This is a genomic window from Cryobacterium sp. TMT1-62, assembly GCF_004403145.1.
GTDB lineage: Bacteria > Actinomycetota > Actinomycetes > Actinomycetales > Microbacteriaceae > Cryobacterium > Cryobacterium sandaracinum.
On the sequence record NZ_SOGZ01000034.1, the window covers coordinates 55314 to 112587 of the forward strand.

The window sequence follows — 57274 nt, forward strand, 5'->3', positions numbered from 1 at the left end:
AGCTGCAGATCGGCGTCCTCAAGAAGGGCGATGGCGAGCAGGTCGCGGAAGGCGACACTGCGACCCTGCACTACACGGGCGTGCTCTGGAACGAGAACACGGTCTTCGATTCCAGCTGGCAGACCGGGAAACCGGCCGAGTTCCTGATCGTGGACGGTTCGAAGACCGAGGGCGGGCTGATCCCCGGGTTCGCCCAGGCCATCATCGGGCAGACTGTCGGTTCGCAGGTCATCGCCGTCATCCCGGCCGATCAGGCTTATGGTGATGAGGCCTCGCAGAAGATCCCCGCAGGCTCAACGCTCGTGTTCGTCGTCGATATCCTCGGCGTGAACTAAGTCTCGGCCTGCAAGCGGCGGATAGACTCGCAGCGTGCCGTCCACCATTGAAAAGAACAGCCGTGTTTCGGTAGAAGAACGCCTGTTCAGCCTGGTACTTGCGCTTATCGCAACGGAAGTCGGGTTGACCAAGGCCGATATTCTGTCCACCGTGCAGGGGTACCGCCAGCGCTATCTCCCCGGCGGAGACAACGCGAGCCTGGAGCGGCAGTTCGAACGAGACAAAGACGACATCCGCGAACTGGGCATTCCGCTCGAGGTGGTTGAGCCGCCGGACGATCCCGGGAGCAACCACCATTTGCGCTACCGCATCCCCAAGGGACTCTACGAGCTTCCGGCGGACGTGACTTTCAGTCCGGACGAGCTCATGCTGCTGAAGCTTGCCGCGACGGTCTGGCGGGAGGGCTCCCTGTCTGCGGAGTCCAGGCGTGCGATGACTAAACTGCATGCGCTGGGCATCGACTCGAGCGATCCCGTGCTCGGTTACTCGCCGTCCCTGCGCGTGCGGGAGGCGTCCTTCGAACCGCTCAGCAAGGCAATGGATCGCGGTCAGGTTGTGGCATTCCTCTATCTGAAGCCCGGCGAGGCGGCGGCGCGCCGCCGTCAGGTCGAGCCCCGCGCCATGGTGTTGCACGACGGACGATGGCACCTGTTCGGCACCGACCAGGATGCTGCGGCAACCCGCACGTACCTGCTCTCCCGGATCGTGGGCCCGGTGGTGACGGTCCCCGGAGCCTCGTTCGTGGCGCACGGTGACGGTCAGGGGCAGGAAGCGCTCAGCGAGCTCGAGGCGCTGTGGACCGCCAACATCGCCGTGATCGCCGCCCGGCCGGGCAGCGATGCCGCGGTGAGACTGTCGAAACGAGTCGCCCCGGGAGAGATTCGAACGAACGCGGACGCATCCGCTCTCCACCTGAACTTCACCGATCTCAACGTGTTCGCCGACGAGCTCGCCGGCTACGGCCCGGAGGTTCTGGTGCACTCGCCCGCGGCCCTGCGCACGGCGGTCCGGTCCCGCCTGATCACCGTGCGGGATGCCCACACCGATTTCGATCTGAATGTGCACCCGGATACCACGACGGCGGCCGACGAATGAACGGCGGTCCGGCACTCGGAGCATCCGACAAGCTGACCTTCCTCCTGGCGCTGGTTCCCTTCCTGATGGACCATGACCGCATCAGCGTGACCGACGTCGCCGCGCACTTCGGGGTGTCGCCTGACCGGGTGCGGGACGCGGTCAATCTCATCGCGGTTTCCGGCATCCCCGGGGAAACCCGCCAGTACCTGCACGGCGACCTGTTCGATATCCATTGGGACGAGTTCGAAACGAACGACCTCATCGTGCTCACCCACCTCGTGGCCATCGACGACTCGCCGCGCTTCTCCGCCCGAGAAGCCGCCGCGCTGATCGCCGGCCTTCAATACCTGTCGTCGCTACCGGAGAATGCCGACGTCGACGCGATCGCGTCGCTGATGGCGAAACTCACCCGCAGCGCCTCAGCGGCTCCCAGCCAAGTTGCCGTCTCCGGCACGGATGCCCGCAGCAGTATTTCGGTCGTGCAAGCCGCGGTCCGCGGCGGAGTACAGATCGAGTTCGACTACCTGAATGCCCGCGGCGAGAATGAACTGCGCCGGGTCGACCCGTGGCGCATCCAGTCTGTGGACCGGGACTGGTACCTGCGCGGCTGGTGCCACCTCCGCGAAGCGGCCCGCACCTTTCGCCTCGACCGAATGAGCGATCTGCACGTGACCGACGTGCCGACCAACCCCCGGTCCGCCGATGCTGTGCCGACCGAGACCCTCTTCGAGGGCTCCGCGTCCGACCAGGATGTGACGGTTGAACTCCCGACGTCTGCCGTTCCGCTGCTCGCAGACTACGCACCATACGGCGCCCCCGGCGCACACGGGGACCGCGTGCGGAGGACACTCAAAGTGGCTCACTATCACGGCCTCAAACGCCTCGTCACCGGCCTCGCCGGAGTCGTGGAAGTGGTTGACCCGGCCGAGGCGCGCGCGGTCGTGCGCGAGTGGGCGGCCGCCGGCGTGGCCCGCTACGACGAGTCCGAACCGACAGACGCGGGGGAGTAGATGATGCCGTGGTGGTCGTGGGCACTGATCTGGATCGGCCTGGTGCTCGGCCTGCTCGCGATGCTGGCCTGGTTCGGATTCGCCCTGTTCAAGAAGGTCATGGCCACACTGGAGGCCCTTCAAGAACTCGGCGATCTTGTCGCTGACGTCACCCGGGGGCAGGAGATGCCGCCGTCGGACCGGTTCCAACCGGCCGTCTTCACAAAGCCCGCCGACCTCTACCGCGCTCTCGAACTGTTTCAGCGTGACCGGGCGCAACGTCGACAGCGGCGGCGGGATTCCTCGATCGCCAGAGGTAAACTGTTTATAACTCAACCATTGACCCAGAGGACAGATACTGATGCTTAACAACCTGACCGGATGGCACTTCCTGATCATCCTCGTCATCGTTCTGCTTCTGTTCGGTGCGCCCAAGCTTCCCGGCCTCGCCCGCAGCCTCGGGCAGTCCATGAAGATTTTCAAGAACGAGATCAAGAGCGATAAAGAAGACGCCGAAACCACCGGCAGCGCTGAGGACTCTTCGAAGGCCGCCGGCACAGCCGACCCGACGACGAAATCGTAAGTCCCGTGGCGGGGCGAATCCCTCGGCGCACGGCCACTGATGGAAAAATGTCGCTGGGCCAACATCTGCTAGAGCTGCGCAAGCGTCTCTTCCTCGCTGCGGCAGGAATACTGGTTGGTGCGATCGTCGGCTGGTTCCTGTCCGATTTCGTGTGGGACGCCCTGCGCGAGCCGATCTACGCCATCATCGAGGCGCAGGACCGCACGGCTCAGCTGAACTACCCAGACATCACTAGTGCCTTTGACCTGAAGTTGAAGATCGCCTTCTACGTGGGGCTCGTCGTGTCCAGCCCGGTCTGGCTCTTCCAGATCTTCGCGTTCCTGGTTCCCGGCCTCACCCGCATCGAAAAGCAGTACACCTTCGGCTTCCTCTTCACCGCCATTCCGCTGTTCCTGGCGGGCTGCGCTGCGGGATGGTTCGTTCTGCCGAACATCGTCGGACTGATGACGAGTTTCGCACCCAAGGAAGACGCCGCTCTCATCGTCGCGCAAAGTTACCTCGATTTCGTGTTGAAGCTCATGATCGCGATCGGTGTGGCATTCGTGCTCCCCGTCTTCATCGTTCTGCTCAACCTGGCCGGAGTGATCAGTGCTCAGTCGATCATCAAATCCTGGCGGATCGCAGTGCTGTTGATCACGCTGTTTACCGCGATCGCCACCCCCGCTGCCGACGTGATCTCGATGTTCCTTCTTGCCATCCCTATGGTCCTGCTTTACTTCGCCGCCTATGGAATCGCGTTCCTCCACGATCGACGTGCCGCCCGCCGCGCCCGTTCCCTCGAACAGGAATTGGCGCTCTGAGCGCATCCGATGACCAACCTTGAATCGCCCGCGGAACGCTATGCCGCCTCCCGAGCCCGCGCCGGCCGGCCCCGCCTGGAGTCATTCCGCACCGGGCTCCGCTTCGGACTGGATCCCTTCCAGCTGGCCGCTTGCGCGTCTCTCGAGGACGGTAACAGCGTGCTTGTGGCCGCGCCCACGGGTGCCGGCAAAACCCTGATCGCCGAGTTCGCGATCTATCTGGCAATGCAGAGCTCACGGAAGAAGGTCTTCTACACCGCCCCGATGAAGGCGCTGAGCAATCAAAAGTTTCAGGAACTCGTCGCAGAATACGGGGCGGATGCCGTGGGCCTGCTCACCGGCGACACGAACGTGAACCCGCAGGCCCGCATCGTGGTCATGACGACCGAAGTGCTGCGCAACATGCTCTACGCCGATTCGGACCTCCTCACAAACCTTGCCTTCGTCGTGTTGGACGAGGTCCACTTCCTGGCCGACCGGTTCCGCGGTGCCGTCTGGGAAGAGGTCATCATCCATCTGCCCCAGGACGTACGTCTGGTCTCGCTCAGCGCCACGGTCTCAAACGCCGAAGAATTCGGCGACTGGCTGCAGGCCGTCCGCGGCGAAACGGATGTCATCGTCTCCGAAGAGCGGCCGGTTCCGCTCGAACAACATGTGCTGGTCAAGAGCAAAATGATCGACCTCTTTGACGCAGCCGGCCTGGCCGGGACCCACCGGGTGAACCCGGAGCTGGTGCGGCTGGCCCAGTCGGGCGGGCGCGCACCCGGCGTCCGCTCGGCGAACGGACGCCGGGGCGGCGACCGCGACCGCGGCCGGGGGACCCAGCCGCGTGGCGGTTTCGAACCGGGGCGGATGGACCGCTCCGACATCGTGCGGCTGCTCGAGGGCAAACACCTGCTCCCGGCGATCTTCTTCATCTTCAGCCGAGTCGGCTGCGACCAGGCGGTCCGCCAGGTACTGCGGGCCGGCGTGCGCTTGACCGACGCTCAGGAGCGCGAGGAGATCCGGCAGATCGTCGACGAGCGCTGCCGTACGCTGCTCGACGAAGACCTCGGCGTGCTCGGCTACTTCGAGTGGCTCGACGGCCTCGAGCGGGGTGTCGCCGCCCACCACGCCGGGCTGCTTCCGGCGTTCAAGGAGGTCGTCGAGGAGCTGTTTCAGAAGAAGCTCCTAAAGGCCGTCTTCGCCACGGAAACCCTGGCGCTCGGCATCAACATGCCGGCCCGTACGGTGGTGCTCGACAAGCTCGAGAAGTTCAACGGCGAGGCGAGAGTGCCGGTCACCCCGGGGGAGTACACCCAGCTGACCGGTCGGGCCGGGCGGCGCGGCATTGACATCGAGGGCCACTCGGTGATCCAGTGGGCTTCCGGACTCGACCCTCAGACGGTGGCGTCACTCGCGTCTCGACGCACCTACCCGCTCAATTCCAGCTTTAAGCCGACCTACAACATGGCCGTCAACCTGATCGACCAGTTCGGTCGGGAACGCACGCGTGAGGTCCTCGAGTCCTCGTTTGCCCAGTTCCAGGCCGATCGGGCGGTCGTCGACCTGGCACGCAGAGTGCGCCAACAGGAAGAGTCACTGACCGGGTTCGCACAATCCATGGTCTGCCACCTGGGCGACTTCACCGAATACTCCGCCATCCGTCGCAATCTCACCGACGTCGAGCGCCAAAATGCGGCGGGGGAGACCGGCGCCCGTGCGGCGCGCGAGCGCCGCCAGCGCGAACTCGGCAGCCTGCGTAAGCGCATGCGCGAGCATCCGTGCCATAGCTGCCCTGAGCGCGAGCAGCACGCACGGTGGGCACAGCGCTGGTGGACGCTGAGGCGAGACACGGATACCCTCACCCAGCAGATTACGACACGCACCGGCGCCGTCGCACGCGTCTTCGACCGGGTGACCGAAGTTCTCATGGGCTACGGCTATCTCCTCGAGAACCCCGACGGCACGGCCACGCTCAGCCCGAGCGGCCTGATCCTGCGGCGCATCTACGCGGACCGTGACCTCCTGGTAGCGGAATCGCTGCGCCGGGGCCTGTGGAACGACCTCGACCCAGCGGGTCTCGCCGCCATGGCCTGCGCTCTCGTTTTCGAACCCCGCCGCGAAGAGGGTTTGATCGACGAACGCTACCTGCCCAAGGGCGCCTTCCGCGAGGCCCTGCACGAGACCCAGGAGTTGTGGAGCCGCCTCGATGATCTCGAACGCGATCACAAGCTTCCCGGCAGCAACCCCCTCGCGGTGGGACTCAGCCTGGCGATATGGAAGTGGGCGCGAGCCGGTTCGCTCATCGACGTCCTGGATGAGGCCGAGATGGCGGCGGGCGACTTCGTGCGCTGGACGAAGCAGACCATCGACCTTCTGGATCAGCTCTCGGTCGTGGCCGACGACCCCGTCGGCCGCACCGCTCGCAAGGCCATGGATGCGATCCGCCGTGGGATCGTGGCCTACTCGTCAGTCGCCTAGGCTGATGACGTGATCTCGGGGACCCTTCGGCCATTGGCCCTCCCGTTGCCGGCCGCTATGCTGCTCGCCGCGGCGGCCGGCGCGATCTTGGACGCCGGGTTTCCCGATCGGTCGTGGTGGATTCTGGCCCTGGTCGGAGTCTTCCTGATGCTCTTCGCCTTACTGGGGCGTGGTTTCTGGTCCGGCCTGCTCATCGGGTTGGTGGCCGGATCAGCGTTCTGGTTGATCCACATCAGCTGGCTGACGCTCTATCTCGGACCTGTGCCCTGGCTGGCACTGGCCGGCTTGCAAACCATATTCTTCTGTATCAGCCTGGCGCTGATCGGTGTCGTGCTCGAAACGGGGCCGCGGGTGTGGCCGACCAGCCTGGGCCGCCTCGGCGTAGTGCCGGTGGTCGTGGCTGGGCTGTGGACGGCGCGGGAAGCACTCGCCTCGGTATGGCCGTATGGCGGATTCGCTTGGGGCAGGGTGGCCATCTCCCAGTCCGAGAGCCCGTTCAATTCACTGGTGGCCTGGGTCGGCATGTCGGGGCTCAGCTTCGTCCTGGTCTGGCTTTGCGCCCTGGCTCTGCAGTTGCTCCGCGAAACCCCGGTGCGACTCACCGTGCGCTCAGGCATCGCCGCAGGGACGATCGCGGTCGTATTGGTCGTACCGGCCTGGCCGACGGTACAGACGGGGGAGGTGCGTCTGGCTGCCATCCAGGGTGCATCGGATGCCGGTCTGTTCGCGCGCTACTCACCGGGGCAGATCCTGGCGGATCACACTTCGGCGACCTTGGCCGTCATCGACGAGGAGGTCGACTTCGTCGTGTGGCCGGAGAACGCCAGCGACATCGACCCCCTTCGTTCAACGGATGCCGCCAAGAACCTGGACTTCCTCAGCCGCCGGATGGGCGTCCCGATCATCGCGGGAGCGATAACGCAGCGGAACAACAAGATCTACAACAGCTCTCTGCTGTGGCAGGAGGGGGAGGGCGCCGTCGATATCTACGACAAGGTGCATCCGGTGCCCTTCGCGGAGTACATGCCGGACCGTGCGTTCTGGCGGCCATTTGCTCCCGAGCTGATCGACCTGGTCGCGCGCGACTACGCCATCGGCACCCGGGACAACGTTTTCGACATCAACGGGATCGTGGCGGGACTCGCCATCTGCTTCGATATCGCCGACGACCAGCTCGTTCAGGAAATGGTCGACGACAAAGCCGAGATCATCCTTGCCCAGACGAACAACGCCGACTTCGGCCGCACCGACGAGAGCGTGCAGCAGTTGGCCATCGCGCGACTCCGAGCCATCGAAGCCGGGCGCACGGTCGTGAATATCTCCACCGTGGGCACCAGCGCCATCATCACGCCGGATGGTGCCACGCTCGACAGTCTGCCGACCTGGCTGCCCGGAGCGATGGTGCAGTCAGTTCCCCTGAGCGACACGGTCACCCCCGCGATGGCTGCGGGACGGGTAATCGAGTGGCTGGTGTGCGGCCTCGGCCTTGCCGGGTTTGTACTGTGCTCTCGTAACGCGCTACGCGCCCGACGGAATCGGGCGCGTAGCATGTGATCCTGATCAGTTCAGGCGGCGCGAGACAGGGCCTATCAGGCGCCGATCTTCTGCTGTCCGCGACGCTCCCGCAGGAACGTCAGCCGTTCCTCAAGGAGTTCCTCGAGCTCGGCCCGGGTGCGTCGCTCCAGGAGCATGTCCCAATGCGTACGCGGTACTTTCTCGTCGGAATGGTCAACTATCACCGGTTTGGAGTCAACCAACCGGGTTGCTGTCTGTGAACAGAAGCGACATTCCCATTCGTCAGGAGCTTCCGCCTCTGCCGAGAAGATCATGACCGTCTCCCGTGCGCACGTCGCACACAGATACGTGTGACTAACTCGTGGTGAAAAGGTTACGCCCTCTTCGCTCTGAAGGCTTTGTGCGCCTAACCTCATGCCACGCAAACTGCGATCCGCCATCGTATGGTCTCCTCTCGCGATACAGCTTCTAGGTATAAACCATCAAGCTGGACGTTATCTTTCCGTTATGTGACTTCTCGGAGCGAACTCTCAGGCTCGCGCCGCGATGATCGCCACGGCCAGGTCGCACCGGTCGGTGACGATCCCGTCGACACCGAGGTCCAGGAGCCGGATCATGGACTCCGCATCGTTGATGGTCCAGACATGCACCTCCACCTCGGCCGCGTGCATGCCGCGAATGAAGCGGGGAGTGAGGATGCGAAGGAAACGAACCGACTCCGGCACCTGCACGGCGGCAAAGCTCCTCAGGGAGTGCCGAACCGGAGCGGCAAGGCCCAGTTCGGCGGCCAAAACGGCGCGCATCAAGACCGACGCGGATGCCGATGTGGCCACCCCGGGGAGCAGCGCAGCCGTGCGGCGACGGCGGTTCTCGGAGAAAGAGGTGATCAGCACCCGGTCGATGGCGCCGGCGTCCCGGACCGCCGCGGCCGTGGCCTCGACGGCGGCCAATGATTTGACGTCGATGTTGAACCGGGCCTCCGGGAAGACGTCAAGTCCCTCGCGAAGGGACGCGAAGGATTGCCCCTGACCGAGTCCGACCCGGCGCAGCTCGCCCATGGTGAGCTGATCGAGGCGAATGCGGGTTCCGGCCACGTCGTGTTCAGCGTCGTGGCTGAGCACGGCGATTCCGTCGTCCGTGGCGTGGACATCCGTCTCGATGTGGGTCGCGCCGACCGCGAGCGCGTGCCGGAACGCCAGCAGGGTGTTCTCCGGTGCATCAAGGGAGAGGCCGCGATGGGCGAAAACGCGCGGCCCGACCCCCTCGAGGTACATCGCCGCCTACGCCTCCGGGACGGCGGGGGGCCGGCCGGCCGGCCCGGCCGGCCCGGCCTGCCCGGTCTGCGCGGTCTGCGCGGTCTGCGCGGGGGCGGCCGAGCCGCCGACGGCATGGCCGAACGCCGCCCCGATGCCGTTCATCGCGGCGGTGAGTTCGCTGGGCACGATCCACAACTTGTTCGCACTGCCCTCCGCGAGCTTGGGGAGGGTCAGAAGGTACTGATAGGCCAGGAGCTTCGGATCCGGGTCACCGTCGTGGATCGCCCTGAATACCGTGGTGATGGCCTCCGCCTCACCCTGGGCGCGCAGAACGGCTGCCTTCGCGTCACCCTCCGCCGACAGGATGGCGGCCTGCCGAGCTCCCTCGGCCGTCAGAATCGCCGACTGCTTCGTGCCCTCGGCGGTCAGGATGACCGCGCGGCGGTCACGCTCGGCGCGCATCTGCTTCTCCATCGAATCCTGGATGGACAGGGGCGGGTCGATCGCCTTCAGCTCCACCCGTCCGACTCGGATACCCCACTTGCCGGTCGCCTCGTCCAGCACGATCCGTAGTTGCCCGTTGATATTGTCGCGGCTGGTCAGCGCCTCTTCAAGGTTGAGGCCACCGACCACATTGCGCAGGGTCGTCGTCGTGAGCTGCTCGACCGCGCCCAGGTAATTCGCGATTTCGTAGGTGGCGGCACGTGCATCCGTGACCTGAAAATAGACCACGGTGTCAATGGACACCACGAGATTGTCCTCCGTGATCACCGGCTGCGGGGGGAAGGAAACGACCTGTTCGCGCATGTCCAGCAAGGGTCGCACCCGGTCGATGAAGGGAACCAGGATGTTCAGGCCCGGCTCGAGCGTCTTGTGATACTTGCCCAGACGCTCGACGACGCCGGCGTTGGCCTGCGGGATGATCTTGATGGCCCGGACTAGAACGACGACGACGAACACCCCGAGTACCAAGAGGAGGGCGGCAATGAAGATTTGCCCAATGAATTCACCGGTGGAGAGCACTATGTGATGTTCCTTTCCGAGGGATGAACGACGGCGGTGGAGCCTTCGATCGCGGTCACGCGAACAATCTCACCGGGTTCGGCGGATTGCGTGTCGGTGTCGGGGGAGAGGCGGGCTGTCCAGGTTTCGCCGTTGGCCAGTTTGACCATTCCACCCGAGGGGCGAACGGTGGACAGTACTTGTGCGGTCATGCCGAGCAGTGCGGCGACATTGCTCGGTGTGTGATCGGCACCCTTCCTCATCAGCCGCAGGAGAACCGGGCGTATGAGCAGGATGAGGAGCACGGATACCACGGCGGCCGTGACGATCTGGAGCCACCACACGGCTCCCAGCAGGTTCGCCCCCAGGCCGGCCAGGCTTCCGACAGCAATCATCAGAAAGGTGAACTCGAGCGACAGCAGCTCGATGATCACGCAGACGAGGATGAAGACGAGCCACACGATCCACAAGTAGTCGGTCAGATCAGCCATCAATTTTGGAGCCTCTCACGTGACGTTTCCCTATCGAAGCTATCACCTGCTCGTTGGCCGGAGTCGAGACTGGCCGAGGCTGAGTCCCGCCGCTCATGTTGGTAGGGTTGGGCGTTGTGACTACTGCACCCAAAAATCCCCTCGACGCCGGCTCTCTCATCGGCAAACGCGCCCTGGTCACGGGGTCGTCCCGTGGTGTCGGAGCGGCCACCGTCGGCCTCCTCGCCGAGGCGGGCGCCAGCGTCGCGATCAACTTCCGTAACAAGGAGGCACGGGCGATCAAGGTCGCCGATGCGATCCGCGCCGCAGGTGGCACGGCAATCACGGTCGGTGCAGATCTGACGGATGCTGCATCCGTCGAGTCCATGTTCGAAACCATCCGTGCGGAGTTCGGCGGCCTCGACATCCTCGTCATGAACGCCTCCGGTGGCATGGAAAGCGGCATGGCCGAGGATTACGCCATGCAGCTGAACCGGGACGCCCAGGTCAACCTGCTGCACGCGGCACGGCCCTTGCTCGCTCCGGGTGCCCGCGTGGTGTTCGTCACCAGCCACCAGGCCCACTTCGTCGAGACCACGACCACCATGGCCGAATACGAGCCGGTCGCCCGGAGCAAGCGCGCCGGCGAGGACGCACTGCGCGCCCTCATCCCCGAGTTCGCCGAGGCCGGCATCGGTTTCGTCGTTGTCTCCGGCGACATCATTGAGGGCACGGTCACCGCCGTCCTGCTCGAGCGAGCCAGCCCGGGCACCATGACCGCGCGTAAGGATGCCGCCGGCCGGTTGTACAACGTCAGCGAATTCGGCGCCGAGGTTGCGTTGGCGGCCGTCGAGGCCGTGCCGGAGAACAACACCAGGTACGTCGGGGACATCGCGGACTACGTCGGCGAAGCCGCCAGTCGAAACTGACGTCGCGGGCAGCACGTGCAGTGCGGCCTGGCGAATGCCGTGCGGCCGCGCCGAGCGGCTACGCCGTATCGGGTGTCGCCGACCGGCCCCGGCCGAACATGAAGGCCTGCGCCAGTTGGATGATCCCGGACAGAACGAGGAACACTCCGCCGATCGTGACCAGAATGGTGACCGACTCGACGGGGGAGAAGAGCACCACGACGCCGGTCACGACGGCGATGGCGCCGAAGACCGCACCGAACCACCTGCTGGAGTCCCGAGCCGTCTCGACCAATCCGGCCACGCCTTCCACGATCCAGGAGCTCCCGATGAGCATCCCGAGCACTGCCAGGATGTCCAAAGGGTTTCTGATTGCCATGATATCGCCCACGATCAGCAGCACGCCGAGCAGGATGTTCACAACCCGGCTACCGCCGGACGCACCCTGTGTGAATAATCCTCGGCCTACGTGAACAATGCCGCTGATCAAAAAGTACAGGCCGAACAGGATCTTGAGGGAGCCGACGGTGGCGTCCGGCCAGGACAGGATCAGGACGCCGACGACCAGGGCCAGCAGGCCGGTGCCAGCGATGGCCAGGCGCACACCGGTGATTTCTGACGTGCTGAGCGCTCTCTAATCCAACGACAGATCGAAGGCCGTAACGGTAGTGGGCATTTCAGCTGCCTCTCGGATTCTGGGAACGTGCCGTGCCGCACAAAGTAGTCGAGTCCGGCCAACACGTCCAGACCTCTCCACTGGTTGACCGATAATGCACATTATGTCAGCGCAGACGATGCTTTCGCCTGACCAGGTGAGGCATAGGATCACTTCCGAAGCGTCCCGCATCGTGCCGGAATGTGTTCAGCGGTGGATTAGGACCCTTGTGCAGACATTTGGCGACGGTTAGCCGAACCGCCGCCGCCGGACTCATTCTGGGCGGTCGATTTCCTTGTCGGTGTTCTCCGGTTCGTGCGGGCGCAGGACCATCCCGAATTCGTTCACGGGCAGGAACGCGTCCCGGTCCCACGCGCCCGGATGCGGCACGGGGCACGTAAGGATAGTGTCATGGGCGCCGCGCTCGATCAAATGTGCACGCATGGTCTGCCCACAGACCGGGCATTCCTTCAGATCGGTCGGCACGTCCGTATCCGCGAATCGCGGATCCACTCGGTCGGAGTGGCGAGTAGGACTGCTCACCGGCGGTTCCCTGTCTTTGTCCATGTGCTCAGACTACGCCGAGTTTCAAAATCGACCTGATGCGTGTGCTTTGCGTCTATTCTTCTCCGAAGCCCGATTCCAGAAGGTCTCCCAGAGCGGCTACGGCTGCCGCTCCGGCCTCATCCGAGGAGGAGATCTTCGCGGTCATGCCGCGGATGAGTCCGAGTGACATCACGGCGAGCAGGCTGGATGCATCCCTGCCGTTCACGGTGACTCGTGCCTCGAACGTATTGGCGAGCTTCACGAAGTCAGCAGCCGGTCGGGCATGCAGACCATCCTTGTTCACCAGGGTAACGGTTCGCGTGACCACCGGCGGCAGCGCTGGTTCCGCCCCAGCTGCGGAGACGGCCCCGGCTGCGGATTGCGCGGCCCGCACGACAGACTCGATGTCTCCCCCAATCTCGGCGGCGACGGCCGCAGCCACACCCCCCTCGACCAGAGGCGCATCCACGATTCGTACTCGGGCACGCGCCGCGTCTCCGAGGAAATCCAACGCGGTTTCGGCCGTCAGGATCGCGGAGCCCAGGTCGCAGAGGAGCACGACGCCGGCGCCGGCGTCAGCCTGTGCAATGCCGCTGACCACCTTCGTGAAGCTCGTGCCGATACCCCCGTCGTCTGTCCCCCCGGCCGGGACCATCCTCGTTTGGGGTGCCATCTGGGTTGCCAGATCGAGGAGACCGTCGGCGATCTTCGAGCTGTGGGAGATGAAAACGAGGCCGACAAGCCCCTCTGTGGCGGTCATTTCAGGCGGTCGCTGCGGTGTCGGCAGCTGCTCGCAACAGCAGGGCCGAAGACTGCGCTCCCGGGTCGCGGTGACCGATGGCCCGTTCGCCGAGGTAGCTAGCCCGTCCCTTGCGCGCAACCCAGGGTTCCGTCGCCTCTGCCCCTGCCTCGGCGGCAGCTGCCGCCGCCATCAAAATCGCCAGGTCGTTCGCACCGTCGGCACGGGCTGCTTCGGCGGCGTCGACCGCCGGAGTCCAGGCATCGACCATGGTCTTGTCTCCGGGTTCCGCCTTGCCGCGCAGGACGATGCCGTCTCGCGCGGCCGCCAGGAATGCGACTAGAGCGGCCCCGTCAAGATCAGCCGAGCCGCTGATGGCCACGGCCGCCTTGAGGAACGCTGTTCCATACAGTGGACCCGCCGCACCGCCCACGGTTGAGATCAACGTGGTCGCGACGAGTTTGAAGACGTCCCCGGGGTTCGCCTCGGACGGAAGGTCATCGAGTTTCAACAGCACCGCCTGGAAACCGCGGTCCATGTTTTCGCCATGATCACCATCGCCGATTTCACGGTCCAGATCAATCAATTCCACACGGTGCTCATTCATTACCGCCGCGCTGGTCCTGATCCAGGCTTTCGCCCACGTGCCGTCTAGCTTCATTGGATCTCCTTCTACCGGCCTATCGTCCCCACCGTAGCGCTGCCGTCTGGACCGGCGCATCCCACAGGGCAGTCAGTTCGTCATCGAGTTTCAGCACGGTGATGGATGTTCCCTGCATCTCGAGAGACGTCGTAAAGTTCCCGACGAGTGTCCTGGATACTTCGATCCCCTGTTCGGCCAACACCTCGGCGGCCCGTCGAAACACGATGTACAGCTCGATTTGCGGTGTGCCGCCCATTCCGTTGACGAAGAGCAGCACCTCGTCCCCGGCTACGAACGGGATGTCCTCAAGGATGGGGCCGAGGAGCCGGTCGACGATGGCGTCGGCCGGCTCCAGCTTGATCCGCGCGCGCCCCGGCTCGCCGTGGATGCCGATCCCGATCTCGATCTCATCGTCGGCGAGCGTGAAGCTGCCTTCCCCGGCGTGGGGAACAACGCACGGCGTCAGCGCCACACCCATCGAACGCACACCGGAAATGACCCTCTCTGCGATCGCGGCGACGGTCTCCAGGGCGTCTCCGCGCTCAGCCGACGCTCCAGCGATCTTCTCGACCAGGACCGTTCCGGCCACGCCACGTCGCCCGGCCGTGTACAGCGAGTCCTTCACGGCGACGTCGTCGTTGACGATCACCGAGCGGACCTCGATTCCGTCCGCGGCGGCGAGGTCGGCGGCGGTCTCGAAATTCAAGACGTCCCCGGTGTAGTTCTTGACGATGTGGAGCACCCCCGCTCCCCCATCGACCGCCTTCGTCGCGGCGAGGATCGGGTCGGGTGTCGGTGAGGTGAAAACGGCCCCGGGTACGGCTGCGTCCAGCATCCCGAACCCGACGAACCCACCGTGAAGTGGCTCGTGTCCGCTTCCTCCTCCGCTGACCAGACCCACTTTCCCGGCAACGGGAGCTTCCGTGCGCACGATGTAGATCGGTTCCGTCGAAATCCGGACGATATCGGCGTGGGCCGCGCCGAACCCGGCCACGGCCTCAGCGACGACGTTCTTGGGATCATTGACGAGTTTCTTCATGTCTCTTCCTTCGATCGAGGTGGTTGGACGGCCCGTCGACGGGCTGTTGTGGAGCGCTATGCACTTTAGGCTCAACCTACGCGCTGCCCTCGCTGCCGGTAAGGGGCGGTGAATTACGCGTCCACCGGCCCATTCCGCTGCGTTAATCGCCGCGCTATGGTAACGCCGATCGCTCACCGCTCTGGGTCGCTCCGGCATCTTCAGCCTCACCAAGAAAGGTCAACGTGGACAATATTGGAGTCGTATTCTTATCGGAAGTGCTGGGCACGGGGATACTCGTCCTCCTCGGAACCGGTGTGGTCGCCAACGTCGCGCTGGCCAAGAACAAGGGCCTCGGCGGCGGATTCCTCATGGTCACCATCGGGTGGGGTTTCGCGGTCTTCGCCGGTGTCATCGTCGCCTACAATTCTGGTGCACACCTTAACCCGGCAGTCACCCTCGGCCTGGTGACATCGGGTGCGACGGAGTTCGGTTCGGGCGTTCCCGTGAACTTCCTCTCTGTCCTCACCTACATCGCGGGTCAGCTCCTCGGCGCCTTCATCGGAGCCGTCTTTTGCTGGCTGGCCTACAAACAGCATTTCGACGCTGAGCCCAACTCCGCCAACAAACTCGGCGTCTTCTCGACCGGTCCGGCCATCCGCTCCTACGGATGGAACCTGACAACCGAGATCATCGGCACATTCGTGCTTGTCTTCGTCGTTCTGGCGTTCGGTGGCGGGCGCCAGGGCGAGAGTGGCGGACTGGCCGCGCTCGGCGCACTGCCCGTCGCGCTGCTAGTTATCGTCATCGGCACCTCGCTCGGTGGGCCGACCGGATACGCCATCAACCCGGCTCGTGACCTGGGGCCCCGCATCGCGCACTTCGTCCTGCCGATCAAGGGCAAGGGAACGTCTGATTGGGCCTATTCCTGGGTTCCTGTCGTGGGTCCGGTCATCGGCGGCATGCTCGCCGGATGGGCTTCCCTGTTCCTATTGCCCGTCCTCACGTAATCCTTCCCGCGGGCCGGTTCAGTCATTGAATCGGCCCGCGCTGTGTGGCTTCACGCAGCGGCGTGCGCCGCGTCAAGCACTGATTCTCGCAATCCAAGGAGGTATTCCAAGGCCGAAGACGTAATCGCAATCGCAATCGACCAGGGAACCACGAGTTCCCGAGCGATCATCATCGACAACGCAGGCTCGGTGATCGCGATCGGTCAGCTCGAGCACGACCCGATGGAAATTTGGGACAACACCCGTGAAGTGATCGGCCAGGCTTTGTCCAAGTTGAACCTGACTCGGCATGACATCGAGGCCGTGGGAATCACCAACCAGCATGAGACCGCAGTGGTCTCGGACCGCCGCACCGGGCTGCCCGTCGACAACGCGATTGTCTGGCGAGATACCCGCACCCAGCCCATCGTGGACCGTCTCGTCGCCGACGGCGGAGTCGAACGGTTCAAGGCCCAGGTGGGCCTCCCCCTGGCGACGTACTTCTCCGGAACGAAGATCGTCTGGATTCTCGAGGACGTGAATGTCGCGCGCGCAAGGCCGAAGCCGGCGATCTGATGTTCGGCACGACGGACTCCTGGGTGCTGTGGAACCTGACCGGCGGTCTCGAAGGCGGCGTGCACGCGACGGACGTGACCAACGCCAGCCGCACCAAGTTCATGGATCTCGAGACTCTGCAATGGGACGACGATATCCTCGCCGCCTTCGGGGAACCCAAGTCGATGCTGCCCGAGATTCGTTCGTCGTCCGAGGTCTACGGCATCGCGAGCGGCCACTGCCGGCCTTCGACCAAGGTGAGGCGAAGAATACCAACGGCACCGGTGCCTTCCTGATCTTCAACACGGGCACCGATATCATCCAGTCCAAGAACGGTTTGCTCACCACGCTCGGCTACAAGCTCAGCGACGCCGAACCCCACTATGCGCTGGAGGGCTCCATCGCGGTCACCGGCTCCCTCGTGCAGTGGCTGCGAGACAATCTGGGAATGATCAGTACCCCCGAGGAAATCGAGACGCTTGCCAAAACGGTCGATGACAGTGGCGGCGCCTACTTCGTGCCCGCCTTCTCGGGACTCTTCGCGCCGAACTGGCGCTCGGACGCCCGTGATGCCCTCGTCGGCCTGGCCCGATTCGTGGACAAGGGCCACATCTACCGCGCCGCCCTCGAGGCGACCGCGTTTCAGACCCGGAAGGTCCTGGACGCGGTTGACGCCGACTCGGGTGTTCCATTGACCGAGCTGAAGGTTGACGGGGGCATGATCGGCAACAACACGCTGATGCAGTTCCAGGCCGACATCATCGGCGTGCCAGTGGTGCGACCGGTCGTGGCCGAAACCACGGCTCTCGGCGCCGCGTACGCCGCCGGACTGGCGGTCGGGTTCTGGGGTGACCTTGACGAACTGCGGGCCAACTGGCAGGAGGACAGCCGGTGGACCCCGCAAATGGGCGAAGAAGAGCCGAACCGTCAGATGCGCAACTGGAAGAAGGCCGTTACCAAGACGTTCGGCTGGGTTGACGAAGACGTCGTCTAGCTCGTCTCGTTTTGTCTGGGCCAGCCGGGTCACACCCGACTGGCCGCGACCCACTCAGCGAGCTTGGCCGTGGCCGCACCGGAGTCGACTGCCTCCGCGGCCACAGTCATTTTAGTGCGAAAGCGCTCGATAATATTGACTTGAGACTGCGCGGGATCGTTTGCAAGGTCAAACGCGACCAGGCCGGCGGCCGCGTTCAGCAGGACGATGTCACGCACCGCACCGACCTCACCGGCCAGCACTGAATGAACGACGGCCGCATTGTGCTCAGCGTCCCCGCCAACGAGCTCATTGATCGAGGCCCGTCGGATTCCTAGGTCCCGCGGATCGATGTCGTGCTCCGTCACCAGGCCCCGCGACACCTCCCAGACATGGCTGTGGCCCGTCGTGGTCAGCTCATCGAGACCGTCGTCACCGCGGAAGACCAGGGCCGTCGCCCCGCGTGTCTGGAATACACCCACGATGAGCGGAACTCGGTCCAGGTTTGCGACTCCCACTGCTGACGCCTCGGGACGGGCCGGATTGCACAACGGGCCGAGGTAGTTGAACACCGTGGGGATGCCGAGCTCCTTGCGCGCAAGCGCTGCGTGGCGGAACCCCGGGTGGAAAGCGGCAGCGAAGGCGAAGGTGATCCCGGCCGTATCCAGAATGGCAGCAACCTTGTCGGCAGACAGTGACAGGTCAATGCCGAGGGCAGCGAGCACGTCCGACGAACCGGACGCCGAGCTTGAGGCCCGGTTGCCGTGTTTGATCACGGGAACGCCGACCCCGGCGCAGACGATGGAGGCCATCGTCGAGATGTTGACGGTGCCGAACCGATCCCCACCAGTGCCGACGATGTCCAGGGCCATCGGGTTCACCGCCAGCGGTACGGCATGGTCGAGGATCGCATCCCGAAACCCGACGATTTCGTCCACGGTTTCGCCCTTGGCGCGCAGGGCTACGAGGAAGCCGGCCAGCTGCGCCGGAGTTGCCTCCCCCAGCATGACCTGCTCCATGCTCCACGCGGCATCGGAGACGCTGAGGTCCTTCCCCGAAAGCAGAGCACTGAGGACGTTTGGCCAGGACTGAATTTCAAGCATGGATCGATTTTAGCGAGATCGACGATCCGTCCCGAATTCGCTTCCCGGGGCGCGTTTGTTCCAATCAGGTAGTCATTCCGGTAATTGAGCGACAGGTCCGCCCCGATGACAATAACCGATACGCAAATCGGCCATAATAGAAGAGTGACGAGTCCATCAATTACTTACACGGTCAATGCGCCCGTTGTTAACCGGCCCAACAGCGTGGCTGTTGGCACTATCGTCTGGTTGGGCAGCGAAGTCATGTTCTTCGCCGGGCTCTTCGCCATCTACTTCACGCTGCGGTCGACGTCGCCTGAATTGTGGTTATTCGAGACGGAGAAGCACGGCTTCGGATTCGCCCTTGTGAACACACTGATCCTCGTGTCCTCTTCGGTGACCTGCCAGTTCGGAGTGTTTGCGGCAGAACGCCTGCAATCACGTTCGACCGGATGGAAACCGAGCCAGTGGGGCATGGTCGAGTGGTTCTTCCTCACCTACGCCCTCGGCGCCATATTCGTGTCCGGTCAGGTCTTCGAGTACGCGACTCTCGTTTCCGAGGGCGTCTCGCTGACCAGCAACGCGTACGGATCCGCGTTCTACCTCACCACCGGTTTCCACGGTATTCACGTGACTGCCGGCCTGATCGCGTTCCTGCTCGTCATCGGGCGCGCCTTCGCGGTCAAGAACTTCGGTCACAAGGAAGCAACGAGCGCCATCGTCGTGTCGTACTACTGGCACTTCGTCGACGTTGTCTGGATCGGGCTGTTCCTCGTCATTTACGTTCTTAAATAGAAAGTCGGAGTGGACACCACGTATGACCACGTTTAGCACACCGAAGCAGTCCGACGGTCGCAAAGCCGGCCGTCGCAGCCCGCTTGCCAGCGTCGCCCTCATCGCGATCGGACTCCTCTTCACCGGAGGCGCATACGCGGCTTTCAGCACGAGCACGGCCAGTGCGGAGACGAACGCTGCGTCGCAGCAAACCGTCGGCGAAGGGCAGAAACTCTTTGCGGCCAACTGCGCCACCTGTCACGGATTGGAAGCAGCGGGCACCAATGCTGGCCCCAGCCTGATCGGCGTCGGCGCTGCATCGGTCGACTTCCAGGTGGGCACCGGACGCATGCCGATGCAGTTGAACGGACCGCAGGCTGAGAAGAAGGCGGTCCAGTTCACAGACGAGCAGATTGTGTCGCTCGCCGCTTACGTGGCGTCCCTTGCGCCGGGTCCGGCACTTCCGGATCCGTCTCTCCTCGACGCCGAGGGCGATGCCGCCAAGGGCGCCGAGTTGTTCCGCATCAACTGCGCAATGTGCCACAACGTCGCCGGCGCCGGTGGTGCCCTCACTCAGGGCAAGTATGCGCCTGCCCTGGCCGGGGTTACGGAGAAGCACATCTACGAGGCCATGGTCACCGGCCCGCAGAACATGCCCGTGTTCAACGACATGAACATTTCCCCGGAGAGCAAGCGGGACATCATTACGTACCTCAAGTACCTGGACAACAACCCGTCCCCCGGTGGATTCGCTCTGGGTGCCCTCGGACCGGTCTCGGAAGGTCTTTTCCTCTGGATCTTCGGTCTTGGGTCGATCGTTGCCCTGACGGTGTGGATCACCGCCAAGTCGAACTGATCACCGACCAGGTCTGACACAAACTGTTTTATGAGAATTCCGATGAAGGAGAACAATGGCCAAGGACGATAACAGCGGGAAGGACTTGACCGCTGCTGACTCGTCGAGCGTCGGGCATGAGGGGGCTCCCGCAGGCACCGCCGTCGTCGTACGGGATGCCGTGGCCAATCCGGGTCTCCCCCCGCACCGACCGCGCGTCACCGACCTCAACCCCAGCGCGGAGCGTCGCGCCGAGCGAACCGTCTACACGCTCTTTTACCTGTCGATCGTGGGCAGTGTGTTCGCGATCGTGGCGTATATGGTCTTCCCGATCATCCCTGAGGAACCGGATTCGGTTCGTCTGAACAACCTCTTCATTGGTCTCGGCCTCACTCTCGCCCTGCTGGCAATCGGCATCGGCGCCGTGCACTGGGGCAAGGCGCTCATGTTCGACCACGAAGGCGTCGACGAGCGCCACCCGGTGCGGGGGTCGGACGAGACCCGCGAACGCGCGGTCGAGATCTTTCACGAGGCCAATGTTGAATCGGGCATCGGTCGCCGTACGCTCATCCGAAACAGCCTCATCGGTGCCTTGATCGCCTTTCCGCTGCCGGCCGTCGTGCTGTTCCGCGGCTTGGGCCCGCAGGACACCAATCCGGCTGCAGCTCTCGAACACACCATGTGGAAGAAGGGCACCAGGCTCGCGATCGACCCCACGGGCACACCGATCAAGGCCTCCGACGTCACCCTCGGCTCGGCCTTCCACGTGATTCCCGAAGGATTGCAGGACCTCGGCCACGGCAAACTCGAAGAGAAGGCCAAGGCCGCAGTTCTTCTGATGAGGCTGAAGCCGGAAGACATCAATGAGACCGCCGACAAGAAGGACTGGTCGTACGACGGCATTGTCGCCTACTCAAAGATCTGCACGCACGTCGGATGCCCGGTCGCGCTTTATGAACAGCAGACCCACACGCTCCTGTGCCCCTGTCACCAGTCGCAGTTCGATGTGACGAACCAGTGCGAAGTCATCTTCGGACCGGCCAAGCGCCCGTTGCCGCAGCTGCCCATCACGGTAGACTCCGAGGGATATCTCATTGCACAAAGCGATTTCACTGAACCCGTCGGACCGAGCTTCTGGGAGCGGAATTGAGCACTACAACTACGACTACTGACTTGGTCGAAACAAAGAAGTCCGGTGGCCTCACCGGGGCCGCCGCGAACTACATCGACGAACGCACCAGCATTTCGACCGCGGTTAAGGAACTGGGTCGCAAGATCTTCCCCGACCACTGGTCTTTCCTGCTCGGTGAGGTTGCCCTCTACAGCTTCGTCATCATCCTGCTGTCCGGTTCGTTCCTCACGTTCTTCTTCAGCGCTTCGATGACGCCGGTGGAGTACGACGGTTCGTACATGCCACTCAAGGGTGTGGAGATGTCTGCCGCGATGGCATCCTCCCTGGACATCTCCTTTGATATTCGTGGCGGGCTCCTCATGCGCCAGGTCCACCACTGGGCAGCACTGCTCTTCGTGGCTGCAATCGGCTTGCACATGCTCCGCATCTACTTCACCGGTGCGTTCCGCAAGCCGCGCGAGCTCAACTGGGTCATCGGGTTTGTTCTGTTCATCCTGGCCATGGCCGAAGGATTCACCGGGTACTCCCTCCCCGACGACCTGCTCTCCGGAAACGGCTTGCGTATCATCGACGGAATGGTCAAGGGCATCCCGCTGGTCGGAACCTGGATTTCGTTCCTCCTCTTTGGCGGAGAGTTCCCGGGCGAGGCGATCGTTGGACGCTTGTACTCCCTCCACATTCTGCTGCTGCCGGCCATTATCGTGGCTTTGATCGCGATGCACCTGCTCTTCGTCGTCGTACACAAGCACACGCAGTACCCCGGAGCCGGACGCACCAACCAGAATGTAGTCGGCTACCCGGTTCTTCCCGTGTACGCGGCCAAGGCCGGTGGCTTCTTCTTCATCGTCTTCGGCATCGTGATGCTGATGGCGTCGCTGTTTACGATCAACCCCATCTGGAACTACGGTCCCTACGATCCCTCCCCCGTTTCGGCCGGAACACAGCCGGACTGGTACATCGGTTTCGCTGACGGCGCCCTGCGCCTGATCCCGCCGGGACTCGAGATGGTCTGGCTGGATCGCACCTGGTCCTTCAACATCCTGATCCCGTTGGTTTCGCTGGGCCTGTTCATCCTGGTCGTGCTTATCTACCCGTTCATCGAGGGGTGGGTCACCGGAGACAAGCGTGAGCACCACATCCTCGACCGTCCCCGGAACGCCCCGACACGCACCGCGATCGGTGCCGCCGGAGTCACGTTCTACGCGGCGCTGTGGGCCACGGCCTCCTCGGACATCATCGCAACGCACTTCAAGGTGACGATGGAAGGCGTGATCCACACCATGCAGTTCCTGGTGATTGTGGGGCCCTTCATCGCCTTCTTCGTGACGAAACGTATCTGCCTGGCTTTGCAGAAGAAGGACCGTGAGATCGTTCTGCACGGTTACGAGTCCGGGCGTATCGTGCGTCTACCCGGTGGCGAGTACATCGAGGTTCACCAGCCCGTTGATGAATACGAGCGCTGGAAGCTGGTCAGCTACAACGACTACAAGCCGCTCATGATCCGCCCGAACGCCAAGGGCAAAATCACGGTGGGCCAAAAGGCTCGTGCCGGACTGTCCCGCTGGTTCTTCGAGGACCGGATCGAACCGGTATCGACCACTGAACTCGTACGGACGCACGACCACCACCACTAGGCTCCGGCCGCGAACACAGAACGGGCATCGATGTCCCTCCAGACCTTGTCGGAGTGGCTTCGGTGCCCGAACTGTTTTCTTCCGCTTTCCCCCGCCGAGCCGCTGACGCTGCGCTGCGGGGCCGGTCACTCCTTCGACGTGAACAAGCGCGGATACGTGTCACTGGCAGGCGGTTCGCGCCGGCTGATCGGCGATAGCGTCGCGATGGTCGACGCGAGAGCACTTTTCCTCGAGACCGGCTGGTACGAGCCGCTGCGCAGCCGCCTTGCTGAGCGGGTGGCGGCTGAGAACCCCTCCCGGGTCATGGACATCGGCTGTGGAACCGGATACTACTTGCAGGGGGTTCTCGCGCTCTGTCCAGATGCGCGCGCCCTGGGAATAGACCTTTCCCCCGTGGCGGTCGGGCGCACAGTGAGCGGCCGGGACAACATCGACGGGCTCGTGGCGGATGTCTGGTCCCCGCTGCCGGTGCGGGACGCATCAGCAGATGTACTCCTTAACGTATTCGCTCCCCGGAACCCGTCTGAATTTCACCGGGTCCTGCGCGAAGACGGTCTGCTCGTCGTCGTCGTGCCGCACGCGTCCCACCTGCAGGAGCTCAGGGCGTCCGGTCTGGCGTTGGACGTGCCCGCGAACAAAGGCGAGCACCTGTCCGAGGCGCTGTCCCCCGCCTTCGAACTGGAAACACGGGACGAGTTGTCGTCTTCGCTGCGCCTCAACCCGGCCCAGGTATCCGCTCTGATCGGGATGGGTCCGTCAGCTCACCACACAGATTTCGACGCGCTGACGGTCCATCTCAGCGGCGTGCAGACCGTCACGGCGTCCTTCGAGTTACTCGGCTACCGTCGCATCACGATCTGAAGCCCGGCAGCCACGCGTAGCGTCCCACGACCTGAGCGAATTCGACGGAGATTCTGTCAGAATCGCACCTCGACGGGCCGGAAAGACGCGTATACCGGAGAATCTCCGTCGAATTCGTTCGAGGCCGTGCGGGCGGGAACTGTGGATCAGGCTGCGTGGACCTGGGAAATTGACCGAACGTGTCGCTCCGAAGCGATGCGACGGGCATGAACACAGGCGGCGTCCAGGACCTGGGTCCTGGACGCCGCCGCTTGTGCCTGAAGCACGTATTCGGTTCGGATCAGCGAGCGAAATTGCCCCGATAGTACTCGTATACCCAGCCGACGAGGCAGATGACGCCGATACCCAACGCGATGATCGAGATCCACACGCCGACAGCCAGCCCCATGAAGAGCAGAGCAGCACTGGCAGCCAAGAGGATGGGCCACCAGCTCCACGGGCTGTAGAAACCAACCTCAGGGTCGCCGTCGTCGATATTCGCGTCAAGACGATCTTCAGGAAGCTCGCCACCCTGAGCACTGTGCACCCGGCTCAGGTAGAACGCGACGAAGCTGAAGAAGATCGCGCACAGGCCGAGTGTGAACGTCCCCGCCCACTCGATCTTGTTCTGGTTAGGGTCAAGAAGACCCCAGACCACATAGGCCGTCGTGACCACCACGAAGAACCCGCTCAGAACCCAAAGGAGATTGACGTTGGCTCTCATTTACTTCGTCCTTTTCGACGCTACGTCGTACGTGGGGGCATCCGGGGCGTCCTTCGCCGGCCCGATTCCGACTGTCATGGGCGCCTCCGGGTGGTTCAGGTCGAACGCGGGGCGCTCGGACCGGATGCGCGGGATGGAGGTGAAGTTGTGGCGCGGCGGCGGGCATGAGGTAGCCCACTCGAGCGAGCCGCCGTGGCCCCACGGGTCGTTCACGGTGACCTGCGGTGCCTTACGGGCGGTGATATAGACGTTCAGGAAGAACGGGATCATCGAGATCGCGAGAATGACCGAACCGACCGTGGACAACTGGTTCATCCAGGTGAAGCCGTCTTCGGGCAGGTACGACGCGTACCGACGCGGCATGCCGACGACGCCCAGCCAGTGCTGCACCAGGAAGGTGGTGTGGAAACCGATGAAGAGGAACCAGAAGTGCCACTTGCCGAGGCTCTCATTGAGCATCTTGCCGGTCCACTTCGGCCACCAGAAGTAGAACCCGCTGAACATCGCGAATACCACGGTTCCAAAGATGACGTAGTGGAAGTGCGCGACGACGAAATAGGTGTCCGAGACGTGGAAGTCGAGCGGCGGCGAGGCAAGGATGACGCCGGTGAGGCCACCGAAGGTGAATGTGACCAGGAAGCCGAGGGCCCACAACATGGGCGTTTCGAAGGTCAGCGAGCCACGCCACATGGTGCCGATCCAGTTGAAGATCTTCACCCCGGTCGGAACGGCGATCAGCATGGTCATCAGGGAGAAGAACGGCAGCAGGACAGAGCCGGTGACGTACATGTGGTGCGCCCAGACCGCCACGGACAGCGCCGCGATGGAGATGGTCGCGTAGATGAGGGTCTTGTATCCAAAGATCGGCTTGCGGCTGAAGACCGGGAAGACTTCCGAAACGATGCCGAAGAACGGCAGCGCAATGATGTACACCTCAGGGTGACCGAAGAACCAGAACAGGTGCTGCCACAGGATGGCTCCACCGTTGGCCGGATCGTAGATGTGCGAGAGGAAAATGCGGTCGGACGCGGCGGCCAGAAGGGCTGCGGCGAGAACGGGGAAGGCCATCAGGATGAGGATCGACGTGACCATGGTGTTCCACGTGAAGATCGGCATCCGGAACATGGTCATTCCGGGGGCGCGCATCGTGATTACCGTGGTGATGAAGTTCACGGCGCCGAGAATGGTGCCGAAGCCGCTCAGCCCAAGCCCGACCATCCACAGGTTGCCACCGACGCCTGGGGAGAACGTCGTACTGGCCAGAGGCTGATAGGCGAACCAGCCGAAGGATGCGGCACCCTGCGGAGTGAGGAATCCACCGACGGCGACGAGACTGCCGAAGAAGAAGGCCCAGAAGGAAAAGGCGTTCAACCGGGGGAAGGCCACGTCAGGGGCGCCGATCTGCAGCGGCATGAGGGAGTTGGCGAACCCGAAGAACAACGGCGTAGCGAACATCAGCAGCATGATCGTGCCGTGCATTGTGAAGAGCTGGTTGTACTGCTCCTTCGTCTGGACGACCTCGAGGCCGGGGGCGAAGAGCTGTGCGCGGATAACCAGTGCCATGACACCGGCAAGACAGAAGTAGACGAACGACGTGATCAGGTACATGTACCCGATGACTTTGTGGTCAGTGGAGGTGATCCACCGGACGATGACGTTGCCCTTGCGCTCGACACCGGTGGGCCGACGCGGGGCAGTGGGGGCTGCCGGCGCGGAAGGTGCCGTAGTGGTAGTAGTAGTCATGGACTAGTTGCCCTCCTGCTCGGTTGGTGCTGTCGTTCCTGGCAGATTTTGGTTGCGTGCGTAATCGAGGCCGAGCTGGCCGTCGTTGCCTGCAGCACGCAGGGAGTCGATGTACGACTCGTAGTCTGCCTCGGACACGACCTCGACCGTGAAGAGCATCAGCGAGTGATTCTCGCCGCACAGTTCGGCACACTTTCCGTCATAGGTGCCGATGCGCTCCGGGATGATCGACATGTAGTTGGTCTTGCCGGGGATCATGTCTTTTTTGTACAGGAAGTCAACGACCCAGAATGAGTGGATGACGTCGCGGGCGTCGAGCGCCAGTTCAACCTTCTGGCCGACCGGCAGGACGAGCGTGGGGATCTCAGACTGAACCAGCGAACCGGCGGGGCCGTCGACGTCGGGCTGGCCCTGGATGCCGGCACTGTAGACGTCTTCGTTGACGTAGTTGAAGTCCCAAGCCCACTGCTTGCCGATGACCTGGATTTTGACCTCCGGCTCATCGAAACGAGCCTCGATCTCTGCCTGGTCCCGCGCGGTGAAGGCGAAGAAGCCGACCACGAGAATAAGGGGAACGACCGTGTAGAAAATCTCGATCGGCATGTTGTAACGAAGCTGCACCGGAAGGCCGGTCTGACCCTTGCGGCGGCGGTAGACAACGACGGCCCAGATGATGAGCCCCCAAGTGATGAGCCCCACAATCATCAGAACGATCCACGACGTGGTCCACAGCCCGGAGATGCGCTCCGTCTGGTTGGTTACCGCCGGCTCACCCTCGATGAAGCCGGGGAGGTAGCCATGAAGCTGGGCTTGCGAGCAACCTGCGAGAACGAGGGCCAACGACGCTGCGATCGGAATTGCAGCCCATCGGAGACGATGGTTTTTGCGCACCAGTAACCTTTCGGTGAGACTCGACGACACTTAACTGGAAGTGCTTCTATAGACTTCCAGCCTACTGCGGGTGGCACGTTCCGTTGTGCAAGAACCGGCCTCCGAGATAACGAATTCGCCGCCAGTCATAGTATTTGCGGTGATACGAGCCCGTCGCGCTTTGTCTGGCGCCGGTGGGTCAGCTGAAGGAATCTCCACATGCGCAGCTTCCGCCGGCGTTCGGATTGTCGATCGTGAACCCCTGCTTTTGGATGGTGTCCTCGAAGTCGATGGATGCCCCGTCCAGGTAGGGGACACTCATTTTGTCAACGACGATCTCTACCCCATCGAAGTCGACGAGAGCGTCACCGTCGAGTAGCCTCTCGTCGAAGTAGAGCTGGTAGATGAGGCCGGAGCAGCCGCCGGGTTGAACGGCAACGCGCAGGCGAAGGTCCTCGCGGCCTTCCTGGGCGAGCAGGGTGCGTACCTTGTCAGCGGCGGTGGCGCTCAGGCCAACGCCATGGGCGGCTGTGCTGGCGACGACTGTGTCGGTCATGGTGCTCCTCAGTGTTCGAGTCGTTTTCACACGGTTTTTCGCGGCGGCTGGATGTCCGGTGGTGGCCACGAAGATTGTACCGACCACAACCGGGAATACACCCTCTGCATTCCCGGATTTCTGCGCTCTCGGTCGGGTCAGCTCCCGGTGCGCTGATTCAGACGGCCGAGTAGGAAGGCCTCACTGAGGATGGCCCGCTTGAACACTCCGAGATGCAGAGATTCGTTGGGGCTGTGCGCCCTGGAATCCGGGTCCTCGACCCCGGTGACCAAGATCTGAGCATCCGGAAACACCCGCACCAGGTCGGCGATGAAGGGGATGGACCCGCCGACGCCGATGTCCACCGGGCTTTCGCCCCAGGCTTCGGCCATGGCGCTCCGCATCTCAGCGACGGCCCAGCCGCCCGTGTCGACCAGGAAGGCCTCCCCCGTGTCGACGTCATCGATGTCGATTCGGGCGCCGAATGGAGCCTTGGCGTGCAGATGCGCCTCGAGCGCACGGAACGCTTCGTCCGCCGACTGACCGGGAGCGATCCGGGTGCTTAGGCGAACGGTGACGGCCGGGGTGAGCGTGTTCGACGCGTTGGCCACGGACGGCGCGTCGATCCCGGTGATTGTGATGGCCGGCTGGGACCAGATCCGGCTGAGCACCGAGCCGTGACCGATCGGGCCGACGCCGTCGGTGAGCCCGGTTTCCAGGCGGAGCTGCTCCACCGAGTAGTCCGGAGTCGGAACATCGATGCTCGTCAGCCCGCGGACCGCGACGGCGCCGTCGTCGGCGTACAGGCTGTCGAGCAGACGAACGACGGCCATCATTGCGTCGGGAACCGCTCCCCCGAACATGCCCGAGTGCGACGCGTGGTCAAGGGTGCGTACCGTCAGTCGGAACGTGACATTGCCGCGCAGCGCCGTGGTCAGTGCGGGGGTGTTGATGTCCCAATTGTTCGAATCTGCGACGACTATGGCGTCCGCGCGCAGGGACTCCCGGTTCTCCTCCAGGAAGGTGGTGAAGGACCGGCTGCCGAACTCTTCCTCGCCTTCGATGAAGAGCGCCAGGCCGAGGTCGAAATCGGGTCCTTCTGCTTCCACGAGAGCTCGGATCGACGCGATGTGGGCCATGACTCCCGCCTTGTCGTCCGCCGCACCGCGTCCGTAGAGGCGGTCGCCACGCACGGTCGGTTCGAACGGGTTGGAGTCCCAGTCCGCATCCTGGCCGGGGGGTTGCACATCGTGGTGCGCATAGAGCAGAACCGTCGGGCGCCCGTTGCGTGCCGCGCGCGTGGCCAAAACGGCCGGATGGCCGAGTTCGGCACCGCCCGGGATCCCGGCTCGCTTGATCTCGACCGATTCGAACACCCCGAGGTCGCGGACCAGGACCGCGACGGCATCCGCGCTGGTGGCCACCTGAAGTGCGTCGAAGGCATCCCAGGAGACGGAGGGAATCCGCACCAGGGAGCACAGGTCGGCAATGGTCGTGGGAAGGCCGCGTTCGACTGCCGCACGAAGAGCCGGGGCGGCCGGTGAGATTGCCGGGGGCGCTGTTTCTTGAATATCGGTCATCAGGTAATCTTAAGGCAACCAATTGCAAGGAACTGATGTGGCTAAGCCTGTGAACCCAGACGCACAACCATCCATGGAGACCCCGGACGAGACCAGGTCTCGCCTCGCGGCCACCCACCCTGTCGGCAAAGGGCAGGCGACGCCCAGCCGCAAGCAGCAAGAGGCTCTGAATCGGCGCCCGCTTGTTCCAGATGACCGCAAGCTCGCGGCCAAGCAGGCCAGAGGCAAGGCCGCCGAGGCTCGCGAGCGTGCCCGGGTGGGTATGGCTGCCGGAGATGAGAAGTTCCTCCCCGTGCGCGACCGCGGTGTGCAGAAGCGCTTCGTGCGCGACTTTGTCGACGCCCGCTTCAACGTGGGCGAATTCATGATTCCGGTGATGTTTCTGGTCATCCTGCTCAGCGTATTCCCCGACGCGGCCGTGCAGACGTACGGAATCCTGGGCCTGTGGGCCTTCGTCATCGTCGCCGTTGTCGACTCCGTCATCCTGGGCTTTATCGTCACGCGCAAGCTCAATGCCAAGTTCGGCGCTGAGAAAGCCGAGCGTGTGCGCTGGTACGCAGCGATGCGTGCACTGCAACTGCGTGTGCTTCGCCTGCCGAAACCACAGGTCAAGCGCGGCCGCTACCCCGCCTGACGCCGGAACTTCTCACGCGCTCAGGCGGAGAAGGTCCCCGACCTGATCAAGGGCACGCGGAGTTCCTCGTCCGTCAGCGATCCGTGCTGACCGATCATCGAACGTGCGGACTGATTCGGCTCGCGGGAGTCGTAGTAGGCGATGAGCTTGCGCGCGGCCACGATCACGTCGCCGATGCGAGGCAAAACCTCGGGTGCAACATCGCCGAACAGCCCGGACTCGACTGCTTCCGCGCGGCTGAAGACCCAGGCGCGGTGGCCTTCAATACCGCGCCACGTATCGGCGAGGGCCGCGCCTGAGTCGGAACCGAGTTCGGGTTCGAGGTAGAGGTGCAGGCACCGGGGATCCCCGCCGATGTGGCGGACGCCGCCGATGAGTTCGGGGACCGTGTCGAAGAGCACGTGTCTGGTCATCGGGACGTCGATGATTCCGTGGTCGGCCGTGACGAGGAGACCCTCATCGGCTTTCAGTGCGGCTGCGAAGCGGGCGGCCGCGCCGTCGAGGTTCTCCAGCGCGGCCAACCACCGTTCGGACTCCCAGCCGTGCGCGTGGGCGGCCACATCCAGCTCGGGGACGTAGACGTAGACGAGGGCGCGCGGCTCGGTGTCCAGAAGGTGTCGCGCGGCGGCAAACCTGTCGGACACGCTCTCCGCGGGTACGTAGTGCGCGCCGCGAAGCGCCGCCTGGGTGAAGCCGGATGTGGTGTACCGGCGGGGTCCGATGGCGAAACCGCGGATGCCGGCATCCGCGGCCCGTTCGAAGACGGTGCGCGCACGCTGCCAGGTCTCCGGTCGCATGTCGTCGTCCCAGCCGGTCAGCTGGTTCACCACACGGTCCCGGTCGGCGTCTCGGACCCGGTAGCCGACGAGTCCGTGCTGCCCGGGTGCGACACCCGTGGTAAGGGTCGTGATGCCTGCAGCCGTGGTGGATGGGAAGACGCCGTCGACCACGCTGGACTTGGTCAGTAGCGAGTTCAGGAATCGGGCGTGCCCAGGACGGGCTCGGAGGGAACTGACGCCGAGGCCGTCCGCCAGAAGGACGACCGCCTTGTTCGTCTGGCCGAGGTCCAGAATGTTGGAAAGGCCCTCGATCGATGACAGGGAACTTGTGAGAACGTCGGCAAGGCGCAGGGTGCCGAATTGGCGGGCCGGTAGCATGGGGGGCATCGTGCCAAGTCTGACATAGACAGGGCCGGATCGATCCAGCGCCTACCCGACAGCGCGCGTCCCTCAACGCACGCCTCACCAGAATTCACGAATGAGCCGTTCAGACAGCACCACGCCCGCCACGTTCACCGAGCGCATCGAAGACGTCGATGTCTCCACCGAGATGCAGGGCTCGTTCCTCGAATACGCCTACTCGGTCATCTACTCCCGGGCGCTCCCGGACGCCCGGGACGGGCTCAAGCCAGTGCAACGGCGCATCCTTTATCAGATGAGCGAGATGGGGCTCCGCCCCGATCGCGGCCACGTCAAGTCGGCGCGGGTCGTCGGCGAGGTCATGGGAAAGCTGCATCCGCATGGCGACACCGCGATCTATGACGCTCTCGTGCGCATGGCGCAGGCGTTCACGCTCCGGGTCCCTTTGATCGACGGCCACGGCAACTTTGGCTCGCTCGATGACGGGCCGGCCGCCCCGCGGTACACCGAGGCCAGGCTGGCCGCGCCGGCCCTGGCCATGACGGAAAACCTCGACGAAGACGTCGTCGACTTCGTACCCAACTACGACAACCAGCTCACCCAGCCGGACGTTCTCCCGGCCGCCTACCCCAACCTGCTCGTCAACGGCGCGAGCGGTATCGCCGTCGGCATGGCCACCAACATGGCTCCGCACAACCTGATCGAGGTCGTCGGCGCGGCGCGGCATCTGCTCGCCCACCCAGACGCGACCCTCGAGGACCTGATGGAGTTCGTCCCGGGGCCTGACCTGCCCACCGGCGGCACGATCGTCGGGCTGACGGGAATCATGGATGCCTACGCAACCGGGCGCGGCAGTTTCAAGACCCGGGCGCGGGTATCCGTCGAAGCCATCACCGCCCGCAAGGCCGGTCTCGTGGTCACCGAACTTCCCTATCTGGTCGGGCCCGAGCGGGTCATCGAGAAGATCAAGGACGGGGTCAATTCCAAGAAGCTCAGTGGCATCTCCGATGTCACCGATCTGACGGACCGCACCAAGGGACTCCGTCTCGTCATCGGGATCAAGACCGGTTTCAGCCCGGAGGCCGTGCTCGAGCAGTTGTACCGGGTGACCCCGCTCGAGGACTCCTTCAACATCAACGCGGTGGCCCTCGTCGACGGCGGCCCGCAGACACTGGGTCTGCGGGAACTCCTGCTCGTCTACATCGGACACCGAATCGAGGTCGTGACCCGGCGCTCGGCCTACCGACTGGCCCGACGAACGGAGCGTCTGCATCTCGTCGAAGGCCTACTGGTGGCAATCCTGGACATCGACGAGGTGATCCAGGTCATCCGCGCCAGCGACGACAGCGAGCAGGCGCGCGCCAAGCTGATCGACGTTTTCGACCTGAGCCAGATTCAAGCCGAGTACATTCTCGAGCTCCGCCTGCGGCGCCTGACCCGCTTCTCACGCATCGAACTCGAAACCGAGCGGGATCAGCTGCTGGCGGAGATCGCGGCGCTGAAGAAGCTTCTCGGCAGCAGGGCCTCCATCCGCACCCTGGTGTCCGACGAACTGGCCTCGGTGGCCGAGCGTTTCGGCACGCCGCGGCGAACCCTGTTGACCGAGGCCAAGGCGAATGTCGCCGGCGCCAACAGCGCCGCCGCCAAGCGGAAGGCCGCCATCCTCGAGGTGACGGACACCCCGACCCGGGTCTACCTCAGCGTGACGGGTAAGATCGCCCGGGTGGAGATTCCGGCCGGCACCACTGTCCAGCCGGAGCGGATCACGCCGGCTCAGAGGCGCAGCAAGCATGATGCCGTCCTGTCCGTTCTGGACACGACCAGTCGCACGGAGATCGGAGCGGTCACCAACCTGGGACGGCTCATCCGCTTCTCCCCCGTCGACCTCCCCTTGCTGCCGCCGACCTCGGTCCAGCTCGGGGCCGGCGTACGCGTGCGCGACTACCTGGCCCTGCCCAACACGGCGGAGAAGATCGTCGCGCTCGTCGCGCTCGATTCCAAGCATTCGATCGTTCTCGGGACCAGACAGGGCATCGTGAAGCGCGTCACCCCCGGCGACTGGGCAAACAAACCCGATTTCGAGATCATCGCGCTGAAGCTCAATGACATGGTGGTCGGCGCGGCGCAGGGTGCGGAAGACGACGAACTCGTCTTCATCGCCTCCGACTCACAGCTGTTGCGTTTTCCTGCCGGGTCGGTGCGCCCGCAGGGGCGCACCGCCGGCGGTATGGCGGGCATCAAACTGGCCGCGGACGCGCACGTGGTGTATTTCACCAGCGTGGAAACGCACGGCGCTGCGGCGCTCGTGGTTGCGACCGTCGCGACCGGCAGCCACACCCTGCCCGGAACAGACCCGGGCAGCGCCAAAGTGTCCGACTTCTCCGAGTACCCGGCGAAAGGCCGGGGAACGGGTGGGGTGCGCTCCCAGCGGTTCCTGAAAGGCGAGGACACCGTCTCCGTCGCGTGGGTGGGGCCTCTGCCGGCCCGGGCGGTCGCGTCGGACGGCACACCCCGCATGCTTCCTGAATCAGGGTCGCGACGTGATGCGTCCGGGGCCATGCTCGACTCCGTGATCGGCGCCATCGGCGCCCGGATCGGCTGACGCCCGAGCGCGATCTCCAGCCATGTGCGGAGGGTGGTGCGTTATGGTGGCCAGATGACACACCTCGACGATTCCGCCATTCTCGTCCTCGGCGCCTCGGGGGGTCTGGGAAGTGAAATTGCCCGACTTCTGGCTGCCGGCGGCGCCCGACTCGTCCTGAGCGGGCGCAACCAGGCGAAACTTGAGGCGCTCTCGATTCCCGGAACCCCGCTCGCCGCCGACCTCACCGATCCGGACGCAATCACGACTCTCGTCGCCGACGCGATCAGCGTGAACGGACGGCTCGACGGCATCGTCAACGCGTCGGGGGTCGTTGCCTTCGGACCGGCGATCGAGGTGAGCGATGAGACGCTCGCCGAGCTGTTCGCCGTGAACACGCTGGCACCGATCCGCCTGCTCCGTGCGGCTCGGGCCGCGCTGAGCGAATCCGCAGAGCAGGGGCGAGAGCCCTTTATCGTCACCCTCAGCGGCGTCGTCAGCGAGAGCCCCACTGCCAACCTCGCCGCATACTCGGCGTCCAAAGCCGCCCTCGCTGCCTTCGGCCAGGCCGCCGGCCGGGAACTGCGGCGTAGCGGCATCCGCATTCTGGACGCGCGGCCCGGTCACACCGAGACCGAACTCTCCACTCACCCGATCTCCGGAATCGCCCCCCGCCTGCCGGCCGGCTACCCTCCGGTCGTCGTCGCCCAACGCGTCGTCGACGCCATCATCAACGGCGAACGCGACTTGGCGAGCACATCGTTCCACTCGTAGCCCCCCCGGTCTGGGGCGTCACACGTCGATACGGTCGCGACTCAGTTTGTCCGAGCTCTCGATGATGAATTCCTTGCGCGGCGCGACGTCGTTGCCCATCAGGAGCTCGAAGACGTTTCCGGCCATCTCCGCGTCGGCGACCCGCACGCGGCGCAGCGTGCGATGCGCCCGCTCCATCGTCGTCGTCGCGAGCTGGTCGGCATCCATTTCGCCGAGGCCCTTGTAGCGCTGGATCGGATCCTGGTAGCGCTTGCCGCTTTTCTTGAGTCCGGCGAGCACAGCCTGAAGCTCCACCTCCGAATATGTGTAGATGGTCTCGTTCGGCTTCGTGCCCGGGTTCATCACCACGACCCGGTGGAGCGGCGGTACGGCCGCGAAAACGCGTCCCTCCGTGATCATCGGGCGCATGTAGCGGAAGAACAGAGTGAGCAGCAGCGTGCGGATGTGCGCGCCGTCGACATCCGCGTCGCTCATGATGATGACCTTGCCGTAGCGCGCGGCTGACAGGTCGAAACTTCGTCCGGACCCGGCGCCGATCACCTGGATGATCGACGCGCACTCGACGTTCGACAGCATGTCGGCAACGGATGCCTTTTGCACGTTCAGGATCTTGCCGCGAATGGGGAGGAGTGCCTGGTGCTCGCTGTCCCGGGCGAGCTTGGCCGTGCCCAGGGCGGAATCTCCTTCGACGATGAAGAGCTCGCTCGTCGAGACATCATTGCTGCGGCAGTCGACCAGTTTCGCGGGCAGGGACGAGCTCTCCAGCGCGTTCTTCCGGCGCTGGGTTTCCTTGTGGGCGCGAGCCGAGATTCGCGATTTCATCTCGGCCACGATCTTGTCCAGCACCACCGCGGCCTGCGTTTTGTCGTCGCGCTTCGTGGACACGAAACGCTCGTTCATGGCTTGGGCGACTACGTTGGCCACGATGGCGCGAACCGCGGGGGTGCCGAGCACCTCCTTGGTCTGCCCCTCGAATTGAGGCTCGGGAAGCCGCACGGTGAGCACTGCTGTGAGGCCGGCCATCACGTCGTCCTTCTCCAGCTTGTCCGACCCCATTTTGAGCCGTCGAGCGTTCAGCTCGACCTGCGCACGCAAGAACTTGAGCAGGCCCGCGTCGAACCCGGCCTGGTGCGTTCCGCCCTTCGGGGTGGCGATGATGTTCACGAAGCTGCGGACATCCGTATCGTAACCTGTCCCCCAACGGAGGGCGATGTCCACGGCACAGTCCCGGACCAGCTCGGTAGGCACCATGGCACCCGTCGGGGTCAGCACCGGGACAGTCTCCCGGAAGGTCCCGTTTCCGGTCAGTCGCCAAGTGTCGGTGATCGGGCTGTCGGTGGCGAGGTGATCGACGAACTCCGAGATCCCGCCCTCGAACATGAAGGACTCGAGCACGTGCACGTCTGTGCGCTCGTCTACGATCTCGATCCCCAGGCCCGGGACGAGAAAGGCCGTCTGACGCGCTCGCTCGAGCAATTCCTCGGTCTGAAACGACGCACCCTTCGTGAAGATCTGACGGTCGGCCCAGTAGCGCACCCGCGTCCCGGTCACACCGCGCTTGACCTTGCCGATGACGCGTAGTTCGCTCTGCTTCTCAAAGGGCGTGAACGGCGCGTCGGGGCTCTTCTTCCCCGAGTCCGCGAAAATCCCGGGTTCGCCGCGGTGGAACGACATGGCCCAGGTCTTGCCGTCACGGTCGACCTCGACATCGAGGCGCTCGGACAGGGCATTGACGACGGATGCGCCCACGCCGTGGAGGCCACCGGACGCGGCATACGATCCGCTGCCGAATTTGCCGCCGGCATGCAGTTTGGTGAAGACGACCTCGACGCCGGTCAGTCCCGTCTTCGGCTCGATGTCAACCGGAACGCCCCGAGCCGTGTCGCGCACCTCCACGCTCTCGTCAGCATGGAGCACGATGTCGATGCTGGTGCCGAAGCCGCCCAGTGCCTCGTCGACCGAATTGTCGATGATCTCCCAGAGACAGTGCATGAGGCCGCGCGAGTCGGTGGACCCGATGTACATGCCCGGGCGTTTGCGAACCGCTTCCAGTCCTTCGAGGACTGACAGGTGGCGGGCAGAATAATCAGAAGAACTCACAACGATCAAGAATACCGAACCAACGCCCTCCCCCCGGTCATCAACACCCGATTGAAGTGCGCTACGCGGTGAGCGAAATAACGGGCAACCGACTCGATAACCTTGCCAGACCGTGTTTCCATTAGGTACAGGTTAAATTGGTATCAGTTGGTATCAGTCTGGAGGAGGAAACCATGTCCCAGATCGCAGCCGCAAATGGTGCCGTCAACAACGAGAAGGCTCCCCACCAGCTCACCGCGGCAGACCGCTGTGATGCATGTGGAGCCCAGGCCTACATTCGTGTGGTGGTGAACAACAGCGAACTGCTGTTCTGCGCGCACCACGGCCGTAAGCACCAGGAGAAGCTCGCCGCCATCGCGGAGAGCTGGCACGACGAGTCGAGCCGCCTCCTCGAGGACCAGCGCTCCTAGCGGTATCGGTCGGCCTCAGGCAGCTCTAGCGGTCCTGCGACCGGCCGATGGGCCTCTATTCCATGGGGAGTCCGAGCCGCAGCGCAATCTGATTGCGTGCGGCTCGTGCCATGTCGTCGGCAGCCAGTGAATCGTCACCGGGCAAATACTCGTGACCGACACGAGCGAGGGCCGCACGCAGCAGGTGGTCGGCCAGTCCGGGGTTTTTGGCGAGAACGGGACCGTGAAGATGGGTCCCGACGACGCTACCCATGACCAGTCCCTCCGCACCCGCGCCATTGCCCGATCCGGAGAGCACCTGGCCGAGCGGCGCCGCCTCGCCACCGACATAGCTGCGCCGATGATTTTCGAAACCGATCAGACGTCCGAACCGGGAGGCGACCACGATGTCATCCGTGGCCCGTGCCAGCATCGGGACGGCGCGACCGGCCACGATGCCCAGCCCCTCGACAACGGATCCGTCGGCGAGTTCGATTCCCCAGCTCAGAAGTTCCCAGCCGGTTCCGATCAGGAGGATGGGGACACCCGCGGTGGCCCAGGTGCGCAGCTCCGTGGTCATCGTCGCGAGGATGTCCCTGGCGCGCACCATGTCGGAGTCGGAGCCCGATCCGACGACGACGGCATCGACTTGGTCCGGCAGATCGGCCGCGGAGCGCACCTCCACGACCGTGGCGTCGGCACCGGCCCATCGGGCCCGCTGGGCGAGAACGCGGGCGTTGGCGGCATCGCCGTTGGTGCCCAGGAGTTCGGGAAGCAGCGACACGATCGAGAGCGGACGGGTCATTCCTGCTCCTCCTTGTTAGTGACGAGCCCCAGATGCGTCCTGGTGCGTCGCATGGAGTCTGCGGAGAAGATGATCGTCTTCAAACCCGCCAGCGGTTCGGGCAGGGCCAGGAAATCGTCCAGGGCCAGGCCCAGGTTCGGCTCGATGCGGTCGACGACGACGTCGTCGTATACCAGCTGAAGGGCAATATCGTGCGCCTTCGAACCGGATGCAATACGGACCCGGCCAAGACCCGAGGTGTTGACGGGCCAAAAGTAGGACGGGTCGCGCACGTCTGACCCGATTGCGATGAGGATCTGCTCGGTCTTCGGCTCGAGGCTGTCGACGTTCAGCTGAAAACTGGCCGGGTTCTGCACCAGTACGAATTCCACCTGCTGGCCTCGAACCGTGACGATCTCACCACGGCCGAAGACCGGTGGGATGGCCGAGATGGCGTTGATGGCCAGCACCGGATCGAAGCGGTCGCCGAGCGCGGCCTGCGCCGTGCACAGCGCGGTCAGGGCGTCGACGGCATAGTGCGTTCCGCGGGCGGGCAACCCGAGCGGGTAATCCACACCCGCAATGCTCACGGTGGCGCGGCGGCCCTGCACCGAGGTGAGGAGCATCCCCTCCCCCGCGTCCAGCCTGGTGGCGGTGGTCGCACTGTAGCCTAAGCCCCGCGGATTGTCGGCGAGAACGTCGGCGGACACGCCGTAGCGCGCGACTGCCGAGGAAACGGGCAGGCGTGCGGCGAGGTCGGTCAAATACTGGTCGTCCGCGTTGACCACGACGGTTCCGGTGGCTCTGGCGGCGATCTTGGCGAGCATGGCCGCGACCATGTTCGAGTCATGAAATCGGTCGATCTGGTCGACCATGACGTTCGTCAGCGCAACGACGCGCGGCGTCAACGTACCAGAGATCAGGGCTCCGTGGCCCTCATCCATCTCCAACACGGCGATGTCGCCCGCGATATGACCGCTCAGGCTGGCCTGCTCGAGCAGCGCGGAGGTAAGACCCTGGCTGATGTTGGCCGTGGACTGGTTGGTGAAGACAACGGTACCGTGAGCGCGGAGCGCTGCGACCAGCATCTTGGTCGTCGTTGATTTGCCGCTCGACCCGGTGACGATGACCAGGCCGCCCGGAAAGCTGTTCAGGCTGCGCGGAAGGAATCCGGGTGCGATCCTGTTGACCACGAGACCCGGGATCGCGGATCCGCCGCCCGGCTTCCGCCACCGGGCCAATTTCCGTACGATGCGTCCCAGAAGAATCGCCGGTGCGTAGCGCAAAACGAGCTCTACTCGAGGTAGTCGCGTAGGGACTGCGACCGTGAGGGGTGACGCAGTTTGGCCATGGTCTTCGACTCGATCTGACGGATGCGCTCACGCGTCACGCCGAACGTGTCGCCGATCTGGTCGAGGGTCTTCGGCATGCCGTCCCCGAGGCCGAAGCGCATGCGGATGACGCCGGCTTCTCGTTCGGAGAGCGAGTCGAGCAGGCTTTCCAGCTGCTTCTGCAACATCGTGAACCCGACGGCGTCCGCAGGCACAACGGCTTCCGTGTCCTCGATCAGGTCGCCGAACTCGCTGTCGCCGTCCTCACCGAGCGGAGTGTGCAGGGAGATGGGTTCGCGGCCGTACTTCTGGACTTCGACGACCTTCTCCGGGGTCATATCCAGTTCGCGGCTCAGCTCTTCCGGGGTGGGCTCCCGGCCGAGGTCCTGAAGCATCTGGCGCTGGACGCGGGCGAGTTTGTTGATGACCTCGACCATGTGCACTGGAATACGGATCGTGCGGGCCTGGTCGGCCATCGCACGCGTGATCGCCTGACGGATCCACCAGGTCGCGTAGGTGGAGAACTTGAAGCCCTTGGTGTAGTCGAATTTTTCGACGGCACGGATGAGGCCCAGGTTGCCCTCCTGGATCAGGTCGAGGAATTGCATGCCGCGGCCCGTGTAGCGCTTGGCGAGCGAGACGACCAGGCGAAGGTTTGCCCCCAGGAGGTGGCTTTTGGCGCGGGCGCCGTCTTTGGCGACCCACATGAGCTCGCGTCCGAGGGCGCTCTTCTTCTCGGCGTCGCTCATCTGAGACATCTTGTCTTCGGCGAAGAGCCCGGCTTCGATTCGCATCGCGAGCTCGACCTCTTCGGCGGCGTTCAGCAGGGCGACCTTGCCGATCTGCTTCAGGTAGTCCTTGACAGGGTCGGCCGTCGCGCCCGTGATTGCACTGGAGTAAACCGGCACCTCGTCGTCGTCGTCGACCAGTGACAGTACCAGGGCGCCGCTCGGGAGCGCCTCGGTGGATGCTGCGCGCTTCTTTTTGGCCTCGTCGGAGTCGTCGTCGGCATCCGCGTCATCTCCGCGGGCGGCCTCATCGTGTTCGTCAGATGCCGGCTTGGCCTTCGCCTTCGTGCTGGCGGCGCGCTTGCGCGGCGCGGGCTTCTCTTCACCGCTTACTGCGGCCGCTGCCGCAGTAGCGGCCTTGGCCAGAGCGGCCTTGGTCGGCTTCTTCGCGGCGGCCTTGGCTGCCGGCGCAACTGCGTCTGAAACCTCAGTGGTGCTCACGGTGAGTTCTTCGGTCTGCTCGATTTTTTTGCGGGTTGCCATTCGAACACCTCTCATGCCGTGGCGCGGGAGCCTGCGGCGCTGCCAAGCGGGTCCCGACCGGGTGGGTCTAGCGGGAGAGGAGCCTGGGCAGTTTGGATTTTGGGCAGTACTAGGACCCATGTCAAGTCCCGGGCTATTCACACCGACACTGCTGTCGTTGCTCCCAGGACCAGAACGGGCCCTATTGACAATCATTGCATGCTTTGTGTAGGAGACAAGCCAGGCGCGCAGCTATTCAGGCTGCTGCCTCCGGCGCCATGCCCGCGCCACGGCGACCCAGAGCGGCGCGACTTCCACTCCCTCGTCGCGGGACAGCTGGCTGCGGGTGCGGGCCCGGGCGTGCAGCAGGAAAATCACGCCGAGTCCCACAACCAGGAACTGCACAGAAAACGCAACCCGAAAGGAGTCGAGCGAATACAGATCGCTCACCTCCCCCCTGGCGGTGCGCCAGCCGTCCTGCAGGTCAAGCAGTAGCCCGATGAGGTAGACCATCACGAAACTGGCGGTGAAGCCGCCCACGTTCACGACGCCGTTCGCCGAGCCGTGGCTGCGCTGGGGGTTGAAGGTGCGCGCGAAATCGAAGCCGATCAGTGAGCCGGGTCCCCCGATGCCAAGTGCGACGAGCAGCACCAGCATCAACCAGAACGGCGGCTGCTCCGGCCACAGCAGCACCGCGGCCCAGGCCGCGCCCATCAGCGCGACGACGCCGAGCACGATGGTGCTGCGGCGCAGCGGAAAGCGCGCCGTCAGGATCCCCAGGATCGGCCCGCACACCATGCCGGCACCCACCAGGACCATCAGCATCGCCGCGGCGAGGGACGGGTCGTAGCCAAGTCCGTACACCATGAAAGGGAATCCCCAGAGCAGGGTGAAGACGGTTCCGGAGGACTGTGTGACGTAGTGCGACCAGAAGCCGAGCTGGGTTCCAGGCCGCTTGAAACTGTGTGTGAGCTGCAGTAGCGCGCCACGCCAGCTGGTGGTCCGGTTCTGCATGGATGCGCGCTCCGGCTGGTCCGTCACCACGACGATGACCACGATCAGGGCCAACACGGCAACCGAGGCGGCGGAGAGGAACGTCGGCGTCCACCCCCAGGTGTGCAGCACCCACGCCAGCGGTAGGGCGGACAGCACCTGGCCGAGCTGACCGATGTTGCCCAGCCACTGCGAGAGCTGAGGAACGATGCGTCCGGAGAACCACGAGGCGATGAGACGAATCATCGAGATGAAGATGGCGGCGTCGCCGGCACCGACGAGGATGCGCCCGAGCACGGCAATCGGGATGTCGGGGGCGAAGGCGAGCGTGGTCTGGCCGACCACCATCAGCCCTGTCCCGGAGGCCACCAGCACGCGAGGCCCGTACCGATCGATCAGGACGCCCACCGGAATCTGTGCCGCCGCATAGACGGCGAGTTGCACGACGGCGAGGCTCGACAGCAGCGCGGCAGACCCGCCGAACCGTTCGGTGGCGGCGACACCGGCGATCCCGAGGGAAGAGCGCTGCAGGACGGCGGAGAGGTACGCGAACGATCCGACGTAAAAGATCAACCAGGACCGGCGCGAGTTCATTGCCCCAAACTTACCCGCGCCGAAGCATCCGGATTCACGGCGACGCGCGGCGGATCAGGCCGGCGAACCGTCGTCTCTGCTCCGCCGGGTGGCGAGGAAGTTCTCCAGTTCGGCGGCGATCTCATCGGCGCTGGGCAATTCGCCGGCCTCGTCGGTCAGTGGGGAGCGCAGCGTGCTGCCCTCCATATAGGCGTCGTAGCGCTCTTCGAGCGTGCCGACGAGCTTGCCCAGCTCGGGGTTGTCCCGCACTTGCTCGTCGATGCGGGCGACGAACTCGCGGTTCTTCTCTCGCACCCGATCGGTGGGGAAGATCAGCCCGGTGGAGGCACTCGTGCTGTCCAGGGCTGCGAGGGCGGCGAGGGGGAATTCCGTGTCGGCCAGATAGTGCGGGATGAGCAGTACGAACCCGACGACGGAGACGCCAGCCTCCTGCAGCCGGTATTCCACCAGGTGCAGCACGTTCGCCGGAACCTGGGTGTTCGGACGCCAGACCGACATGCTCTCGACCAGATCGGACCGGTTTCCGCTGACGGTCACGCCGATCGGACGGGTGTGCGGGACCGGCATCGGAATCGCGTGCACCCAGGTTGTGGAGGCCACCTTGAAGCGGCGCTCAAGCTGCAGCACCGCGGCGGTGAACTGTTCCCAGCGGAAATCCGGCTCGAAGCCGGTCAGAAGCAGGAACGGCTGGCCGATCTCGTCCCGGGCCTGGTACACCCTCAGGGCGGGAGGCTGATAGTCGGTGAGGTGGTCCTGGTCGAACTGGATGATCGGCCGCCGCGCCCGGTAGTCGAGCAGCACGTCGGCGTCGAAGGTCGCGACGACGGTGTGGTCAAGGGTTTCCAGAAGGTATTCCGTGAATTGCGAGACGGCGCCACCGGCATCCGCGAAGCCCGTCAGACCCGCCACAAGGTGGAGCCCCTCCGGGACGTTTTGCGCGTCCGCAGTCAGCTCGTAAATGTCACCAGGATCCCGCATGACATTAACTGTAAGCGCCAAATTCCGGGCGGTGCGGGAATCGACGACCCCGCCGTGATGCCGAGAGCGAACACACCCGGAGCGTACGATCGGGGGATGAACGCACCCCGTCTGACCATATCCGCAGCACCCGCCCTCGAATCGGAGGTGGACGTTCTCATTGTCGGGGCGCTCCAGTCCGGCGACACCGCCGCCCTGTTCGCTGACGCCGCCTTCGCCGGCCTCGCGGACCAACTCGCCCCCCTGGGTATCACGGGTGGTCGCGATCAGGTGGTGCGACTGCCTGCGTCGATCGGCAACGCCCGCAGCATCGCCGTTGTCGGAATCGGCAAGGAGGTCACGGTCGATGCGCTGCGCCATGCTGCCGGGTCGGCCGTTCGCCAGCTGACCGGCGTGACCTCGGTTGCCTTCGCCTTCCCCACGACCACGGATGCCCAAGCGGAGGCCGTCCTTGAGGGTGCCGCGCTCGGTGCGTACTATTACACCGCGTACCGGCAGAACTCGCTCGCCGCGACCAAGATCCCGGCGCAGGAGATCACGGTGCACACCGCCGCGGAGGCGGCCGGAGCCTCCACCCGCGTCGGAGTCATAGCCGAGGCCGTCAACCTGGTCAAGGACCTGGTCAACATGCCGCCCTCCGACCTCTACCCGGAGGCACTCGCGCGCCTGTCCATGGACGCCGCCGCGGGCCTTCCCGTCGCCGTGCGCGTCTGGGACGAGGCGGAGCTGGCCGCGGATGGTTTCGGCGGCATCGCGGGCGTCGGCCAGGGTTCCAGCCGGCCGCCGCGCCTGGTCAAGGTCAGCTACACGCCGGAGGGCGCGACGCAGCACATTGCCCTGGTCGGCAAGGGCATCACCTTCGACACCGGCGGACTCTCACTGAAGCCGCCGGCATCCATGGTCGGCATGAAATACGACATGACCGGCGCGGCGACCGTGCTGGCCGTGACCCTGGCGGCCGCCCGCCTGGGGCTCAACGTGCGTATCACCGCCTGGCTCTGCATCGCGGAGAACATGCCGTCCGGCTCGGCCATCCGACCCAACGACGTGTTGCGGATCCGCGGAGGCCGCACGGTCGAGGTGCTGAACACGGATGCGGAGGGTCGCCTGGTTCTTGCGGACGGTCTCGTCGCGGCCGGCGAGGAGTGCCCGGATGCGATCGTGGACGTGGCGACGCTGACCGGCGCCGCCCTCGTCGCACTCGGCACCCGCTACTACGCCGCCATGGGTGAGGATGCCCTGGTCGCCCGGGTGCTCACCGCCGGCAAATCGGTGGGTGAGCTGGTGTGGCCGATGCCGCTTCCCGAGGAACTGCGCCCTCTACTCAACTCGGATGTCGCCGACATCGCCAACGCGAAGATCGGCAGCACCCACGGCGGCATGCTGCTCGCCGGAGTATTCCTGCAGGAGTTCATCGGAACCCGCGGCAACGGGGACGGCACCGAGACGATCCCGTGGGCCCACCTGGACATCGCCGGGCCGGCCCACAACACCGGCAGCGGGTGGGGATTCACGAATGCCGGGCCGACCGGAATCTCGGTTCGGACTCTGCTCCGACTGGCCGAGGACTTTTCGCGCCCGTAGTACAGTCAAGTGGGCGAGAAATCTCGCCCACTCTCGCCTGCCCGGATGCGTATCCTCGCTGCGGGCAGACCGGGTTGTGATGTATGAGGGAGTATCTGGGTGTCGGAACAGAATTTTGACCTTGTCGTTCTCGGCGGCGGAAGCGGTGGCTACGCGGCCGCATTGCGTGCCGTTCAGCTGGGGCTCACCGTTGGCCTGATCGAAAAAGGCAAACTCGGCGGAACCTGTCTGCACCTCGGTTGCATCCCGACCAAGGCACTCCTGCACTCGGCCGAGGTGGCCGATTTCAGCCGCGACGCCGCGAAGTATGGTGTCAAAACGCAGTTCGAGGGCATCGACATGCCCGCCGTGAACGCGTTCCGCAAGAGTATTGTGGCGTCGAAGTTCAAGGGGCTGCAGGGTCTGATCAAGTCGCGCGGCATCACAGTGATCGAAGGTGAAGGTCGACTGATTTCGCCGAACGCCGTGCAGGTCGGTGCCGACACCATCGTGGGTAAGAACATCGTCCTCGCGACAGGCTCCTACTCCCGCTCCCTGCCGGGGCTCGCCATCGGCGGTCGAGTCATGACCAGCGAGCACGCCCTCGAGCTCGAGTTCGTCCCGAAGAAGGTCGCCGTGCTCGGCGGCGGCGTCATCGGCGCCGAATTCGCGAGCGTCTGGAAGTCCTTCGGTGCCGACGTCACCATCATCGAGGCACTTCCCCACCTGGTTCCCAACGAGGAAGAGTCCATCTCCAAGCAGCTGGAGCGCGCCTTCCGAAAGCGTGGCATCGAATACTCGCTCGGCATCCGGTTCCAGAGCGTCACTCAGCACGAGAACGGCGTCGTCATCACCCTGGAGGACGGCACCGTCATCGAGGCTGAGATTCTGCTCGTCGCCGTCGGGCGTGGCCCGTCGACCGCCGGACTCGGCTTCGAGGAGGTCGGCGTCACCATGGACCGCGGCTTCGTCCTGACCGACGAGCGCCTCGCGACCAACATCCCCGGCGTCTTCGCCGTGGGCGACATCGTCCCCGGCCTGCAGCTCGCGCACCGCGGATTCCAGCAAGGCATCTTCGTCGCCGAGGAGATCGCCGGTCTCAACCCGATCGTCGTCGACGACCTCAACATCCCCAAGGTCACCTATAGCGACCCGGAGATCGCCTCCGTTGGCTACTCGGAGGCCAAGGCTGCCGAAAAGTTCGGCGCCGACCAGATCTCCACCGTCGAGTACAACCTGGGTGGAAACGGCAAGAGCTCCATCCTCGGCACGAGTGGCTCCATCAAGCTCGTCCGGGTCAAAGACGGCCCCATCCTCGGTGTCCACATGATCGGCGCCCGCGTCGGCGAGCTGATCGGTGAGGGACAGTTGGTGGTGAACTGGGAGGCCTACCCGGAAGACATCGCCCCGTTCCTGCACGCGCACCCCACCCAGAACGAGGCACTCGGCGAGGCCTTCCTGGCGCTGGCCGGCAAGCCGCTTCACGCGTAGCCGTCGAACCTCTGCATTCAGACACTCAGTACTCTAATTACAGACAATTCGTTTTGAAGGAGACAATCGCATGAGCGAATCCGTTAACCTCCCGGCACTCGGTGAGAGTGTCACAGAGGGTACGGTCACCCGCTGGCTGAAGAACGTGGGAGACCGCGTCGAAGTCGACGAGCCGCTGCTGGAAGTATCGACCGACAAGGTGGACACGGAAATCCCGTCCCCCATTGCCGGCGTGATCGAGGCCATCCTGGTTCAGGAAGATGAGACCGTCGAGGTCGGAACTCCGCTGGTCACGATCGGTGACGGTTCCGGTGCCTCCGCTCCCGTCGCGGAAGCGCCTGCGCCGGTGGACGCTCCCGAGCCCGTCGCGGAAGCGCCGGCACCGGTGGCCGCCCCCGCACCCGTGGCGGCACCCGCACCCGTTGCAGCACCCGAACCGGTCGCGGCACCCGCACCGGTCGCGGCACCCGCACCGGTCGCCGCTCCCGAACCGGTCGCGGCACCCGCACCGGTCGCCGCTCCCGAACCCGTCGCTGCACCCGCACCGGTGTTCGCGCCCACACCGGTCGCGGCGCCCGTTGCTGCTGCGGCTCCTGTCGCTGCCCCCGTCGCCGCCCCAGCACCTGCCGCTGCCCCCGTGGTCGCGCCGGAGCCGGCCGTCTCCCGCGGATCGCACGCGGGAACATCCGGCTACGTCACCCCCATCGTCCGCAAACTCGCGAACGAGGCCGGCGTCGATCTGTCTCGCGTGGTCGGAACCGGTGTCGGTGGACGCATCCGCAAGGAGGACATCGCGCTCGCCCAGGCCAGCGCTCCCGTCGGGACGGCTGCAGCAACAGCTCCGGCCGTGGAGGTTTCCGCCCTGCGCGGGACCACCCAGCCCATGTCGCGTCTGCGCAAGGTCGTCGCCGAACGCGCCGTCATCTCGATGCAGTCATCGGCTCAGCTGACCACGGTGGTCGAGGTCGACGTGACCCGGGTCGCGATTCTTCGCGACCAGGTCAAGGCCGATTTTCACGCCAAGACGGGTAACAAGCTGTCCTTTCTGCCGTTCTTCGCTCTCGCTGCAGCCGAGGCACTTCAGGCCAACCCAATCATCAACGCCACCATCAACGGCGACACGATCGTGTACCCGAGCCAGGAGAACATCAGCATTGCGGTCGATACCGAACGCGGCCTGCTGACCCCGGTCGTGCGCAACGCGGGCGAACTCGATCTGGCCGGATTCGCCGCTCAGATCGCCGATCTCGCTCAGCGCACCCGCGACAACAAGCTCAAGCCCGACGAACTGTCTGGTGGAACGTTCACGCTGACCAACACCGGTTCGCGCGGTGCGCTCTTCGACACCCCGGTCGTCTTCCTGCCGCAGAGCGCCATCCTCGGCACCGGGGTTGTCTACAAGAAGCCCATCGTCGTCAGCCAGGGTGGCCTCGACGCGATCGCGATCCGCTCGACCGTGTTCCTGGCTCTGTCCTATGATCACCGCATCATTGACGGCGCGGATGCTTCACGCTTCCTCGTCACCATGAAGCAGCGTCTCGAGGCAGGTGCCTTCGAAGCAAACCTCGGCATCTAGTCGATGTCGTCCGTGAGACCAGACCTTGACTGGTAGTCGAAAATATCCCTGATTCGCCAGCCGGCCTCGCCCTTGACCACAAGGACCGAGGCCGGCTGTCGTTCTGCATCCGGGGCCTGAAGCGACACGAGCGCGACATCCCCCATTCGCTCCACCAGAACCGCCGCCCACGACGACCAATCCTCGAATTCGGCGACCTCGCCGCCCTGTTGCATCATGCGCAGGGTGTAGCTGTCGGCCGCCAGAGCCGCCGATTGCGCCTGGTGCACGGCATCGAGGCAGACCACCGAAACCTCCGCAAGGCACCGGCTGCGGACCCGCAGCAGGGCCGGAAGCGCGACCACCGGGTCGTCACCGGTCACCACGGCTTCCTCTCGGGGAGACCCGTCGCCGCCTACTTCGTCGCCGTCAGCGGTGGTCGACTCGGCCGGCTTTGAAGAGCCCTCCGGCCGCGCTCCGTCGGTGTGTGCGGATCCACCCGCGGCCAGCGCCATCACCGCCAGTCCCGTACTCAACAGGGCCACGAGGGCCACGAGGAGCAGCGGCCCACGGCGGAGGCGGAACCGCCGGCCCAGCAGCGACTTCAGCCCACCGGCCGGGTGACCTTCCCACAGCCGGCCAACCGCCGTGCGAGCACGCGAGACCCGGCTGCCGAGCATCCGTTTGGCCCGGGGATCCTCTGCGGCAAAGCGGACCTTCTCCGTGGGAGCACATCCGACGAAATCGTCACTCAGAGGTCTCCGGAGCCAGTCGACGGCCGGTTGCGGCCCGCTGACGGCCTCGGGGCTCCGACCCAGCCTCACCGGCCTGGCCTCGGCCCAGGCGAACAGGAGATGCTCGACCTCGCCCCAGGTACGGGCCGCCGAGCCAGCGGCCGGCACCGCACACCACCGTTCCAGGTCGCAAAGGACCGTCGGGACCGGAACGACGGGATCGACGTGGTCGAGCACCGTCCGGATGACCTGCGCGAGCCGGCCGTGCACCAGGGCGAGCGCCTCGGACCGCCCGCGACCGGCTTCGGGCAGCGCCCGGAGCTCTCCCAGCCCGGTCAGGACCGGGCGCCCGCTGGAGTCGAAGAGAATGCTCGCGAGGCTGACGGCCGGATGGATCAGGCCGATGGCCTGCAGCTCCGCCAATGCGGCCGCGATCGGCGCCAGGATCGTGACCGCCTCCCCGGGAAGCAAGTGGCTGCGGCCCTCCAGAAAGCCGCTCAGCGACCCGCCCGTGAGCTGTTCCAGTACGAGGCAGGTGCGGCCATCGGCCAGGGTGCCGACATCGACGAGCGTGGTCAGCCGTCCGACCGTCAGGGTGGTCAGGGCTTGGACCTCCCGTTCGATCGAGAAGTCATCCGTTCCCGGATGGAAGACCTTGAGCACGACGGACGTCGTGGAGCCACCCTGCTCCCACCCCCGCGCCTCATCCCCGGTCGAGGTCGACGGGGACGGCGCCACGCCCACATACAGGTCGGCCCGGTCGGTTGACGCCAAGCGCCGCAGAGCGCGGTAGCCTGCGACCAATGTGGGGCCGCCGCCGGGTACCGAGCCGGTCGAGTGCGGCGGGGACGCGGGCCCCGGATTGCGGACGCGTCGACCGCGAGTTCTCATACCGGACATGCTGGCCTCGCCGCTCCCCTCCCGGCCGACCCGGACTCGGTTCGGGGACAACCGGGCCGCCAACCCCGTGGGGAGGAGCGCCGGGGTTTAGGATGAGGGCATGCTCGACTTTGTCGTCGCGGGGCTAAGCGCCAACTCCGTGCCGTATGTTGAGGGCCTTGAGCTCCAACGCGCAGTCCACCGTTCCGTCGTCTCCGGGGAGAGGTCGGACACCGTCATCTTTCTCGAACATCCGAGTGTGTATACCGCCGGGAAGCGCACAGCTCCTGAGGAGCGTCCCCGAAACGGAACCCCCGTCATCGACGCGGACCGCGGTGGGAAGATCACCTGGCACGGCCCCGGGCAGCTGGTCGGGTATCCGGTTATTCGCCTCCGGGAGCCCGTCGACGTCGTCGGCTACGTGCGCCTCCTCGAGGGGATCCTCATCGACGCCCTCCTGGGCTTCGACATCGTCGGCTGCCGAATCTCGGGCCGTTCAGGAGTCTGGGTCGGCCCGGAGGGCCGGGAAGACAAAATCGCCGCCATCGGAATCCGCGTCGCGGAAGGAGTGACCATGCACGGCTTCGCCCTCAACTGCAACAACTCGCTCGAACCCTACGACCACATCATCGCCTGCGGGATCAAGGACGCCGGCGTCACCACCATCTCGAGAATGGTCGGCCACGACGTGAAACCGGCCGACCTCATCGCCCCCATCACGGCCCAGTTCGAGACCGTCTGGGCGGTGTCCGCATGAGCGCGACGCCCGAGGGACGCAAGATGCTCCGCCTTGAGATCCGCAATATGGAAACGCCGATCGAACGTAAGCCCGCCTGGATCAAGACGGTGGCGAAGATGGGACCGGAGTACCGCAAGCTCCAAAACCTGGTGAAGGGCGAAAACCTGCACACCGTGTGCCAGGAGGCCGGCTGCCCTAACATCTTCGAATGCTGGGAAGACCGCGAGGCGACCTTCCTGATCGGCGGGTCACAGTGCACGAGGCGGTGCGACTTCTGCCAGATCGATACCGGCAAACCTGCCGAGTACGACACGGATGAGCCGCGCCGTGTCGCGGAATCCGTCGTCAAGATGAATCTGCGCTACGCCACGGTGACGGGCGTCGCCCGCGACGACCTGCCAGACGAGGGCTCCTGGCTCTACGCGGAGACCATCCGGCAGATCCATCAGCAGAGTCCCGGAACCGGCGTCGAGATTCTGGTCCCGGACTTCTCCGGTAACCCGGACCACCTCGGCGAGGTTTTCTCCGCCCAGCCCGAGGTCTTCGGCCACAATGTGGAGACCGTCCCGAGAATCTTCAAGCGAATCCGGCCGGCATTCCGCTACGAACGGTCCCTGGACGTCCTCACCCAGGGCCGCGATGCGGGACTTATCACGAAATCGAATCTGATCCTGGGCATGGGCGAGGAGCGCGCGGAGGTCAGCCAGGCCCTCCAGGACCTGCACGACGCCGGGACCGACATCATCACGATCACCCAGTATCTGCGGCCGAGCGCGCGTCATCTGCCCGTGGCCCGCTGGGTGAAGCCGGAGGAGTTCGTCGAACTCAAGGAGGAAGCCGAGGCCATCGGTTTCCTTGGTGTGCTCTCCGGCCCGCTTGTGCGCTCGTCCTATCGGGCCGGCCGGCTCTGGGCCCAGTCCATGCTGGCGACCGGTCGCGAAGTTCCGCCGCAACTGCGCCACCTGGCGGACGCATCCCTCGGGTTCGCGCAGGCGGTCTCCTGATCAAAAATCGGTCACGAGACATTCGGGTGACTGGGTAGTCTTGGAACCATGGCACGCAGCAAGGACAAGACTCCCCGCCCCCCCAAGAAGCCCGGCCGCATGAAGCAAATGTGGCAGGTGTTCCAGATGACACGCCGCTACGACAAGAAGATCGTGTTGTTCATGGTTCTCGGCTTCGTGGTGCCCGTCGCGGTCGCGCTGGGACTTGCCCTTATTCTGTCCCCCGGAAGCATCCTCAACATCGTCTTGTGGACGATTTCGGGTGTGCTCACCGGAATCCTCGCCATGCTCATCATCCTGGGCCAGCGCGCCGAGAAAGCCGCATACACGCAGATCGAGGGCCAGCCCGGCGCCGTCGGCGCGGTGCTGCGCGGTTCGCTGAAGCGCGGTTGGGTGGGAAGTGAGATGCCCGTCGCCGTCAACGGCAAGACTCAGGATGCCGTGTACCGGGCTGTCGGCCGCGGCGGCGTGGTGCTGATCAGTGAAGGGCCGCGCACCCGAACGGCCCGCATGCTCGAGGAAGAGCGCCGGATGGTGACCAGGCTCGGCGGCAGCATCGCCGTCACCATCATCAGCGTCGGCCCCGACGCCGATGCCGTGCCGCTGCACAAACTGGCCCGGCGCCTCACCCGGATCAAGCCCACCCTGACCAAGGCCGAGGTGCTCGCCGTGAACAACCGGTTGAATTCCATGACCAAGAAACTGCCGATCCCCAAGGGCGTCGACCCGATGAAGGCGCGTCCGCAGCGCGGAAACTAGGCTCTTCCCCTCGCGGCTCAGGCTAGGAGCGGATGAGCACCGTTCCCGCGACCTTGTCGTGGAAACCGCGCTGGTCCGAGTCCCAGACCAGAGCGGGGGCCGCCAGCCCGAGCAGCAGGGACCGCACGACGGGGCGCCACAACCCGACCCAACCCGGCTGGAGCGGAACGACCCGGAGCCCGACCAGACGGTGGCCGATGCTGCCGCCAATGGTCGGGATGAACACGATCTGGAGCCCCACGAAAATGGCGGTCACAGCGAAGCCGTTGACCACGCCGCTCGTGCTGAAGAACAGTGCCGCCGCCCCGTAGGCCAGGGCCCAGTCCAACGCGAGGGCGCCGATCCTGCGGCCGACGCGCCCCACGGAACGGGTTCCCTCGTTCGGCAGGCCGAGGCGCTCCCCCGGCCAACGGCTCGGTGGAAGTTGTCCAAAAGTGGTCGAATTCGAGGCTGCGGCAGACACGGGCTGAGTCTACCGATCGGGCCCCGCTGTAACATGTGTGAAACATAAGCGTCACTGCCGGGTAATGGCATCCCAGTAGCCTCAAAGAAGCCGCAGCGCGCGACTTACACGTTCTATGCCCACGTCGTTTGGAGAAAAAACCGCATGTTCCGCGATTCGTCAGAAGTGCTCAAGTTCATCAAAGACACGGACGTCAAGTTCCTAGACATCCGTTTCACCGATTTGCCGGGTGTTCAGCAGCACTTCAACATCCCCGCGTCGACCGTCGATGAGGAGTTCTTCACGGTCGGGCAGATGTTCGACGGTTCGTCGATCCGCGGTTTCGCGTCGATCCACGAATCCGACATGCAGCTGATCCCGGACGTGACCACGGCCTACATCGACGCGTTCCGCACCGAGCGCACCCTCATCATGCTTTTCGACATCTACAACCCGCGCAACGGCGAGATCTATTCGAAGGACCCGCGTCAGGTTGCCAAGAAGGCCGAGAAGTACCTGGCTTCGACCGGGATCGCGGACACCGCATTCTTCGCTCCGGAGGCCGAGTTCTACATCTTCGACGATGTTCGCTACGAAGTGAACCAGCACTCCAGCTTCTACTCCGTGGACTCCAGCGAGGGTGCCTGGAACTCGGGCAAGGAAGAGGTCGGCGGGAACCTCGCCAACAAGACGCCTTTTAAGGGCGGCTACTTCCCCGTCAGCCCGGTCGACCAGCACGCCGACCTGCGCGACGACATCTGCCTCAAGCTGATTGACGCCGGACTCATCCTGGAACGCAGCCACCACGAGGTCGGCACCGGCGGCCAGGGCGAGATCAACTACCGCTTCGACACCATGGTGCACGCAGCCGACGATCTGCTCAAGTTCAAGTACATCGTCAAGAACACCTCGGCCGAGTGGGGAAAGACGGCCACCTTCATGCCGAAGCCTCTGTTCGGCGACAACGGCTCCGGCATGCACACGCACCAGTCACTGTGGGCGGACGGCAAGCCCCTTTTCTACGACGAGTCCGGCTACGGCGGACTGTCCGACGTCGCCCGCTGGTACATCGGCGGTCTGCTCAAGCACGCACCGGCCGTACTCGCCTTCACAAACCCGAGCGTCAACTCCTACCACCGTCTGGTGCCGGGGTTCGAAGCTCCCGTCAACCTCGTCTACTCGGCGGGTAACCGCTCGGCGTCCATCCGGATCCCGATCACGGGCACCAACCCGAAGGCGAAGCGCATCGAGTTCCGCGCTCCCGATGCCTCGGGCAACCCGTACCTCGCCTTCGCCGCCCAGCTGATGGCCGGACTGGACGGCATCAAGAACCGGATCGAACCGCACGAGCCGGTCGACAAGGACCTCTACGAGCTGCCGCCCGAAGAGGCCAAGAACATCCCGCAGGTTCCCGCATCGCTCGGCGAGGCCCTCGTAGCCCTTGAGAACGACCACGACTTCCTGCTTGCCGGTAACGTCTTCACGCCCGAACTGATCGAAACCTGGATCGACTACAAGCGTGAGATGGAAATCAAGCCGCTCGCGCAGCGTCCGCACCCGTTCGAGTTCGAGCTCTACTACGGCGTCTAGACCGCAGCCCCGGCAACCGGCTGGGTATAGGCAGGAGGACCTCATCCCCTCGGGGATGCGGTCCTCCTGCCTGTACCGGACCTACCCGCCGAAGGGGCCGGCGCGCTCCACCGGCCCATAGAACAGGCGCTCGAACACCGCGCGGGCGCGTCGGGTCACCGAGAGGTATTCCTCCTCGAGCTGGTTGGCAGAGCCCGGCGGGTATTCCATCACCCGGGCGACGCCCTCGAGCTGCACGCGGTCGGTCGGGAGGACATCCGCGGTCTTGTTGGTCCAGAGGGTGATCGCGGACCGGCAGCGGGACGCGAAGAGCCACGCTGTGGTGAGAGTTTCGGCATCCGTCTCGTTGACCAGGCCCGCGGCGACGGCCGCGCGGAGGGCGCCGAGCGTCGACGAGGTACGCAGCTCGGCGATGTCGGCCGCATGCTGCAGCTGAAGCAGCTGCACGAACCACTCCACGTCGCTCAACGACCCTCGGCCGAGCTTGAGGTGCCGGTTGGGATCGGCGCCCTGCGGCAGCCGTTCGTTTTCGACTCTGGCCTTGATCCGCTTGACCTCACGGATCGCCTGTTCGCTGATCGATGACGGATACCGCACCTCGTCGGCGACGGCCTCGAAGTCGGCCAGGAGCCGGGCGTCGCCGGCGACTCCTCTCCCCCGCAACAGCGCCTGTGCCTCCCAGGTGAGCGACCAACGCCGATAGTAGGCCTCGTAGGACTCGAGGGACCTGGCAACGGAACCGTTCTTCCCCTCAGGGCGCAGCCCGATGTCCAGGTCCAGAGGCAGGCGGTTGTCATCGGTGAGCCGCGACAATTCCTTGACGATGAACTTCGCCCGGTCGTGGGCTGCCTCGCCGGTGAGGGTGCCCGGGCGAAAGACGTACATCACGTCGGCATCCGAGCCGAACCCCAGTTCCGAGCCGCCGAACCGGCCCATGCCGATCACGGCGAATTCGATCCCGTCGGCGTCCTGACCGTCTTCGGCACCGTCGAGCGTGGTGCCACGGATGGCGGCGAGCACCCCCTCGATGATGGTGGCGGTGACGTCGGTGAGCCCCGTCGCCAGCTCGTCGATGCTGACCTGGCCCAGGATCGCCGAGAACGCCAGCCGCAGCATTTCGCGGCGCCGGGCCGTGCGCAGGATCGAGGCGGCCGCCTCCGGGCTCTCGTGCCGTGCCAGCACGGCGCGGGCCTCCTCACGGAGGGTGGCCGCGCTGCGGGGCCGCAGGTCGTCCTCGTCTTCCAGCCAGGCCACGGATTCGGGAATCGTCTCCAGGAGCTCGCCGACGAAACGGGATGAGGACAGCACCCGGGTGAGTCGCTCGGCGGCCCCGGATGAGTCGCGGAGCATGCGCAGGAACCAGTAGGTCGTACCGAGACTGTCGCTCAGGCGCCGGAACGCGAGCAGCCCGTAGTCGGGGTCGGGTCCCTCGGAGAACCATTGCAGCAGCACAGGCAGTAGATTGCGCTGAATCGTCGCCCGTCGGGACACCCCGCCGGTGAGGGCCGCGATGTGACCGAGGGCGCCCTTGGTGTTGCGGAATCCGATCGCGGCCAGCCGGGCCTCGGCCTGGGCGCTGGTGAGGCCCAGCCCGTCCGCGGGAAGCGCGGCCACCGCCGACAGGAGAGGGCGGTAGAACAGGCGCTCATGCAGGCCGCGCACCCGGTGCTTGGTGTTCAGCCATCGGACGCTCAGCTGGGCGGCGTTCGGGGCGAGCCCGGTCGCCCGGGCGAGGACGCGCAGGCTCGACTCGTCGCGCGGGACAAGGTGGGTGCGCCGGAGCTTCTCCAGCTGCAGGCGGTGCTCCATCAGCCTCAGGATGCGGTACTCCTGAGCGAACTCGGCCGCTTCAGCGCGCCCGACATATCCGCTCTCGGCCAGCGCGGTCAGCGCTGGCAGGGTGCCGGCCTGCCGAACCGCCGGATCCGCCTGACCGTGCACGAGCTGCAGAAGCTGCACAGTGAACTCGATGTCGCGGAGGCCGCCGGGGCCGAGCTTCAGCTGCACGGCGACTTCGTCCTCCGGAATGTTCTTGGTGACGCGCTCGCGCATCCGCTGCACGGACTCGACGAAATTCTCCCGGCTGGCACTGGTCCACACCTTCGGGGACACCGCCGCCACATACCGGCCCCCGAGCTCGAGGTCGCCCGCCAGCGGTCTGGCCTTCAGCAGCGCCTGGAACTCCCAGCTCTTCGCCCAACGGTCGTAGTAGGCCAGGTGAGACTCGAGGGATCGCACCAGGGCGCCGGACTTGCCCTCGGGACGGAGGTTCGGGTCCACTTCCCAGAGCTCGGGTTCGACGGCGGGCTGATTCAGGCCCCGCATCAGCAGGATCGCGAGCCGGGTGGCGATATCGACCGCGCGCGGCGCTTCCAGGCCGGCGGCCGGGTCACCCTCGGCGACGAAGATCACGTCGACATCACTGACGTAGTTCAGTTCGCCGGCGCCGGCCTTGCCCATGCCGATCACCGCGAGCCGGGTGGCGCGCACCTCTTCCTCCGGGAATACGCCTCGCCCCGCGACCAGGCCGGTGGACATGCTCCGCGCGACGGCCAAGGAGGCCTCCAGCGCGGCGGCCGCCAGGTCGGCGAGCGTGCGGGCGACGGCGTCCAGGCCCGCGACCGGGTCGGCCTGCTCGAGGTCGTAGGCGGCCAGCTGCGCCAGGCGGCGCCGATAGCGCACCCGCAGGGCGACCCAGCCCTCATCGTCGACGAGGCTGGCGAACCCGTCCCGGGTACCGACCGCATCCAGCAGGTCCTCGATCAGTTCCGGCAGGTCGGGAAGGGCCGTGAGCGGCTGGGCGAGAACCGTCAATTCCTCCGGATGACGCAGGAAGAACTCGGTCAGTCCGCTCGACGCGCCGACGACCCGTAGCAGCCGCTGGGTCTGCTCCGGGTGCAGCAACAACGCCCGCACCTCGTGCGGTGCCTGGCGCAGCAGCGACACGAGGGCCGCGAGGGCGGCATCCGGGTTGGCAGTCTTGCCGAGCAGCGGCAGCAGTGCGGCCGATTCGGGTCCGCCCAGGTCACCGACCTCGTCCAGCCGAAAACGCACCTCTCGCAGCTCGACGAAGCCTACCCGGGCGAGCTCGGTCAGGGTCAGCTGTTCCCGTGCCATCGGGTCTCGTCTCCCGTTGTTAGAGCATCTCGAGGTTCTTGTCGAGCTCGAAGGGAGTGACCTGCGAGCGGTACTCCTTCCACTCCTGGCGCTTGTTGAGCAGCACATAGTTGAACACGTGCTCGCCCAGCGTCTCGGCGACCAACTCGGACTCCTCCATGTACTGGATCGCGTGGTCCAGGCTCGCTGGAAGCTGCCGGTAGCCCAGGGCGCGCCGCTCGGTGTCGCTCAGGCCCCACACATTGTCCTCGGCCTCGGGGGGAAGCTCGTAGCCCTCTTCGATTCCCTTGAGCCCGGCGGCCAGCATGAGGGAGTACGCGAGGTACGGATTCGCTGCCGAGTCGATGGCCCGGTACTCGACGCGGGCGCTCTGCCCCTTATTAGGCTTGTAGAGTGGCACCCGGATCAGGGCGGACCGGTTGTTGTGACCCCAGCACACAAAGCTGGGGGCTTCGTCCCCACCCCACAGGCGCTTGTAGGAGTTCACGAACTGGTTCGTGACGGCGGTGATCTCCGGGGCATGCTTGAGCAGCCCGGCGATGAACTGGCGGCCGGTCTTGGAGAGCTGGTATTGCGCGCCCGCCTCGA

Annotated in this window: 52 protein-coding genes and 1 pseudogene (2 of these 53 only partly in view); 27 read left to right on the forward strand and 26 right to left on the reverse strand. The window is 65.0% G+C overall.

From position 1 onward, the window contains the following. The 8 genes in view from E3T34_RS09910 to lnt are tightly spaced (at most 47 nt apart) and all read left to right on the forward strand, a layout consistent with a single transcriptional unit that may run on beyond the window. Positions 1–335, forward strand: partial view of an FKBP-type peptidyl-prolyl cis-trans isomerase gene (locus tag E3T34_RS09910; RefSeq protein ID WP_104102087.1) — the end only. 634 nt of this gene lie to the left of the window's left edge; 335 of the gene's 969 nt are visible here — the last part of the coding sequence; its start codon lies off the left edge, out of view; its stop codon occupies positions 333–335. Positions 336–369: 34 nt separating this feature from the next. Next, the gene (locus tag E3T34_RS09915) at positions 370–1431 is read left to right on the forward strand and encodes a YafY family protein (protein ID WP_241972945.1); all 1062 of its coding nucleotides are present in this window, start codon (positions 370–372) and stop codon (positions 1429–1431) included. Then, a complete protein-coding gene (locus E3T34_RS09920) occupies positions 1428–2423 on the forward strand; it encodes a YafY family protein (protein ID WP_134342883.1) in 996 nt (331 codons plus the stop codon). Before E3T34_RS09915 ends, E3T34_RS09920 begins: the two co-directional genes overlap by 4 nt. Further along, positions 2424–2771 (forward strand): hypothetical protein, encoded by a 348-nt coding sequence (locus E3T34_RS09925; RefSeq protein WP_134342884.1) that lies wholly within the window; start codon positions 2424–2426, stop codon positions 2769–2771. Beyond that, entirely contained in the window at positions 2764–2985 is a 222-nt protein-coding gene (gene tatA / locus E3T34_RS09930; RefSeq protein WP_134342885.1) for a twin-arginine translocase TatA/TatE family subunit, read from the forward strand. Before E3T34_RS09925 ends, tatA begins: the two co-directional genes overlap by 8 nt. 47 nt (positions 2986–3032) lie before the next feature. Then, a complete protein-coding gene (tatC, locus tag E3T34_RS09935) occupies positions 3033–3785 on the forward strand; it encodes a twin-arginine translocase subunit TatC (RefSeq protein WP_104102077.1) in 753 nt (250 codons plus the stop codon). A 9-nt stretch (positions 3786–3794) separates the two neighbouring features. Further along, a complete protein-coding gene (locus E3T34_RS09940) occupies positions 3795–6248 on the forward strand; it encodes an RNA helicase (protein ID WP_134342886.1) in 2454 nt (817 codons plus the stop codon). Between the two features lie 9 nt (positions 6249–6257). Further along, on the forward strand, positions 6258–7802 hold the full coding sequence (gene lnt / locus E3T34_RS09945) for an apolipoprotein N-acyltransferase (RefSeq protein ID WP_241977386.1): 1545 nt from the start codon (positions 6258–6260) through the stop codon (positions 7800–7802). Between the two features lie 35 nt (positions 7803–7837). On the opposite strand, the gene E3T34_RS09950 is transcribed toward lnt, so the two are convergent. From E3T34_RS09950 to E3T34_RS09965, 4 genes are all read right to left on the reverse strand, one after another. Then, positions 7838–8203: an RNA polymerase-binding protein RbpA gene (locus tag E3T34_RS09950; RefSeq protein WP_104102069.1), complete on the reverse strand. Its 366-nt coding sequence runs from the start codon at positions 8201–8203 to the stop codon at positions 7838–7840. Positions 8204–8293: 90 nt separating this feature from the next. Next, complete coding sequence (locus E3T34_RS09955) at positions 8294–9037, reverse strand: glycerophosphodiester phosphodiesterase family protein (protein WP_134342887.1); 744 nt, start codon at positions 9035–9037, stop codon at positions 8294–8296. A 6-nt stretch (positions 9038–9043) separates the two neighbouring features. Further along, complete coding sequence (locus tag E3T34_RS09960; protein ID WP_370327486.1) at positions 9044–10021, reverse strand: SPFH domain-containing protein; 978 nt, start codon at positions 10019–10021, stop codon at positions 9044–9046. A 20-nt stretch (positions 10022–10041) separates the two neighbouring features. Further along, positions 10042–10512, reverse strand: a complete 471-nt coding sequence (locus E3T34_RS09965; RefSeq protein WP_174720217.1) for an NfeD family protein — start codon at positions 10510–10512, stop codon at positions 10042–10044. A 116-nt stretch (positions 10513–10628) separates the two neighbouring features. Here E3T34_RS09965 and E3T34_RS09970 point away from each other — a divergent pair, with 116 nt between their 5' ends. Further along, positions 10629–11420, forward strand: coding sequence for an SDR family oxidoreductase (locus tag E3T34_RS09970; RefSeq protein ID WP_233191461.1), 792 nt, complete (start codon positions 10629–10631; stop codon positions 11418–11420). 58 nt (positions 11421–11478) lie between these two features. Here E3T34_RS09970 and E3T34_RS09975 read toward each other — a convergent pair whose 3' ends face one another. The 5 genes from E3T34_RS09975 to dhaK all read right to left on the reverse strand — a co-directional run bounded on the left by E3T34_RS09975 (position 11479) and on the right by dhaK (position 15021). Beyond that, complete coding sequence (locus E3T34_RS09975; protein ID WP_166785879.1) at positions 11479–12003, reverse strand: HdeD family acid-resistance protein; 525 nt, start codon at positions 12001–12003, stop codon at positions 11479–11481. Between the two features lie 324 nt (positions 12004–12327). Continuing rightward, positions 12328–12540: a hypothetical protein gene (locus E3T34_RS09980; RefSeq protein WP_134342890.1), complete on the reverse strand. Its 213-nt coding sequence runs from the start codon at positions 12538–12540 to the stop codon at positions 12328–12330. A 133-nt stretch (positions 12541–12673) separates the two neighbouring features. Continuing rightward, positions 12674–13360: a dihydroxyacetone kinase phosphoryl donor subunit DhaM gene (dhaM, locus tag E3T34_RS09985; protein WP_134342891.1), complete on the reverse strand. Its 687-nt coding sequence runs from the start codon at positions 13358–13360 to the stop codon at positions 12674–12676. A gap of 1 nt (position 13361) precedes the next feature. Continuing rightward, entirely contained in the window at positions 13362–14000 is a 639-nt protein-coding gene (gene dhaL, locus E3T34_RS09990) for a dihydroxyacetone kinase subunit DhaL (RefSeq protein ID WP_134342892.1), read from the reverse strand. Between the two features lie 19 nt (positions 14001–14019). Then, on the reverse strand, positions 14020–15021 hold the full coding sequence (dhaK, locus tag E3T34_RS09995) for a dihydroxyacetone kinase subunit DhaK (protein WP_134342893.1): 1002 nt from the start codon (positions 15019–15021) through the stop codon (positions 14020–14022). A 224-nt stretch (positions 15022–15245) separates the two neighbouring features. Between dhaK and E3T34_RS10000 the strand changes: the two genes are divergently transcribed. After that, positions 15246–16010 carry an MIP/aquaporin family protein gene (locus tag E3T34_RS10000; RefSeq protein ID WP_104102049.1) on the forward strand — a complete coding sequence of 255 codons (765 nt, stop codon included), beginning with the start codon at positions 15246–15248 and terminating at the stop codon, positions 16008–16010. A gap of 123 nt (positions 16011–16133) precedes the next feature. Further along, a pseudogene (locus E3T34_RS10005) lies at positions 16134–17538 on the forward strand (FGGY family carbohydrate kinase). Positions 17539–17567: 29 nt separating this feature from the next. On the opposite strand, the gene trpD reads toward E3T34_RS10005, so the two are convergent. After that, entirely contained in the window at positions 17568–18620 is a 1053-nt protein-coding gene (gene trpD / locus E3T34_RS10010) for an anthranilate phosphoribosyltransferase (protein WP_134342894.1), read from the reverse strand. A 204-nt stretch (positions 18621–18824) separates the two neighbouring features. Between trpD and E3T34_RS10015 the strand changes: the two genes are divergently transcribed. The 5 genes from E3T34_RS10015 to E3T34_RS10035 are packed head-to-tail and all read left to right on the forward strand — an operon-like array spanning position 18825 to position 23835. Beyond that, positions 18825–19394: a heme-copper oxidase subunit III gene (locus E3T34_RS10015; RefSeq protein WP_241977815.1), complete on the forward strand. Its 570-nt coding sequence runs from the start codon at positions 18825–18827 to the stop codon at positions 19392–19394. 22 nt (positions 19395–19416) lie between these two features. Beyond that, complete coding sequence (locus E3T34_RS10020; RefSeq protein WP_134342895.1) at positions 19417–20229, forward strand: cytochrome c; 813 nt, start codon at positions 19417–19419, stop codon at positions 20227–20229. Positions 20230–20284: 55 nt separating this feature from the next. Then, a complete protein-coding gene (locus E3T34_RS10025) occupies positions 20285–21358 on the forward strand; it encodes a ubiquinol-cytochrome c reductase iron-sulfur subunit (RefSeq protein ID WP_134342896.1) in 1074 nt (357 codons plus the stop codon). Further along, positions 21355–22974 carry a ubiquinol-cytochrome c reductase cytochrome b subunit gene (locus E3T34_RS10030; RefSeq protein WP_174720218.1) on the forward strand — a complete coding sequence of 540 codons (1620 nt, stop codon included), beginning with the start codon at positions 21355–21357 and terminating at the stop codon, positions 22972–22974. The genes E3T34_RS10025 and E3T34_RS10030 overlap by 4 nt, the downstream gene beginning before the upstream one ends. 30 nt (positions 22975–23004) lie before the next feature. Continuing rightward, a complete protein-coding gene (locus E3T34_RS10035) occupies positions 23005–23835 on the forward strand; it encodes a methyltransferase domain-containing protein (RefSeq protein WP_134342897.1) in 831 nt (276 codons plus the stop codon). A 280-nt stretch (positions 23836–24115) separates the two neighbouring features. Here E3T34_RS10035 and E3T34_RS10040 read toward each other — a convergent pair whose 3' ends face one another. The 5 genes from E3T34_RS10040 to E3T34_RS10060 form a co-directional block, all read right to left on the reverse strand. Then, positions 24116–24538, reverse strand: coding sequence for a cytochrome c oxidase subunit 4 (locus tag E3T34_RS10040; protein ID WP_104102028.1), 423 nt, complete (start codon positions 24536–24538; stop codon positions 24116–24118). Beyond that, positions 24539–26281, reverse strand: a complete 1743-nt coding sequence (gene ctaD, locus E3T34_RS10045; RefSeq protein WP_104102025.1) for a cytochrome c oxidase subunit I — start codon at positions 26279–26281, stop codon at positions 24539–24541. Positions 26282–26284: 3 nt separating this feature from the next. Next, the gene (gene coxB / locus E3T34_RS10050) at positions 26285–27172 is read right to left on the reverse strand and encodes a cytochrome c oxidase subunit II (RefSeq protein WP_104171124.1); all 888 of its coding nucleotides are present in this window, start codon (positions 27170–27172) and stop codon (positions 26285–26287) included. A 178-nt stretch (positions 27173–27350) separates the two neighbouring features. Then, positions 27351–27707 (reverse strand): iron-sulfur cluster assembly accessory protein, encoded by a 357-nt coding sequence (locus tag E3T34_RS10055; protein WP_104102019.1) that lies wholly within the window; start codon positions 27705–27707, stop codon positions 27351–27353. A 137-nt stretch (positions 27708–27844) separates the two neighbouring features. Then, positions 27845–29266 (reverse strand): dipeptidase, encoded by a 1422-nt coding sequence (locus E3T34_RS10060; protein ID WP_104102016.1) that lies wholly within the window; start codon positions 29264–29266, stop codon positions 27845–27847. Between the two features lie 73 nt (positions 29267–29339). On the opposite strand from E3T34_RS10060, the gene E3T34_RS10065 reads away from it, so the two are divergent. Then, positions 29340–29900, forward strand: a complete 561-nt coding sequence (locus E3T34_RS10065; RefSeq protein ID WP_104102013.1) for a DUF3043 domain-containing protein — start codon at positions 29340–29342, stop codon at positions 29898–29900. 20 nt (positions 29901–29920) lie between these two features. Here the strand turns inward: E3T34_RS10065 and E3T34_RS10070 are convergent, their stop codons facing one another. Continuing rightward, positions 29921–31066, reverse strand: coding sequence for an alkaline phosphatase family protein (locus E3T34_RS10070; RefSeq protein ID WP_198411512.1), 1146 nt, complete (start codon positions 31064–31066; stop codon positions 29921–29923). Positions 31067–31157: 91 nt separating this feature from the next. Between E3T34_RS10070 and E3T34_RS10075 the strand changes: the two genes are divergently transcribed. Both E3T34_RS10075 and E3T34_RS10080 read left to right on the forward strand, forming a co-directional pair. Further along, complete coding sequence (locus E3T34_RS10075) at positions 31158–33641, forward strand: DNA topoisomerase (ATP-hydrolyzing) subunit A (protein ID WP_104102007.1); 2484 nt, start codon at positions 31158–31160, stop codon at positions 33639–33641. Between the two features lie 54 nt (positions 33642–33695). Continuing rightward, positions 33696–34394, forward strand: coding sequence for an SDR family oxidoreductase (locus tag E3T34_RS10080; RefSeq protein ID WP_104102004.1), 699 nt, complete (start codon positions 33696–33698; stop codon positions 34392–34394). Positions 34395–34412: 18 nt separating this feature from the next. Here the strand turns inward: E3T34_RS10080 and E3T34_RS10085 are convergent, their stop codons facing one another. After that, a complete protein-coding gene (locus tag E3T34_RS10085; protein WP_134342898.1) occupies positions 34413–36494 on the reverse strand; it encodes a type IIA DNA topoisomerase subunit B in 2082 nt (693 codons plus the stop codon). Positions 36495–36667: 173 nt separating this feature from the next. Here E3T34_RS10085 and E3T34_RS10090 point away from each other — a divergent pair, with 173 nt between their 5' ends. After that, on the forward strand, positions 36668–36904 hold the full coding sequence (locus E3T34_RS10090; RefSeq protein ID WP_104101999.1) for a hypothetical protein: 237 nt from the start codon (positions 36668–36670) through the stop codon (positions 36902–36904). A 55-nt stretch (positions 36905–36959) separates the two neighbouring features. Here the strand turns inward: E3T34_RS10090 and E3T34_RS10095 are convergent, their stop codons facing one another. The 5 genes from E3T34_RS10095 to E3T34_RS10115 all read right to left on the reverse strand — a co-directional run bounded on the left by E3T34_RS10095 (position 36960) and on the right by E3T34_RS10115 (position 42813). Beyond that, entirely contained in the window at positions 36960–37688 is a 729-nt protein-coding gene (locus E3T34_RS10095; protein ID WP_134342899.1) for a type 1 glutamine amidotransferase, read from the reverse strand. After that, the gene (locus E3T34_RS10100) at positions 37685–38860 is read right to left on the reverse strand and encodes a MurT ligase domain-containing protein (protein WP_134342900.1); all 1176 of its coding nucleotides are present in this window, start codon (positions 38858–38860) and stop codon (positions 37685–37687) included. Before E3T34_RS10100 ends, E3T34_RS10095 begins: the two co-directional genes overlap by 4 nt. Before the next feature lie 101 nt (positions 38861–38961). Further along, entirely contained in the window at positions 38962–40269 is a 1308-nt protein-coding gene (locus tag E3T34_RS10105) for an RNA polymerase sigma factor (protein WP_134570218.1), read from the reverse strand. Between the two features lie 231 nt (positions 40270–40500). Then, complete coding sequence (locus E3T34_RS10110; RefSeq protein WP_104101987.1) at positions 40501–41835, reverse strand: nitrate/nitrite transporter; 1335 nt, start codon at positions 41833–41835, stop codon at positions 40501–40503. Positions 41836–41889: 54 nt separating this feature from the next. Beyond that, the gene (locus tag E3T34_RS10115; protein WP_104101984.1) at positions 41890–42813 is read right to left on the reverse strand and encodes a proteasome assembly chaperone family protein; all 924 of its coding nucleotides are present in this window, start codon (positions 42811–42813) and stop codon (positions 41890–41892) included. Positions 42814–42909: 96 nt separating this feature from the next. Here E3T34_RS10115 and E3T34_RS10120 point away from each other — a divergent pair, with 96 nt between their 5' ends. From E3T34_RS10120 to E3T34_RS10130, 3 genes are all read left to right on the forward strand, one after another. After that, positions 42910–44397, forward strand: a complete 1488-nt coding sequence (locus E3T34_RS10120) for a leucyl aminopeptidase (protein WP_134342901.1) — start codon at positions 42910–42912, stop codon at positions 44395–44397. Positions 44398–44496: 99 nt separating this feature from the next. Then, the gene (lpdA, locus tag E3T34_RS10125) at positions 44497–45867 is read left to right on the forward strand and encodes a dihydrolipoyl dehydrogenase (RefSeq protein WP_134342902.1); all 1371 of its coding nucleotides are present in this window, start codon (positions 44497–44499) and stop codon (positions 45865–45867) included. Between the two features lie 70 nt (positions 45868–45937). Beyond that, a complete protein-coding gene (locus E3T34_RS10130) occupies positions 45938–47443 on the forward strand; it encodes a 2-oxo acid dehydrogenase subunit E2 (RefSeq protein ID WP_134342903.1) in 1506 nt (501 codons plus the stop codon). Here E3T34_RS10130 and E3T34_RS10135 read toward each other — a convergent pair. Continuing rightward, a complete protein-coding gene (locus E3T34_RS10135) occupies positions 47440–49047 on the reverse strand; it encodes a protein kinase (RefSeq protein WP_166785880.1) in 1608 nt (535 codons plus the stop codon). The genes E3T34_RS10130 and E3T34_RS10135 overlap by 4 nt on opposite strands. 109 nt (positions 49048–49156) lie before the next feature. Between E3T34_RS10135 and lipB the strand changes: the two genes are divergently transcribed. Genes lipB through E3T34_RS10150 form a run of 3 tightly spaced genes read left to right on the forward strand, consistent with a single transcriptional unit; the run spans position 49157 to position 51537 of the window. After that, positions 49157–49792, forward strand: coding sequence for a lipoyl(octanoyl) transferase LipB (gene lipB, locus E3T34_RS10140; protein WP_104101969.1), 636 nt, complete (start codon positions 49157–49159; stop codon positions 49790–49792). Further along, complete coding sequence (gene lipA / locus E3T34_RS10145) at positions 49789–50778, forward strand: lipoyl synthase (protein WP_134342905.1); 990 nt, start codon at positions 49789–49791, stop codon at positions 50776–50778. Before lipB ends, lipA begins: the two co-directional genes overlap by 4 nt. Before the next feature lie 48 nt (positions 50779–50826). Then, positions 50827–51537, forward strand: coding sequence for a DUF4191 domain-containing protein (locus E3T34_RS10150; RefSeq protein WP_104101963.1), 711 nt, complete (start codon positions 50827–50829; stop codon positions 51535–51537). Positions 51538–51559: 22 nt separating this feature from the next. On the opposite strand, the gene E3T34_RS10155 is transcribed toward E3T34_RS10150, so the two are convergent. Then, complete coding sequence (locus tag E3T34_RS10155) at positions 51560–52000, reverse strand: RDD family protein (protein ID WP_134342906.1); 441 nt, start codon at positions 51998–52000, stop codon at positions 51560–51562. Between the two features lie 144 nt (positions 52001–52144). Between E3T34_RS10155 and glnA the strand changes: the two genes are divergently transcribed. Further along, positions 52145–53569 (forward strand): type I glutamate--ammonia ligase, encoded by a 1425-nt coding sequence (gene glnA / locus E3T34_RS10160; protein ID WP_104101957.1) that lies wholly within the window; start codon positions 52145–52147, stop codon positions 53567–53569. A gap of 81 nt (positions 53570–53650) precedes the next feature. Here glnA and E3T34_RS10165 read toward each other — a convergent pair whose 3' ends face one another. Further along, the gene (locus tag E3T34_RS10165; protein WP_134342907.1) at positions 53651–56686 is read right to left on the reverse strand and encodes a bifunctional [glutamine synthetase] adenylyltransferase/[glutamine synthetase]-adenylyl-L-tyrosine phosphorylase; all 3036 of its coding nucleotides are present in this window, start codon (positions 56684–56686) and stop codon (positions 53651–53653) included. Positions 56687–56705: 19 nt separating this feature from the next. Beyond that, positions 56706–57274 carry the final stretch of a glutamine synthetase family protein gene (locus tag E3T34_RS10170; RefSeq protein ID WP_104101951.1) on the reverse strand. The gene runs 769 nt beyond the window's last position, so only the last 569 of its 1338 coding nucleotides appear in the window; its start codon lies off the right edge, out of view; its stop codon occupies positions 56706–56708.

Excerpts from the sequence above, each read along its gene's own strand:
- E3T34_RS10105 (WP_134570218.1), bottom strand. The coding sequence starts at position 40,269 with ATGGCAACCCGCAAAAAAATCGAGCAGACCGAAGAACTCACCGTGAGC.
- lipB (WP_104101969.1), top strand. The coding sequence starts at position 49,157 with ATGCTCGACTTTGTCGTCGCGGGGCTAAGCGCCAACTCCGTGCCGTAT.
- E3T34_RS10080 (WP_104102004.1), top strand. The coding sequence starts at position 33,696 with ATGACACACCTCGACGATTCCGCCATTCTCGTCCTCGGCGCCTCGGGG.
- E3T34_RS09965 (WP_174720217.1), bottom strand. The coding sequence starts at position 10,512 with ATGGCTGATCTGACCGACTACTTGTGGATCGTGTGGCTCGTCTTCATC.
- E3T34_RS10055 (WP_104102019.1), bottom strand. The coding sequence starts at position 27,707 with ATGACCGACACAGTCGTCGCCAGCACAGCCGCCCATGGCGTTGGCCTG.
- E3T34_RS10070 (WP_198411512.1), bottom strand. The coding sequence starts at position 31,066 with ATGCCCCCCATGCTACCGGCCCGCCAATTCGGCACCCTGCGCCTTGCC.
- E3T34_RS10115 (WP_104101984.1), bottom strand. The coding sequence starts at position 42,813 with ATGCGGGATCCTGGTGACATTTACGAGCTGACTGCGGACGCGCAAAAC.
- E3T34_RS10075 (WP_104102007.1), top strand. The coding sequence starts at position 31,158 with ATGAGCCGTTCAGACAGCACCACGCCCGCCACGTTCACCGAGCGCATC.
- E3T34_RS10135 (WP_166785880.1), bottom strand. The coding sequence starts at position 49,047 with ATGAGAACTCGCGGTCGACGCGTCCGCAATCCGGGGCCCGCGTCCCCG.
- E3T34_RS10120 (WP_134342901.1), top strand. The coding sequence starts at position 42,910 with ATGAACGCACCCCGTCTGACCATATCCGCAGCACCCGCCCTCGAATCG.
- E3T34_RS10095 (WP_134342899.1), bottom strand. The coding sequence starts at position 37,688 with ATGACCCGTCCGCTCTCGATCGTGTCGCTGCTTCCCGAACTCCTGGGC.
- dhaM (WP_134342891.1), bottom strand. The coding sequence starts at position 13,360 with ATGACCGCCACAGAGGGGCTTGTCGGCCTCGTTTTCATCTCCCACAGC.
- E3T34_RS10065 (WP_104102013.1), top strand. The coding sequence starts at position 29,340 with ATGGAGACCCCGGACGAGACCAGGTCTCGCCTCGCGGCCACCCACCCT.
- E3T34_RS10035 (WP_134342897.1), top strand. The coding sequence starts at position 23,005 with ATGTCCCTCCAGACCTTGTCGGAGTGGCTTCGGTGCCCGAACTGTTTT.
- ctaD (WP_104102025.1), bottom strand. The coding sequence starts at position 26,281 with ATGACTACTACTACCACTACGGCACCTTCCGCGCCGGCAGCCCCCACT.
- E3T34_RS10020 (WP_134342895.1), top strand. The coding sequence starts at position 19,417 with ATGACCACGTTTAGCACACCGAAGCAGTCCGACGGTCGCAAAGCCGGC.
- E3T34_RS09925 (WP_134342884.1), top strand. The coding sequence starts at position 2,424 with ATGATGCCGTGGTGGTCGTGGGCACTGATCTGGATCGGCCTGGTGCTC.
- E3T34_RS10165 (WP_134342907.1), bottom strand. The coding sequence starts at position 56,686 with ATGGCACGGGAACAGCTGACCCTGACCGAGCTCGCCCGGGTAGGCTTC.
- E3T34_RS09955 (WP_134342887.1), bottom strand. The coding sequence starts at position 9,037 with ATGTACCTCGAGGGGGTCGGGCCGCGCGTTTTCGCCCATCGCGGCCTC.
- dhaL (WP_134342892.1), bottom strand. The coding sequence starts at position 14,000 with ATGAAGCTAGACGGCACGTGGGCGAAAGCCTGGATCAGGACCAGCGCG.
- E3T34_RS10025 (WP_134342896.1), top strand. The coding sequence starts at position 20,285 with ATGGCCAAGGACGATAACAGCGGGAAGGACTTGACCGCTGCTGACTCG.
- tatA (WP_134342885.1), top strand. The coding sequence starts at position 2,764 with ATGCTTAACAACCTGACCGGATGGCACTTCCTGATCATCCTCGTCATC.
- E3T34_RS09950 (WP_104102069.1), bottom strand. The coding sequence starts at position 8,203 with ATGGCGGATCGCAGTTTGCGTGGCATGAGGTTAGGCGCACAAAGCCTT.
- E3T34_RS09920 (WP_134342883.1), top strand. The coding sequence starts at position 1,428 with ATGAACGGCGGTCCGGCACTCGGAGCATCCGACAAGCTGACCTTCCTC.
- lipA (WP_134342905.1), top strand. The coding sequence starts at position 49,789 with ATGAGCGCGACGCCCGAGGGACGCAAGATGCTCCGCCTTGAGATCCGC.
- E3T34_RS10060 (WP_104102016.1), bottom strand. The coding sequence starts at position 29,266 with ATGACCGATATTCAAGAAACAGCGCCCCCGGCAATCTCACCGGCCGCC.
- trpD (WP_134342894.1), bottom strand. The coding sequence starts at position 18,620 with ATGCTTGAAATTCAGTCCTGGCCAAACGTCCTCAGTGCTCTGCTTTCG.
- E3T34_RS10110 (WP_104101987.1), bottom strand. The coding sequence starts at position 41,835 with ATGAACTCGCGCCGGTCCTGGTTGATCTTTTACGTCGGATCGTTCGCG.
- tatC (WP_104102077.1), top strand. The coding sequence starts at position 3,033 with ATGTCGCTGGGCCAACATCTGCTAGAGCTGCGCAAGCGTCTCTTCCTC.
- E3T34_RS10150 (WP_104101963.1), top strand. The coding sequence starts at position 50,827 with ATGGCACGCAGCAAGGACAAGACTCCCCGCCCCCCCAAGAAGCCCGGC.
- dhaK (WP_134342893.1), bottom strand. The coding sequence starts at position 15,021 with ATGAAGAAACTCGTCAATGATCCCAAGAACGTCGTCGCTGAGGCCGTG.
- E3T34_RS10090 (WP_104101999.1), top strand. The coding sequence starts at position 36,668 with ATGTCCCAGATCGCAGCCGCAAATGGTGCCGTCAACAACGAGAAGGCT.
- E3T34_RS09940 (WP_134342886.1), top strand. The coding sequence starts at position 3,795 with ATGACCAACCTTGAATCGCCCGCGGAACGCTATGCCGCCTCCCGAGCC.
- glnA (WP_104101957.1), top strand. The coding sequence starts at position 52,145 with ATGTTCCGCGATTCGTCAGAAGTGCTCAAGTTCATCAAAGACACGGAC.
- E3T34_RS10130 (WP_134342903.1), top strand. The coding sequence starts at position 45,938 with ATGAGCGAATCCGTTAACCTCCCGGCACTCGGTGAGAGTGTCACAGAG.
- E3T34_RS10040 (WP_104102028.1), bottom strand. The coding sequence starts at position 24,538 with ATGAGAGCCAACGTCAATCTCCTTTGGGTTCTGAGCGGGTTCTTCGTG.